Genomic DNA, 57,671 nt, shown 5'->3' on the forward strand with positions numbered 1-57,671 from the left:
GGCGTAGATGTCGGCCTTGTCGCCGACCTCGACCACCTTGCCGAGGTACATGACCGCGACCCGGTCGGAGATGTGGCGCACCACCGACAGGTCGTGGGCGATGAACAGGTAGGCCAGCCCCAGCTCGTCCTGGAGGTCCTCGAGCAGGTTGACCACGCCGGCTTGGACCGAGACGTCCAGCGCGGACACGGGCTCGTCGAGCACCAGCAGCTTGGGCTCCAGCGCCAGTGCCCTGGCGATGCCGACCCGCTGCCGCTGCCCGCCGGAGAACTCGTGCGGGTACCGGTTGCCGTGCTCGGGGTTGAGGCCGACGAGCTCCAGCAGCTCCGCGACCCGCTTCGGCCCGCCGCCGTTCCATTTCCGGTGCACCTTCAGCGGTTCGGCGATGATGTCGTTGACCGGCATCTTCGGGTTGAGCGAGGCGAACGGGTCCTGGAAGACGATCTGCATCTCGCGGCGCAACTCGCGCAGCTGTTTCATCGTCAGCGAGGTCAGCTCGCGGCCCTCGAACCTGACCGACCCGCTGGTGGGCCGGTGCAGCTGCAGGATCGCCCGGCCGGTGGTGGACTTGCCGCAGCCGGACTCGCCGACCACGCCGAGGGTCTCGCCGGCGTCGAGGTGCAGCGAGACGCCGCTCACCGCGTGCACCTGCCCAACGACGCGGCGCAGCAAGCCTTCGCTGCGGACCGGGAACTCCATGACGAGGTCGTCGACCTCGAGCAGGTGGCCGCCGGAGCCGCTGCTCGGTGCGGCACCCTGGCGCTCGTCGGTGACCGTCATCGCGAAGCCTCACTCTCGGAGCGGAAGAACGCCGTCGGGTCGTCCACGCCGGCCAGCTCGTCCCAGTGGTGGCAGGCGGCGACATGGCCCATGGAGTCCGTCGGCAGCAGTGCCGGCTCCTGCTCGCGGCAGATGTCCGTCGCCAGTGGGCAGCGCGGCGAGAACGGGCACCCCGTCGGAAGGTTGATCAGCGACGGCGGCGCACCCTTGATCGGCCGCAGCCGGCTGGCGTCCTGGGCCTCCAGCGACGGGATGGACCCGAGCAGGCCGGCGGTGTAGGGCATCCGCGCGTTGTAGAACACCTCGTCGGTCTCGCCGATCTCGACCGCCCGGCCGGCGTACATGACCAGCACCCGGTGCGCCATCCCGGCGACAACGCCGAGGTCGTGGGTGATGAGGACGATGGCTGCGCCGACCGCGTCCTTGACTTCGATCAGCTTCTCCAGGATCTGCGCCTGGACGGTGACGTCCAGCGCCGTCGTCGGCTCGTCGGCGATGATGACGTCCGGGCTGTTGATGATGGCCATCGCGATCATCGCGCGCTGACGCATGCCGCCGGAGAACTCGTGCGGGTAGCTGCGCAGCCGCGTCTTCGGCTGCGGGATGCCCACCAGCGCCAGCGCCTCCTCGGCGCGGGCCATGGCCTTCCTGCGCGGCATCAGCTCGTGCGACAGCACCGCCTCGGCAAGCTGGTCGCCGATCGTGTGCACCGGGTTCATTGCCGTCATCGGGTCCTGGAAGATCATCGCGATGCGGCGGCCGCGCAGGCTCCGCTGCGCCGGCTGCGACATGCCGAGCACGTCGTCGCCGCGGAACCGGATGGAGCCGCGGATGCGTGCGGACTTCGGCAGCAGCCCGAGGACTGCCATGGACGACACCGACTTGCCGGAGCCGGACTCCCCCACGATGCCCAGCACCTCGCCGGCGTTCAGGCTGTAGGAGACCCCGCGGACCGCGCGCACGACGCCGTCGTCGGTGGGGAAGTCGACATGCAGGTCCTCGACCCGCAGCAGTTCCTCGGCGCCGACCCGGGACAGGCCGAGGTGGCCCAGGTGGGCGCGCTCGTCCGGGCCGATCTCCTCGGTGGGCGCGGCCGCCGGGACATCGAGCGGGTCGGAGCCCGCGGCGCCCATCGAGCGTGGGTCGCGGAACGGGTCGTCAGGTGTAGGCGTCGTCATGTCAGCTCCGCACCTTGTTCTGTCGAGGATCGAACGCGTCGCGCAGGCCGTCACCGATGAAGTTCACGGTGAGCGCGATGAGCACGATGAACAGGCCCGGCCAGAAGAACAGCCACGGCCGGCTGGCGAACGCCGACTGGTAGTCGCTGATGAGGCGGCCGAGCGAGGTGTCCGGCGGCTTGACGCCGAAGCCGAGGAACGACAGCGCGGTCTCCAGCAGCACCGCACCGGCGATGCTGAGCGTCGCGCTGACGACGATGACGCCGATCGTGTTGGGCAGGATGTGCTTGCGGATGATGCGCCAGGCGGGGGTGCCCACGGCGCGGGCGGCTTCGATGAACTCCTTCTCCCGCAGTGACAGAAACTCACCGCGGACGATGCGCGCCAGCCCGGTCCAGGTGAACAGCGCGATGACGACGGCCAGCCAGAACGGTCCGGCGTTGCCGACCCGGTTCGCCAGCACGGACACGATGGCCAGCAGCGGCATCACGATGATGATGTCGGTGAAGCGCATCAGGATGGTCTCGGTCCAGCCGCGGAAGAAGCCCGCCGCCGCACCGATCAGCACGCCGAGCAGGGTCCCGAGCGCGCCGACGATGAACGCGATCATGATCGAGACCTGGGTGCCGCGCATGGTCAGCGCGAAGTAGTCGATGCCCTTGTTGTCCTGGCCGAACGGGTGGTCGCCGAGGTGCATGCCGTCGCCGCCGAGGAACGTCGGCACCACCGAGAGCGTCGGGCTGCCGCCTTCGACGACGGAACCCACGGTCGTGTAGTCGTGCTTCCACCAGCCGGGGATCGGGCCGATACCGGTGGCGCTGAACGACAGGATCAGCAACAGCGCGAACACCACCAGCGAGATCATCGCGGCACGGTGCCGGAAGAACCGCCGCCGCACCAGCTGTGCCTGGGTGCGCGCGACGACCGTCATGCCCTGCGCGTCAGCGGCCGGGGCCGCCGGGTCGCCCGGTGTGATCACGGGACCTCCTCCTCCGATCGCGCTCACGACAGCCGGATCCTCGGGTCGAGGTAGGCGTAGGCGATGTCGGCCAGCATGTTGAACACGACCGCCGCCAAGCCGGTGACCAAGAAGAACGCCATGGCCGGGTTCGGATCGACGTCGCGGAGTGCGGTCACGAACATGAAGCCCATGCCTTGCCAGGCGAACACCGTCTCTGTGATCACCGCGCCGCCCATCAGCCCGGCGACGTCGAAGGCCATCAGCGTAGTGATCGGGATGAGGCCGTTGCGGAACGCGTGCCGGACGATGACCGTCCGCTCGGTCAGGCCCTTCGAGCGGGCCGTGCGGACGTAGTCCTGGTTCATCACCTCGAGCATGCTCGCCCGCGTGTAGCGGCTGTAGGTGGCAACGGAGACGAGGATCAGCGCGATGGTCGGCAGCAGCAGGTGAGTGGCGGTGTCGAGCAGGTTGCCCCAGGTGCCGCCGTCGTAGTTGGGCGTGCGCGAGCCGAACGTGGCCACCACCCGGCCGTCGACCGCGTCGAAGTAGTTGCCCCACGCGCTGAGCATGCGGTCGATGAAGATGGTGACCGACATGATGACGGCGACGCCGATGGACGTCTGGATCGCCTGCTTGCGCTGCAGCCCGCCCAGCGCGTACCCGACGCCGCCGGCGATCGCGACGGCCAGCAGCAGCAGCCCGATCAGAGTGAGGTAGCTCGGGTCGCTCAGGACCTGGTCGAGCGCGAGGTTGAGGATGGCGCCGACGGCGGCCGTGGCGAGCGCCGCGTAGAGCACGTGGCGGTAGCGGAAGCCGGCCAGCAACGCCGTCAGGCCGAGGGCCGCGGCACCACCGACGACGGTGACCACGACCGGGCCGAGGCCGGGGCTGGCAAACCACCCGCTGGCCGAGAGGATCAACAGTGCGCCGGCGGTGGCCGCGAACGCGATGCCGAAGGAGATCCAGACCCGCCGCCGATCACCCCCTATGGCCGACGCCCAGATGAGTCCGCTGATCACGCCGACGATGGCCGCGGCCGGCAGGGACACCGTCGGGTCGGCCAGCCAGTCGTTGAGGTCGATGGCGACGTACTGCTTCAGCAGCACGGCGAACCAGAACAGCGGGAGGGAGACGAAGAAGAAGGACGCCAGTGTGGTGGCGTAGTCGAGGCGGGAGTACTGGCGCAGCGCGGTGACGATGCCGACGATGACACCGACGATCATGGCCGTGAAGGTGGCGACCGTGATGAGCTGCAGCGTCGACGACACCGCGTTGCCGAGCAGGAAGGTGACGTCCTGCCCGCGCACCGACTGGCCGAGGTCGCACTCGGCCGCGAACGGCACCAGGCACTTGGACGCCGACCCGAGCCACTGCAGGTACCGCAGCGGCACCGGGGTGTCGAGGTTGAGCCGATCGGTCATCTCGGCGATGCGGTCCTCGACGCCGGGGGTGTTGTCCTGGCGCAGCCGGGCCAGCGGGTCGCCGGACAACGCGACGAGGCAGTAGGCCAGGAAGGTGCCGGCCAGGAGCACTCCCGCGGAGACGACCAACCTGCGCACGATGAAGGCGAGCACGTCGTACCTGCTCCTTTGCAAAAGCTCGCTGCACACCGTACCCGACGCCGGCCGATCGGGCCGTCGAGCGGGTACTGGGCAGCGGACGAGGGGCCGGCCGGGCTACTCCTGCCGACCCCTCGTCCCCCTGGGTCATGGATTCCGGACGATCAGGACGATGCCGGGATCCACTCGTCCATGTTGAACGTCACACCGGTCTGGGCGGCGTTCACCTCGACGCCTTCGATGCCCTGAGCGACAGCGACAACGTTGGCGTTCGTGTACAGCGGGATGTTGAACACGTCGTTCCAGAGCTCGGCCTCGGCCTCGACCAGGAGCTCGCGCGCGGCCTCCCGGTCGGCGCTGGTGACCACCTGGTCCCAGATCTCGTCGACCGTCGTGTTGGAGTAGCCGTACGGGTTCTGGTCGCCGCCGGTGACATAGAGCGACTGGCCGGAGGCGATGTTGCCCGAGCCCGCCCAGCCGAACATGGCGGCGTCGTACGACCCGGGGTCGGCGGTGAGGCGCTCGCCCCAGTCCGGCGGGGTGAAGTCGACGACGTTGAAGCCGACCTGGTCGCACGCGTCCTTGATCAGAGCGGCGAGGTCGTTGCGGACCGGGTCGTCGGCGTGCATGAACACGATCTCGACCGGCTGCGTCACACCGGCCTGGTCCATCAGCTCCTGAGCGCCCTGGAGGTCCTGCTCGCCGTACATGTCGGCCGGGAAGGCCGTCTCACGGGCGGCGTCGTAGTCCTCGTCGACCGGGAAGAACTCGCGCAGGTCCTGGGTCACCGCGTCCGGGTTGGCCGGGCGGACCAGGTTCTCGACGATCAGCTCCCGCGGCACGCACTTGGCGAACGCCTGCCGGACCTCGAGCGGCTCGAACGCCCGGCCCGGGCCCATCTGGAAGTCGATGTGGCTCCAGGTCAGGTTGCCGCCGGTCATGGTCTCGACCTGGTCGCCGAGCCCCTCGAGCTGCGAGATCGTGTCGACCGTCGGGTTGCTCGGGTTGATGATGTCGACCTCGCCGTTCTGCAGCGCGGCGACCTGCTGGTCACCGTCGAGGACGCGCAGGACGATGGTCTCGGTGGGCGGCGGGGTGCCGTAGAAGTCCGGGTTCGCGGTCAGGGTGATGGACTGACCGGCCTGCCAGTCGGTGAGCAGGTAGGGGCCGGACGACGGGATCATCTCGGCCGGCGGGAGCTCACCGGGGTTGAACTGCCAGCCGGTGTTCCAGAACTCCGCCACCGGCGTCAGCGCGGCGATGTCGTCGTTCTGGATCGCGGTGACCAGCTCCTCAGGCGTCAGACCGCCCTGTTGAGCCGCGATGTGGGCCGGGACGTCGCCGCCCTCGACGATCAGCTCCCAGTCGATGTACGGCTGGCTGTAGACGACGGTGAACTGCTTGTCGCCGGGCTGGCAGTCGGGCTTCTCGATCAGCTCGAAGCCGTTGGTGGACGAGGCGTCGAAGATGTTCTCGCCGTCAGGACCGACCATGGTGCCGGACAGCGCGGCCCACTCCAGCAGGAGGTCGTCACAGTCGATCGGCGTGCCGTCGGACCAGGAGGTCTCGTCGTTCACCGTGTACTCGACGGTCAGCGGGTCGTCGCTGACCTTCTCGTAGGTGCCGAACTCCTCCTCGCGCACCGGGTTGCCATCGGCACCGTACGACCAGAAGGTCAGCTTGGTGCCGTTGTGGATGTAGCTGTTCCACGTGCCGTTGCCGATCGCGGTGGTGTCGTTGTAGGCCGTGTAGTCCTCGTTGACCGCGACGGTGATGGTGCTGCCGGGAATGGTGCCTTCGGATTGCGTCGGCTCCTCGGTCCCGGAACGGTTGGCCCCGGGCTCCTCGCCGTCGTCGTCACTGCCACAGGCGGTCAGCGCCAGTGCGCCTGCCGCGAGGACAGCGAAGAACGCCGTACCCCTGCGCTTGGTGGTCAAGGTCTGACTCCTTGTGTGTCGGATCGCAAGGATCGCAGAATGAGAGTGTGGACAAGACCACCATCGCTACTTACGAACACACAAGGTTGCCAGGCGCGCTGTTACTGACCTGAAACCCAACTCCGGTCTCAGGCTACGAAATCACAACGGAACGGGCACGAGGGTCTCGGGAAATCCTCCGGTTCAATCGCTTCTCGGCAGGACGAGTAAGGAACGGCGGAAGACCACTCCCGCGAGCGCGATTCCGATTGCTCCGACAATCATCGGCAACCGCAGATCGATCCGCCCGAGCAGGCCGCCGGCCAGCGTTCCCAGCGGCATGAGACCCCACCCGAGCGACCTCCAGGCACCGTGCACCCGGCCGAGCAGGTGTCCTGGCACCAGCTCCTGCCGCAATGTGACCGCCACGACGTTCCACGCCGCCACGCCGAGGCCCACCAGCAGGAACCCGACGCCGGCGACGACGACGTGCGGCGCCAGGCCGCAGATCGCGAAGCCGGCCGAGGTGACGCCGACCGAGCCGATCAGCATCCAGCCCCGGCCGAGATGCCCGACAAGCCGCGGCGCGGCGAGCGCGCCGGCGACCGCTCCGACCGCGGCGGTCATCACGAACACGCCGTAGAGCGCCTCCGGCAGGTCCAGCACGTCCAGGACGAACAGCACCAGAACCGCCTGCGCCACCATGACGAACACGCCCAGGACGATGTTGACGATCCACAGGTCGCGCAGCAGCCGGTGCGCGACCAGGAACCGGACGCCCTCGGCGAGACCCGCAAGCCGCCGGGCGGACCCCGGCTCCACCTCGCCACCAGCGGCGTCACCGCCCTCGGCGTAGCGATCGGCGGCACGGGCAGCCGACAGAGGCAGGGTGATGACCAGGACGGCGGCCAGCGCGAAGCTCGCGGAATGGATCAGGAACGGCAGCGCCGCCGCGACCGCGAACAGCACACCGGCCAGCGGCGCGGCGACGAAGGTCTGTGCCACCACCTCGGTGCTCTGGATGCGGCTGTTCGCCCGGACCAGCCTCGACCGCTCGACCACCGACGGCACCATCGCCTGAACCGACCCGTCGGCCACGGTCTCCAGGACACCGAACACGAACATCATCGCGATGAGCATCGCGATGATCATGTGGTCGGTGGCCACCAGCAGGCACACGGCGCCGGCGACCACGGCGCGCACGCCGCACGCGACGGCGGCAACCCTGCGGCGGTCGAACCCGTCGACGACGGAGCCGGACAGCACCCCGAACAGCAGCCACGGGAGGTACTGGGCGACGCCGAGCAGCGACACCAGCAGCGGATCGCGGGTCAGCGTGGCGGCCAGCAGCGGCGCGGCAGTGGCGCCGAACCCGTCGGCGAGGTTGCTGCCCAGGCTCACGCCCCAGAGCCGGCCGAACGCGGGACCCAGCCGCCGCCCGGGCGGTGCCCCGACCGTCACGGCGTGCCCAGCGCCGGCACGGGGAACGTCCTGACCTGCACTTCGATGATCTCAGTGTTGGGTGTCTGCTCGCCCATGCGGTGGTCGACCTGGTCCTTCCAGGCCTCGACGACGGCGGTCAGCTGCTCACTCAGCTCGGCCAACTCGTCCGGCCGCAGCCGCAGGTGGGCGGTGGAGTTGACGGTGGCCGCACCCCATTCGCGCGGCACTTCGCGATGCCCGACGGTGAGCCAGTGGTCGAGGCGGCTGGCCTGGGCGCGCTGAAACTCGCCGACCACCAACCGGGCCGCCTCGTCGGACGTGGTGCCGGACATCTCCGCGCTGTCGAGCTGTGCGCCGCCCGGGTAGGCCCGCCAGTAGCGCTCCCGCCCGACGCCGCGGTCCAGGTCTTCCTCGATGAAGCCGTGCCGGGCCAGCTGCCGCAGGTGGTAGCTGGTGGACGCGGTGCTCTCACCGAACCGCGCGGCCAGCATCGTCGCCGTCGCCGGACCGTAGGTGACGAGCGCGTCCATCAGCCGCACCCGCAGCGGGTGGGCCAGGCCGCGCAGCGTGGTCGCGTCGATCTGCCGCCGCGGCGGCCGGCGGGACTGTAGACCAGGCTCATCCGGCGGCGAACCGGACCCGTCCCCAGGCGTCATGACCAGCACGGTAACTCTTCCCAAGGTTTCTTTGCAACCGTTCCTTTGCACGCACGTTCGTGATCGTCGACGATTCCCCGCGCGGCAGGCCCCGGGATCGCCGATGATCAAGGGCGGCCAGGGGCAGCCGAATTACGGAACATGATCGTTCGAAAAATCAAGTTCTGCACCGTGTGATGTACATCCCATCGCCCACAACCTCTGGATTCGGCGGGCGAGGCGTGCCAGGCTGCGGCCTATCGCGACCGCCGATGCTCGCGGGAGGCAGCAGATGGGAGTGCCCGAGAGCCGGGCAGCAGTGGCCGACGCCGTGTCCGCACTGGAGACAGCGGTGGCAGCCCTGCGCCGGCACTACGGTGACACCCTCGGCGTTCGGCGGCTGCTCAGTGACGTGGCCAGGCTCGGCGACGATCTCGCGGAGCTCGGCGACCCGCTGCCCGGGCATCGGCCAGAACCGGTCCGGCAGCTCGAGGTCGTTCCCGACGAGCCGTACGACCGGAGCATGTGGGCCGGCGCCGACGACGAAGGGCTCGGCGCCCCGGACCGGCGGGCACCATGATCGCCGTCCGCACCGCCCGAGCCACGCTCCCCGCTCGCGCACGTTCAGCGCCCACCTGAGCGCCCCGCACGACGCCCGGCCGCGGGTCCGCCCGCACGAGCCCACCGCACGCCCTCCCCGTCCACCGTCCTTCTGAAAGAGCGCACAAGATGGCCGCCCCCACCGGAACGCAATCTCCGACCCGGGCCCGCATCACCGCACGCAGCCTGCGCACCGACCGCTGGTGGGTCTACCCCAGCTTCACCGCGCTGGTGCTGCTCGCCTTCGTCGTCTATGCGACGTACCGGGCCTTCGTCGGCGAGCACTACTTCATCGAGCCGTACCTGACGCCGCTCTACTCGCCGTGCGTCACCACCGAATGCGTCGAGGGCTCGGCCCACCTGGGCACCTGGGTGGGTGACTGGTGGCCGCTGTCGCCGGCCGTGCTCATCCTGATCATCCCGCTGAGCCTGAGGCTGACCTGCTACTACTACCGCAAGGCCTACTACCGCTCGTTCTGGATGTCGCCGCCGGCATGCGCCGTCGCCGAGCCACACCGCCGCTACACCGGCGAGACGCGGTTCCCGTTGATCCTGCAGAACATCCACCGGTACGCGCTGTACCTCGCGCTCGCCTACAACGTGCTGCTGACGTACGACGCGGTGATGAGCTTCAAGTCACCAGAGGGCGAGTGGGGCCACATGGGCCTGGGCTCGCTGATCCTGGTGGTCAACGCGGTGCTGCTGGGTCTGTACAGCCTGTCGTGCCACTCGTGCCGGCACATCATCGGCGGCCGGCTGCGCAGCTTCTCCAAGCACCCGGTGCGCTATCGCGCCTGGGGCATGGTGTCCGTGCTCAACGGCAGACACGCCCAGCTCGCCTGGGCATCCCTGGTGTGGGTCGCGTTCACCGACTTCTACATCTGGATGGTTGCTTCCGGCACCTGGTCCGACCCGCGGTTCTTCTGAGGAGCACGAGCAACACCATGACTGAGATCGAACGGCACAGCTTCGACGTCCTCGTCGTCGGTGCGGGCGGGGCCGGGCTGCGCGCGGCCATCGCCGCTCACGACGCCGGCGCGCGGGTCGGCATCGTCTGCAAGTCCCTGCTGGGCAAAGCGCACACCGTCATGGCCGAGGGCGGCATCGCCGCGGCCATGGGCAACGTCTGGCAGGAGGACAACTGGAAGGTGCACTTCCGCGACACCATGCGTGGCGGGAAGATGCTCAACCACTGGCGGATGGCGCAGTTGCACGCGCAGGAGGCGCCGGACCGCGTCCGCGAGCTCGAGGAGTGGGGGGCGCTGTTCGACCGCACCCCCGACGGGCTCATCTCGCAGCGCGACTTCGGCGGCCACCGCTACGCGCGCCTCGCGCACGTGGGCGACCGCACCGGCCTGGAGCTCATCCGCACCCTGCAGCAGCGCGCCGTCGCCCTCGGCATCGACGTGTTCATGGAGTGCACGGTCACCGAGCTGGTCAAGGACGGCGACACTGCGACCTCGACCGACAAGCGTGTCTCGGCCGGTGGCCGCATCGCCGGCGCGTTCGGGTACTGGCGCGAGTCCGGCCGGTTCGTGCTGTTCGAGGCCCCGTCGGTCGTGCTGGCAACCGGCGGCATCGGCAAGTCGTACAAGGTGACGTCGAACTCGTGGGAGTACACCGGCGACGGTCACGCTCTGGCCCTGCAGTCAGGCGCCAGCCTGGTGAACATGGAGTTCGTGCAGTTTCACCCGACCGGCATGGTCTGGCCGCCGTCGGTGAAGGGCATCCTGGTCACCGAGTCGGTCCGCGGCGACGGCGGCGTGCTGCGCAACAGCGAGGGCCGCCGGTTCATGTTCGACTACATCCCCGAGTTCTTCAAGGCCGAGACGGCGGACTCCGAGGACGAGGCCGACCGCTGGTACGAGGACAAGACGAACAACCGCCGCCCGCCGGAGCTGCTGCCCCGCGACGAGGTCGCCCGGGCCATCAACGCCGAGGTCAAAGCAGGCCGCGGGTCACCGCACGGCGGGGTCTTCCTCGACATCGCCTCCCGACGCACACCGGAGTACATCCGGCGCCGGCTGCCGTCCATGTACCACCAGTTCAAGGAGCTGGCCGACGTCGACATCACGGCCGAGCCGATGGAGGTGGGCCCGACCTGCCACTACGTCATGGGTGGTGTCGCGGTCGACCCCGACACCGGCGAGTCGGCCGTCCCCGGCCTCTACGCCGCGGGCGAGGTGGCCGGCGGCATGCACGGCGCGAACCGGCTCGGCGGCAACTCGCTGTCCGACCTGCTGGTGTTCGGCCGGCGCACCGGCCTCAACGCGGCCTACGCCGCGGCCCGGCTGGCAACCCGTCCGTCAATCGACGACGACGTGGTGCGCGCGGCGTCGGAGCGGGCGCTGGCGCCGTTCGGCATCGAGGGCGGCGAGAACCCGTACGGCGTCCAGCAGGATCTGCAGGAGGTCATGCACAACCTCGTCGGCATCATCCGGCGCGAGGACGAGATGCGGCAGGCGCTGGACGACCTGACGAAGTTCAAGGAACGCATCGGCCGGCTCAGCGTGGAGGGCCACCGGCAGTACAACCCGGGCTGGCACCTGGCCATCGACCTGCACAACATGCTGCTGGTCAGCGAATGCATCGCGCGTGCGGCGCTGGAGCGGACCGAGAGCCGCGGCGGTCACACCCGCGACGACTTCCCGGCCACCGACGACGCCTGGGGCAGGCTCAACCTGCACTGCCGGCTCGACGGCGACGATGTCGCCGTCACCCGGGAACCGCTGCCGGAGATGCCCGACGAGCTGCGCGAGCTGTTCGGCTGACCCGCGCCGGACGACACGACAGATCACCGCCGAGGAGGCGTTAATGGGATACGACCTTGACATGAAGGTCTGGCGCGGCGACGCCAGCGGCGGTGAGCTGGTGGACTTCACCGTCGAGGTGGAGGAAGGCGAGGTGGTCCTCGACGCCCTCCACCGCATCCAGGCCACCCAGGCCGGCGACCTCGCCGTCCGCTGGAACTGCAAGGCCGGCAAGTGTGGCTCGTGCAGCACCGAGATCAACGGCAAGCCGCGGCTGGCCTGCATGACCAGGCTGTCCACGTTCGAGGAGGGCGAGACGGTGACGGTGACGCCGCTGCGCGCCTTCCCCGTCGTCCGCGACCTCGTCACCGACGTGTCGTACAACTACAAGGTCGCCGAGAAGGTGCCGCCGTTCGCGCCGGAGCCGCGGCCGGCCGACGGCGCCTACCGGATGCAACAGGTCGACGTGGAGCGGGGCCAGGAGTTCCGCAAGTGCATCGAATGCTTCCTGTGCCAGACGGTGTGCCACGTCATCCGCGACCACGAGGAGAACAAGCCGTCCTTCGCCGGCCCGCGGTTCTTCCTGCGCTACGCCGAGCTCGAGATGCACCCGCTGGACACCAACGACCGTCGTGAGCTGGCTCGCGAACAGGCCGGAATCGGCCTGTGCAACATCACCAAGTGCTGCACGGAGGTCTGCCCTGAGGGCATCAAGATCACCGACAACGCGATCATCCCGATGAAGGAGCGCGTCGCCGACCGCTCCTACGACCCGGTGACCTGGCTCGGCCGCAAGATCTTCCGCCGCGACCAGCTCCCGGACGCTCAAGTCCCTCGGACCCCCGGGGATTGATCACGTTCAGCACGAAATCTCGTGTCTCACCAGGCTTGCGATCCTGGTGAGACACGCAGAATCCTGGTGATGGAATGGAGGCGCAGGCACACATGGCACTGCTCGACGACGACGGCGTCCGGGTCGCGCTCGCTGGCCTGCCGCATTGGTCCGGTGACACGTCGGCCATCACGCGCACCGTCAAGGCGCCGGACTTCATGACCGGAATCCGCATCGTAGACGACGTGGCGGCGGCGGCCGAGGCGGCCGATCATCACCCGGACATCGACATCCGGTGGCGCAACCTCAGGTTCACGCTGGCCACCCACTCCGAGGGCGGCGTGACCCAGCGGGACGTGGACCTGGCCGGCACCATCGACGAGATCGTCACCCGCCATCACGCCGCATGATCACGGGGTGGCGTGGCGCAGGACGGTGACCGCGAAGTCGGCGTCGTCGTGCCAGGCCCGCAGATCCCAGGTGGCGAACCGGTGCTCGATCCGCAGGCCTGCGTCGGTGGCGTAGCGGTCGAACTCAGCCAACGCGAGGTGCCGATTGACGTGGAACCCGACGACGACGAACCCGTCGGGCCGCACGTGGCCGGCCACCTGCCGTAGCGCCTCGGTCTCGGTGCCCTGCGCCAGAAACACCATGACGTTGCCGGCCAGCACGGCTGCGTCGAAGGTCTCGCCGAGGTCCAGCTCGGCCAGGTCGGCGACGACGAACCGCGGGCCGTCGTGGTCGTGCCTGGCCGCGGCTATCAGCTCCGCGTCCGCATCGACGCCGACGACTTCGTGCCCGCGCTCGTGCAGGACCGCCGACACCCGGCCGGTGCCGCAGCCGGCGTCGAGGACGCGCGACCGCGGCGCGACCATCGCGTCGACGAGCCTCGCCTCGCCGCCGAGGTCGGCGCCCTCGGCGGCCATGGTGCGGAAGCGGTCGATGTACCACTGCGAGTGGCCCGGCTTCGTCTCGGTCACCCAGCGGGTCGGTTTCGCCACGCGACCCACTCTACGGACACGCCGGCGGTCACCGTCCACCACCAGGATTGTCCGCGCAGCACCAGGCTCACAAGCATGGTGCGACACGGGATTTCGTGCTGAACGTGATCATTCCGGGGTGGTGGCGAGAGAGATGAGGTCGGGGCTGAAGCGGACACCGGCGGAGTCGACGTGCTTGTCCACGACGGTGAACCGGACGGTGTGCAGGCCGCGGCCGAGGCGACACCGGCCCAGCAGCTCGGTCTTGAACGACCGCACCGACACCGTCGACGTGTCCACCGGGCCGCCCAGCCGCGCCCCGTCTACGTCGACGGTGACGACGCCGGCGTTGGGCAGGTGCCGGAACCGCGCGTACACGTCGTAGGTGGCGGCGCGGGTGACCTCGATGGTCGCCTCCAGGTACTGGCCGTAGTCGGTGGCCGCGACCTCGACCCGACGGCCGCCGCTGGCCGCGGGGTCGGCCACCGTGGAGACACCGACGCCGGAGGTGGCGGTCGCCGGCAGCTCCTCCACCTCGTAGCCGAACCGGGTCTGCGGGCCACGCCGTCCGGTGTCCACGCCGGAGGTCAGCCACGCCAGGTCGAACGCGGCGAAGACCACGTCACGCGAGAAGCTCCTGGTCACGCCCGGCGCGTGCTCGCGCCCGTACAGGACGCCGATGCGCCCGTCCGGCAGCGCGACCGCGTCGGAGTACGACGCCGGCCCTTCGGTCAGCACTCGGCTGTACGGCCAGGTCATGCCCTCGTCGTAGGAGATCGAGACGGTCATGTTGCGCCGCGTCGGCGAGTCGACCCGGGAGAACACGATCCGGCTGGTGTCATCCGAGCCCTGGGGCGGCACCCGGACCACCCCGGTGTCGATCGCGTTCACCGGCCGGGCCGAGGCGTCCAGCACCGGCGGCGACCACGTCTGCCCGCGGTCGGCGCTCACCGACACGATGCGCGGATGGGTGCCGCCGGAGGCGTACCGGCCGAGCACCGCCAGCGACCCGTCCGGCCGCTCGATCAGCCGGGCCTCGTTCAGCGGGTAGGCACCGTCCAAGGGCACGCCGCCGCCGGCCTGCCAGGTCGCGCCGCCGTCGTCGCTGACGATCACCGTCACGCCGTAGCGCCGCTCCGCCACCGGGAAGGCGATGGCCCGCCGGTGCCACACCTGCAGCATCAGCCGCCCGTCGGCCAGCTGGATGCCGTGGCCCGGGCCCGGCATGTGCAGGGTCTGCTCGTTCGGGTCGCCGTCGAACAGGTGCGTCAGCTCGGTCGGGTCCGACCACGTCTCGCCGTCGTCGTCACTGGTCACGACGGAGAGGCGGGAGCTGTCCGGCGAGCCGCCGGTGTTGCCGGGGTCGCGGAAGCACTCCGCGTGGAACAGGAAGATGCGCCCGGACTCGCGGTCGACGACCGGCGTGGGGTTGATGAACGACTGGACGCCGTCGGAGCGGCGCACGTACCGCAGAGGCTCCCACGTCCGACCGCCGTCGCGGCTGCGGCGGATCGCGAGGTGGTGCGGGTCGGCGTCGTGCTGGGTGATCCTGGCCTCGGCGAACGCCAGCACCGAGCCGGCCACCGTCGTCGTCAGGCCGAAGACGTGGAACACCTCCAAGTCGTCGTCGCCGGCCTGGAAGACCAGCGACTCGTGGCACTCGCCGGCCGTCGTGGCGGCGGAGCGCGTCGAGCCTTCGGCGGACGGCGCCGACGCGAGGGCACCGACGGCGGCTGCGCTCGCGGCGGTTCCAAGGACCAGGGTGCGGCGACTGATCTGGGTGCGTTCCATGGCTCTCTCTCCTTCGAGGACGCCCCATGATCATCAACGGTTGGCGACGTCATGGCGTCGCCAACCGTTGATGATCATGGGAGCGGGGCGGTGGGCAGAGCTTGCGTGAGTCCAGGACGGCCTTGACCGCGGGCGCTCCGGGCCGGACGGAGTGCAGCCTCGATCCCGTCCGCGCCGCCCTCCAGGCCGGCTACCAGCTGCGTCTCCGACCCCTGGCTGACGCCGACGCCCGGGCGGCGGCGGGCCGCGGCGACGACGTGCCCGAACAGCGCCAGGTCGCCGGAGCTGTCCTTCACGCCGACCACGTGCGGCATCGCCAGCACCTCGTCGAACAGCTCCGGGGTCAGCGGGTTGCTGTAGCGGGGCATGTTGTAGGCGACCACGGGCGTCGGCTGTTCGGCGAACGCGGCGCTGCCGAACAGCATCAGGCTGCGCACCCCGGCGCGGGCCAGCGCCTCGAGCAGTGCCGAGGCAGCGGCGGCGGACGGCACGCCCGGCCGCTCCATCGGCGTCACCAGCGGCGCCATCACGCCGCTGAGCAGCGCCCGACCATCGACACCGGCCGCCATCAGTACCCCTTGATCTCGGGCCACGCCAGCTCGACGCCGTCGGCGGCCAGCTCGTCCTGGAAGGCCGCCAGCCGCGCGCCGTCCTCGTACACCTGCTGCGGCTCCAGCCCGCCGTCCAGGCAGTGCGCGGCCAGCGCGCCGGCCACCTCCCCCACGTTCCACTCGACCGGGTGCAGGCGGTAGGAGCCGTTGGTGATGTGGGTGGTGCCGATGTTCTTCGCCGCGGGCAGCAGGTTGCGCAGTCGCACCGGCACCAGCGCGCCGAGCGGGATCTGGAACGGGCAGCTGGCCACGTCGATGTAGGTGTCGCCGCCGGTGGACGGGTGCAGGTCGATGCGGTACATGCCGACGCCGACGGAGTCCGGGTACCGCTCGGCGCCCCGGGTGCCGCGCACCGCGAGCGACAGGTCCTGCTCGACGACCTGCCGGCGGGCGACGATGCGCCGCGACTCGCGGATGTACGGCGCCATCGCCAGGCCGTCCGCGGTGCCCATGACGTCGCCGCGCAGGCGCAGCCCGGGCCAGCCGGTGCCGCCGTCGGGGCGCGGAGCCTCGGTCTGCAGCCAGTACAGCATCGACATGCTGAGCTCGCGGGCGCCGGCCAGGTGCTTGTCGCGCTCCTCGTCGCTGACGCCGATGAGCGGCCCCGGCAGGTAGTCGATCATCGGCCAGTTGACGACGGTGACGTCGCTTCGCGCGAACCCGCGGCGGAACACCGACCGGGCGACGATGCGACGGAACGCCCACAGCTCACGGTCGCCGGGATCCTTGCTCTGGTCGGCCACGACGGGGCCGGAGTCGCCGTTGGGGATGAACGCTCGCTCGAACGGCTCCAGCGTGCGCGGATCCGGCGCGCGGAGGCTGATCAGCGGGTTCGGCCACTTCGGCGGCTGGTAGGAACGCCACGCGGCGTAGCCGGCCGGCCGGTCGATGGTGTGGTCCTCACCCGCGCGGTGGTCGACGGCGAACACCCACGAGAACGCCTGCATGTTGTCCGGCTGGGCTTCGTCCGGGGCGCTGGGCTCGCCGGTGTCGTGCCGCGACTCGAAGCCGGTGACGTGCTCAGCGCCGGTCAGCGGGAGCAGGTCGCCCAGCTCGGTCGCGTCCAGGACGTACCGGGCGCCGACGCCGGTGCGGACGCCGTCGGGGCCTTCGACGACGACGGAGCGCACGCGCTCGCCGTCGACGGAGGCGGCCACTGGGCGGTGCCGGTAGAGGATGCGAAGCCGCCCGGCCGCGACCCATGGCGCGACCATCGCGTCGAGCACCGCGGCGCCGATCCGGGGCTCGTGGCACAGCCGGCTGACCCGGCCCTGGCCCGGGTTGAGGTCGCGGGCGGCGCGGGCCTCGTCGGTGAGCGGGTACCACGTGCGGTAGTAGGCGCGGATGTTCTCGCGCAGCTCCCGGTAGGTGCGGGTGCAGCCGAACCGTTCGATCCAGGCGTGCTCGTCCGGGGGGACGCCCTGGCTGGTCAGCTGGCCGCCGATCCAGTCGGACTCCTCGGTGAGCAGGACGGACCTGCCTCTCCGCAGTGCGGCGAGGGCCGCGGCGACACCGCCGAGCCCACCGCCCACCACGAGGATGTCGGTCGAAGTTGCCGTCTCACTGCTCACGCGATGGTTCCCTCTCTGTCGATCCGCACGCGCCGGGTCCCGCCGTCGACGGTGACGGCGATCAGTTCGCCCCCGGGCGCTCCGACCGAGACGTCTCCGCTGCCGCTGAGGCTCACCCGGACGGCGTCGCCAGTGCGCTCGTAGCCGCTGACGACGACGCCGGGCGCGGCGTCGAGGAGGACCGCGTCGTCGAGCGTCACGACGAGCCGGTCGCTCGCCCGGACGCCCAGCCGGCCCTCGCCCAGCGGGAGGTTCGCCAGCTGCGCCGCCCGGCCCGGGTGCGCGAAGCGCCAGCCGTCGGCTCGGGCCTCGGCAAGCTCGCCGAAGGCCAGGTGGGCCAGCAGCCCACCCCAGGCCATCAGCCCGTCGGAACGCTGCCGGAACCCGGTCAGGTCCTCGCCGGAGTGCGCCGGGTAGTTCTCGCGGACGTGGCTGTGCGTCTCCCACTCGGCGAGGAACAGCTCGAGCAGGGCGGCGCTCACCGCACGGCTGTGCTCCGTGAGGCCGTAGCGGCGCAGCCCTTGGACCGCGAGGTAGGCCATCGGCGCCCAGATCCGGCCGCGCCAGTAGGTGGCGGCGAACCCGGGATCGTCGCGGGACACGCTGGGCAGCGGCCGGTCGCCGCCGAGCACCTCGGGGTGCAGCATGGCCTCGGCGACGGCCCGCGCCGTCGCGGCGTCGGGGAACCCGGCCAGCAGCGGGTAGAGCAGCGTCGGCGAGACGTGCGGGTCGTGGCTGCCGTCGGCGCGCAGGTTGCGGTAGCCGCCGTGCTCGGCCGACCAGAACTGCTTCGCGGCGCTCTCCCGAGCGGCGGCGGTCTCGGCCCGCAGCCTGGCCGCCGTCTGGTCCGCACCCAGCCGGGACGCGATGGCCGCCAGGGCCTCACCGTCGGCGACGTGCAGGGCGTTCAAGCCGGCGTCGGCGAGGTCCATGGTGTGCGTCGCCGCGTCGTAGGTGGCCTCGTCGTACATCGGGGAGTCGTCCAGCCCGGACTCGCGCTTGGTGCGGTCGAGGGTGGCCGACTCCGGGTCGCCGTCGACCGGGTCGGAGCCCCATGCGAGCAGGCCGTGCGGACCGGTGCGGTGCGCCGGCCACCAGTCGTGCCACGCCAGCAGCGCCGGGAAGGTCTCCTCCAGGAGCCGCCGGTCGCGGGTGGCGTCGGTCAGCCCGCCTGCCAGGTAGACGTTGAGTACCGTCAGGGCCCCGACCGGTGGCTGCGACCGGTCGTCGGTCCGCCCGCGCTCGTCGCTGACCCGGTTCGGGACCATGCCGGCGGCGTCGGCGAACGGCAGGATCTGGCCGAGGATTCCCCGCGCGTAGTCGCGGTCGACCACGCCGGCGACCAGCCCGGTGAAGAACGTGTCCCAGGCGTGCAGCGCCCAGCTGCGGTAAAACCCCTGCCGTTCGACGCAGACGAAGTCGCGCGAGGTCGGCGTGAGCACCGGGCCCAGGTCGGGCGCGTGGATCGTGTTCCACGTGACGGCGCGGGTCAGCGCGTCGGCGGCGTCGCGGAACCAGCCGCCGGAACGTGGCCGTGTCGCCTCGGCCGCGGCCCGCCGGGTCTCCACGACGACGGCGGCGTCGGCCGCCGTGGCGCTCGACCCGGCCGGGGCGACCAGGAAGTCGTCGCCGGAACGGTCCAGCCGCCACTCCCACGGTGTCGCGTCCGGCCACGGCTGCGGGTCGGCGTCCCACCCAGCGGCGACGTCGGCGACGACCGTCCCCGCGGACTGCGCGCGCACGTACAGCTCGTCGCCCGGCCCGCCGGCCAGGACCAGCCGCAGCTCCACCCCGTCGACCTCGACCGTCACCTCCGCGAAGGAGCCGTCGACGGTGTGATGCCCGAGCCGCACCAGCCCGTGCCGCCAGGTGAAGCCGTCGATCACGGGGTTCGCGGCCGCATCGAGCAGCCCGAACCGCACCCGCAGCCCGGACGGCAGGTGCGCCATGCCGGTGTGGGTGCGCACGTCCCAGGTGTTCCAGCCCGTGGGCGCCGGCACGCTCATGCGCACTGTGACATCGGTCGGTCGGCCCATGCGGCGGTGCCTCCTTCACACCACTCGGCGCACGGTCTGGAACCACGACTCGACGGGACCTGCGGCCCTGCGTCGCCGTCGATGCCGCATCGGCCTCCCTGGGTGGGCCGGCGTCGTCGAGGGCGGCGTCGAGCAGCGCCCTGCTCCGGGTCGGCGTCGGGGCCCAGCAGGACGGTGGCCGGGTCGCCGGGTGCCACCCGGACGATGCCGAAGATCCGCGACGCGGCTCCCCAGCTGACGAAGAGTCCGATGAGCAGCCGGCGCGGGATGACGCGGATCACGGTGCCTCCTCCCGGCCGGTAGCCGATGCCGGTGCCGGTCCGACGGAGTCACCCGGCACGGACGTGCACGGGATGGTGAGCTGCCGCGATGCGTGCTGCGCCTGGCCCAGCAGGTCGACCAGCATGCGCACCGCCTCGCGCGCCATCTCCGCGCGCGGTAGGGAGAACCGCGTCCAGTCGCGCTGCTCGGGCGTCCACGACGGCGGGTCACCGAGCAGCGCGATCGAGCAGTCCTCGGGGAAGCGCACCCGGGTGGCCGACCCGCCGTCGGTCATCGCCGTCAGGGCGTCGACCAGCCGGTTGTCCTCAGTGGGCTCGACGAGCACCGCGGTGACGCCGTAGGCGGCGATCCAGTGCTGGACGTGCTCGACGGACAGGTCGGCCGGGTCGGCGAGACCGTGGATCAGCGCCTCGTCGACCTCGATGCCGGCCGCCGCGAGACCGTCGCGGTAGCCCCGCTCGCGGTCGCGGGTCGGCTCGGTGTCCTCGATGGCGCGCAGGTAGAGGATGCGGCGGTGGCCGAGGCGGGCCAGCTCGGCGACCATCGCGCTGGTGGCGGTCACGTAGTCGGCGCCGACGTAGGACAGCTCACCCTCGTCGACCTCGCGGCGACCGATGAACACGAACGGGAAGTCCTCCTGCACCAGCGCGGCCAGCTCGTCGCGGCAGACGTTGCGACCGAGCAGGACGCAGCCGTCGGCGATCTTGAGCCGGTTGCCGCCGCCGGCGTAGATGGACCGGTCGGCCGACGACGTCACCGAGCTGAACAGCAGCAGGTCGTAGCCCTGCGCCGCGGCCTCCTCCTCGACGCCGAGCAGGAAGGGGTAGTAGAAGTCGCGCTGGTCGGTCGGGAAGACCGGCTCGAACGTATACAGGCCGAGCAGGTGGTTGCGGCCGCCTTTGAGGCTGCGCGCGGCCACGTTCGCGGCATACCCGAGCTCGGCCGCCGCGGCCAGCACCGCCTGGTGGGTGGGCTCGTCGATCTGGTCCGCGGCCGCGCCGCCGCTGATGACCAACGAGACCGTGGCCTGGGAGACGCCGGCGCGCCGCGCGATGTCGACCTGCGTGGGCCGGCGGCGTCGTCCGGTACTGCTCACGGGCGCTCTCCTGCGACGTCTAATACGTATAAATTCCTGGCGAAGCTCGACTGTAACGGCGACGTTTCCGGGACGTCAAGGGGGCCCGCCCGCGCCGCGACCCGGTCCGCCCGCCCCGTTGATCTTGGATCAACCGAAGGTTATGGGCGGTCTTCAGCGTGGGGTGACGGACCAGCCGATCACGGTGGTGACGTCGTCCTGCGTCGTGTCGCTGCCCAGCACCACGACCTGGTCGCCCAGCGCGGCGGCGGCGTCGGCGCTCTGGTCGCCGTCGGCGATCAGGGCGGCGTCCGCGGCCACCAGCTCGCCCTCGCGTTCCACCGCGATCAGCGCGTCGGTGCCTGCGGAGAGCCGGTACCACTGACCGGCGAGGACGGTCCCGGCCGGCGACTCGGCCGCCGCAAGGATCCGCGGCTGATGCCGGAAGCGCTGGTCGGAGACGTCCCACCCGTCATCGGTCTGGCGGGCGACTCCGGACGGCAGCATCGGAGCGTCGAGGTTCGGCAGGTCCATCGACTCGCTGGCGGCGCCGAGCGCGAGGAGCCCGTCGGCCGCGGGCGTCACGACATAGAGATCGCCGAACTCCATGCCCTCGAACGGCGCGGGCAGGACCGACCATGCCTGCCCGTCGGCGGACTCGATGACGTACGGGACCGGAGGGTACTGAAAGCCGCCGTTCTCGGTGTCCTCCGGCACTCCGGTGTGCCCGACGGCGACCAGGGTGTCGTCCTCGCGCACGGCGATGTCGGCCAGCACCTCGACGTCATGCTCCCGGAACGGCGCTTCGGCCGTAGGCACGACCTCCCAGCTCGCGCCGGCGTCCGCGGAGCGCCAGATGCCGACGTCGCGGTAGTCACGCCCTTCCGGCTCACTCACGCCGACGGCGATCACGGTGTCGCCGGCCAGGGTGATTCCGTACCCGATGGCGCCGGTGTACGCCGCGTCGGTGAGGTCGACACGCTCCCAGGCGGCACCGTCCGGTGACCTCCACACGCCGAGCCGGTCGTCGTCGTCGGACTCCTGATCCTCACCCCTGAGCTCGCCGACGGCGACGACGCCACCGTCGGCGGTGGCGGTCGCCGCGTGGATCTCGCCGGGGGCCTCCGCGAGGGCGGGCGCCTCGACCGGCGTCCACGTCGCACCGTCCGGCGACGCCCAGGCTGCGGGCACCTTTTCCGCGTCGGAACCGGCCGACCCCACGGCCAGCAGGCCGTCGGCAACCGGCACCAGCGCGCTGACCGACGACTCGCCGGTGAAGCCGGACACCTCGAGCGGGGTGACCTCGACCGGCGGCTCGGTGACGTCGGAGGCCTCGACCGAGACGATCCAACTGGCGCCGTGTGTGGCCAGCGACGCGCCCGCCTCCTCGGCCTCATCCTCTGTGGGCGAGCGCTGGTCGGTGCCGATGACGACCGCCTGCTCGCCCAGCCCCACCAGGCCGACCGGCCGCTGGTAGCCCACGCCGGTCAACGCGGGGTCGGCGAGGTCGCGCTGCCACGTCTCCAGGTCCGACGTCAGCCACAGCTCCAGCTGGCCGGGACGCCGCCCGTTGCGCACCTCACCTTCGGTGACGCCGGCGACCATGAGAGCACCCGACTCCAGCGTCACGGCGGTGTCCACGGACTGACGCCCGCCGCCGCCGAACGTCCACGGCTCGGTCTCGACCCGGCTGAACGTCGCGCCGCCGTCGTCGCTGCGCCATGCCGCCGCGTCCGTGCCGGCACGGGTGAAGGCCAGCAGGGTGTCGTCATGGCTGTGCAGCAGGTCCAGCGACTGGTCCTCGAACAGTTCCGCCGCCGTGCCCAGAACGGTCCATTCCGCGCCGGACTCGTCCGCGGTCCACAGCGTGGTGGTGACGCCGTCGGTGCCGGGCACACCCACCGAGACCACCGGGACCCCGGCGTGCGTGATCAGATCGATCTGGCCAGGCGTCCCCTGCTCGATCACCGCCGGCCCGCTGTCCACGACGCGCAACTCGTCCGGGAGCTCCAGCGGCGTCCACGAGGCGCCGTCGTCGTCGGAGACCAGGACGGTGAGCGCGGCGACGGCATCTTGCGGGTTCTCGACACCCTCGATGCTGACGCCTGCGACGTAGACCCGGCCGTCCGCCGCTGCGACGGCTCGGACCCAGGCCGGCTGCCCGGCCGCACCGGGGTCGGGGAACGGCAGCTCGACCGCTTCGGCCGTGCCGCCCTGGTACCGGACGGCTGCCGGCTGGCCGCTCTCGGCGTTGCCGACCGCGAGGACGGCGTCGCCGACCGCGGCCGCGGCGGTCAGCGTGCCGGCGCCGATCTCGGCCGGCAGCTCGACGTCGGCCCACTCACGCCCGTCGGTGGAGCGCACCAGCGCCGACCCGTCCCGGGAGCCGTCGGCACCGCGGCGCGTACCCACGGCGACGATGTCGCCGTCCGCGGCCGCCGCCGAGACCAGCTCCAGCCGCTCGTCGCCGGTGCCGGGGATCAGCGGGCTGCCCTCGGCCGGAATCACGCGCTCGACCGTGGCGGTGAGCGCGGCCGGAACCGGCGACTCGGTGGACTCCCCGGAGTCCTCCTCGTCGGCGCTGCCGCCTCCGGAACAGGCGGCGAGGGTGATGACAAGACCGACGACCAAGGGTCGCGCGAGGGGACGCATGGCTCCGAATCCTCTCAGGACCGTCAGCCCCCGGAGTGGCGTCCTCCGCCACATGACATGATTCGCCAAGGACGTGCACGGTGGAGCCATGGTGGCGACGACTGCCGCGGACGCACCATCGTCGGGGAGACCACATCCCGCGCCGCACCGCACGAGAGGGGCCGACCGTGACCCTGGGAACCGCTGAGCCGCACCTGACCGCGTCGTCGCACCCAACCCTCGCCGACCGCTACGACCAGGACGGATACGTCATCCTTGAGGGCGTCTTCGACCGCAACGCACTGACCGCGCTGCTCGCCGAGACCGTCCGCATCTGCCGCGGTGAGTTGGGCGAGATCGACGGCGCCATCGCTTCGTCGCCGGACGAGAGCGACAACGAGGTGATCCGCCGGTTCCTGTGCATCCACTACCCGCACAAGCTGTCGAGCCTGATGCTCGATACGATGCGCCATCCCGTCATCGTCGACGCACTCACCCAGGTGATCGGGCCGAACGTCAAGGCCATGCAGTCCATGCTCTTCGTGAAGGCCGAGGGCAAGCCCGGCCAGGCCTGGCACCAGGACGAGATGTTCATCCCGACCCGCGACCGGTCGCTGACCGCCACCTGGATCGCGCTGGACGACGCCACGGTCGAGAACGGCTGCCTGTGGGTGCTGCCCGGCTCGCACCGCCCCGGCATCATCTACCCCAACCGCGAGCACGACGACCCCCGCTACGACTGCACCGTGGAGTCCTTCGACTTCCCGTACGCCGACGCCGACGCGGTGCCGGTGGAGCTCAGCGCCGGGTCCGTGCTGCTGTTCAACGGCTACCTGCTGCACAAGTCGCTGCCCAACACCGGGCGCCACGGCTACCGGCGGGCGCTGGCCAACCACTACATGAGCGCGGAGTCGCTGCTGCCGTGGACACTGCCCGAGGACGGCACGACCATGGCGCAGGCCGACTTCCGCGACGTCGTCCTCGTGGCCGGCCGCGACCCGTACGCCTACAAGGGCATCGAGGACCACCGCCGGCCGCGCATCCGGCCCGACCGCGAAGGCGGCTGCGACCGATGACGGAGGCGCGGTGACGGGTGGTCCGGCACTCGACGGCGATGAGCCGGCGGACGGGCTGCGGGTGCGGCTCGTCCCCCGGCTCGGCCCGACGGTCGCTGACTACCCGCCCGGCTCCACGTTCGGCCCGCGGCTCGCGCGGACCTACGAGTTCGTCTGGATCCTCAGCGGCAGCGCGACCTGGCTCTGGGACGGCATGACCGTGCCGCTGGCGCCCGGCACGCTGCTGCTGGTCCGCCCGGGCATGCGCGACACCTTCCGCTGGGACCGGCGCCGCCCGACCCGCCACGCCTACGTTCACTTCCGGCTGTCCGGCCCGGCCGCCAGTGCCGTCGAGTGGCCGATCGTACGCGACCTCACCGCCAGGCCGGACCCCATGGGCGCACTGTGCCAGTACCTGCTCTGGCTGGGCTCGGCGTGCCCGCCGGCGTGGCGCGAGCACGTGCGCGAGACCCTCCGCCTGCTGGTGCTGACGTTCGCCGCCGCGCCGCCGCGGTCGGAACGCCGCGACGGGCCCGCCATGCTGCCGGAGCCGATCGTCGCCGCGATCAGCAGTGTGCGTCTGGCCTGGGCCGACGGCGTAGCACGTCCGGTCACGCTGGCCGACCTCGCCGACGCCGCCGGCGTCTCCATCAGCACGCTGTGCCGGGTGTTCCGCCGCCAGTTCGGCATCGGGCCGGTGGCCGCCCTTGAACGGCTGCGACTGGCCCGAGCCGAGCCGCTGCTGTGGATGAGCAACCTGTCGCTGAACGCGGTCGCGCTGCAGTGCGGCTTCGCCGACGCCTACCACTTCTCGCGCCGCTTCCGGGCCATCTACGGCGTCGCACCGAGCGCGTTCCGGTCCGCCGCGCCCGAGACGGCACCGCCGTCGCCCCTGGACGCCAGCGGCCTCGCTGCCCTGGAACCCCTCCTCTGACGCTGTCCTCCCCCGCTCCGGGCGGTCGGAGGTTGCAGGGGGGTCGCGCCCGATGATCATCAACGATCGCTGACATCACGAGGATCGTGTGTGCTTCACCATGGTTGTAACCCTGTTGAGGCGCAGGAACGCCTGGTGACGTCGCGGATCGTTGATCGCAGCCGACAACCCTCAGCGCCGCCGACGAAAGCGCGGCGGGGCTAAGGGGTCGACGTGGACGTAGTCGTAGTTGGGCTTGATCTCCTCGTTGAGGTAAGCGCCCATGCTGTCGGCGGCCAGCAGCGCATCGACGTCCAGCGGCTCGACGTCGAAGTAGCGGTAGACCTCGCCGGAGACGAACTCGACCTCGAGCGTCCACGACCGGAGGTCGTACCCCACCGACCGTAGTGCCGACGACGAGACCGGCCAACGCCTGATGTCGTCCATCATTCTGATCGTCCTGGGGCCTTCGCGGACCGTCAAGACCAGGCCGTAAACCAGTTGTCACGCGACGACGCCAAAGCTAGGCTGCTCGGTTTTGTGCGGCCCTTTCCCGATCCGGATCCCGGCCGGCCCGATCGTCTCACCCCCGGCCGCTACCTGTTCTGGCTGACCCGCCTGGAGATCGGCGTCGTCCTGCTCGGCGCGTTCTATGGGTGCCTGTGGCCGGTCGCGCAGGCGCTGGTGCCGTACGCCGTCGGGCGGGCCATCGACGACGGGCTGGCCGCCCGGGACCGCTCCGACCTGCTGCTGTGGGGCGGGATTGTCCTGGCACTCGGCCTGGTCCAGGCCGCGTCGGGCATTCTGCAGGACCGCTGCGCGCTGGCCAACGCCCTCGGTGCGAGGTACCGGACGCTGCAGCTGGTGACCCGGCAGGCGGCGCGCCTCGGGGCGACGCTGCCACGGCGGGTGTCCGCCGGCGAGGTCATGAGCGTGGGAGTGTCCGACGTGACGCAGATCGGCCGGGCGCTGGAGATCAGCTCGCGCGGCATCGGGTCGGCCGTCACGATCGTGGTCATCGCCACCATCATGCTCGAGGCGTCCTGGCAGCTCGGGCTCGTCGTGCTGGCTGGTGTCCCGGTCATGGTGTGGGCGCTGTCGCTCCTGCTCCGCCCACTGATCGACCGCCAGTCCCGGCTGCGCGACCAGCAGTCGGAGCTGACCTCGCGCGCCGTCGACATCGTCGGAGGGCTGCGGGTGCTGCGCGGCATCGGCGGTGAGGAGATGTTCGCCGGCCGCTACCGCGAGGAGTCCCAGCGGGTCCGCCACGCGGGCGTCCAGGTCGCCCGGGTCGAGTCGTTGCTGGAGAGCACGCGGATGCTGCTGCCGGGCCTGCTGGTGGCGCTCGTCGTGTTCCTGGGCGCGCGGTACGTGCTCGACGGCGACCTCACCGGCGGGCAGCTCGTCGCGTTCTACGGCTACGCGGTGTTCCTCGCCGTCCCGGTGCGGCGCATCTCCATCGCCGCCGGGGTGGTCATGAAAGCGCACGTCGCCGCGCGACGGGTCGTCGACCTGCTGGCGCTGGAACCGGAGCTGGCCTCAGGGCCGAAACGGCTCGAGGCGGCGGCATCGGACCTGCACGACCCCGCGTCCGGACTCGTCGTCGACGGCGGCAGGTTCACCGCCGTGGCTTGTTCGCGGCCGGCCGATGCCGACGCCGTCGCCGACCGGCTCGGCCGCTACACCGACTCCGACGTCACCTACGGCGAGCAGCCAATTCGCGACCTGGACCTCGACGACGTGCGCAGACACGTTCTCGTGGTGAGCAACGACGCGCGGCTGTTCGCCGGCGCCCTGCGCGACGAGCTCGACCCGGCCGGGCGCGCCGACGACCACCGGCTGGACCGCACCGTCGACGTCGCCTCCGGCGCCGACATCCTCGAGGCGCTGCCCGACGGCCTCGACACCGAGATCGCGCCGGACGGGCGGGAGTTCTCCGGCGGCCAGCGGCAGCGGCTACGGCTGGCCCGGGCCCTCACGGTCGATCCCGAGGTGCTCGTGCTGGTGGAGCCCACCAGTGCCGTCGACGCCCATACCGAAGCGCGGATCGCCGAGCGGCTGGCCGCAGAGCGCACCGGACGCACGACCGTCGTCTTCAGCACCAGCCCGATCCTGCTCGACCACGCCGACCGGGTCGTCCTCGTCGACGCGGGGAAGGCCGTGGCCACGGGCACCCACGCGGAGCTGATGGGCGACGAGCGCTACCGGGCGCTGGTCGCCCGCGAGGAGGGTGAGGCATGAGCGAGCTGCCGGTCGCCTCGATGCGGACGGTGCGTGCCCGCGCCCGACGCCTCGCCCTGGCCCATCCGCGTGAGCTGGCGGTCGTCGTCGCGTTGTACGCGCTGGGCGCCGCCTCCGGCCTGGCCGGCCCGTGGTTGATCGGCCGGCTGGTCGAGGACGTCACGCGCGGCGTGGACGACGTCAGTCTGGTCACCGCGCTGATCTGCGGGTTCATCGTGGCGCAGGCGCTGCTGACCGGCCTTGGGATGTACGCGGCGGCGCGGCTGGGCGAGAAGGTGCTGGCGCGGCTGCGCGAGGAGTTCGTGACCGACGTGCTCGCGCTGCCGCTGGGCACGGTGGAGCGGGCCGGCACCGGCGACCTGATCACCCGCACCACCCGCGACGTCGACCTGCTGGCCCGCGCCGTCCGGTACGCGATCCCGGAGACGCTGATCAGCACGCTGACGATCGCCCTCACGCTGGGCGGCCTCGTGATCATCGGCCCACTGCTGGCGCTGCCGTGCCTGGTGGCGGTGCCGACCCTGTGGGCGGCCACGCGGTGGTACCTGGCCCGGGCCCACGCCGGCTACCTGCGCGAGAACGCCTCGTACTCGCAGATCGCCGAGGGCCTGTCCGAGACCGTCGACGGCGCCCGGACGGTGGAAGCGCTGCGGCTGGGCGATCGGCGGTTCGAGCGGGTCAACCGCGACATCGCCGCCTCCTACGCTGCCGAGCGCTACACGTTGCGGCTGCGGACGGTGTACCTGCCGACCATCGACACCTCGTTCGTCCTCCCAGTGGTGGCCACACTGGTCATCGGCGGCCTGTTCTACCTGGAGGGCATGGTCTCGCTGGCCGCGGTCACCACGGCCACGCTGTACACCCAGCAGCTGCTCGTGCCGATCGACATGCTGCTGTTCTGGATGAACGAGCTGCAGATCGGTGGCGCGGCGCTGGCCCGGCTGCTCGGCGTCCGGCGGGACGGTGGCGGTGCGGGTGATGACGGGAGTGACCGGCCGCGACCGCGAGCCGACGCCGTCGTCGGCGCCGATCCGGGACGCGGCGTCCAGGTCCACGGCGTGAGCTACGCCTACCGCGACGGGCGCGACGTGCTGCGCGGCGTGGACCTCGCGATCGCACCGGGCGAGCGGCTGGCGATCGTCGGCCCGTCCGGCGCCGGGAAGTCGACGCTCGGCAAGCTGCTGGCGGGCGTGCACCCGCCGCGGGCCGGCACCGTCACCGTCGACGGCGTCGCGGTCGGCGATCTGCCGCTCGATCGGCTGCGCTCGTCGGTCGCGCTGGTCACCCAGGAGCACCACGTGTTCCGCGGCACGGTGCGCGACAACGTGGTGCTCGGCCGGCCCGCCGCCGACGACGACGCCGTCGAGCAGGCGCTGCGTGCGGTGGACGCTTGGGGGTGGGCGTCGGCGCTCGGCCTGGGAACGGCGGTCGGCTCCGGCGGGGTGGAGCTGTCGCCGGCGCAGGCGCAGCAGCTCGCGCTGGCCCGGCTGGTCCTCGTCGACCCGCACACGCTGGTGCTGGACGAGGCGACGTCGCTGCTGGACCCCAGGGCGGCTCGGCACCTGGAGCGTTCCTTGGCCGCGGTCCTGGCCGGGCGTACCGTCATCGCGATCGCGCACCGGCTGCACACCGCGCACGACGCGGACCGGGTCGCGGTCATGGACGACGGCCGGATCGTGGAGCTCGGCTCACACGACGAGCTGGTCGCGGCCGGCGGCGCCTACGCCGCGCTGTGGCGGTCGTGGCACGGCGACCACTCCGGGTGATCCGACGCCCGTGCCGCCGTCGACCGCCGCAGGCAGGAACGCCAGGGACTTCGCGAGGACCGGCATCGACGTCGTCGATCCATGGGGAACTTCGGCGACCTGACCCGCGCGGCCAGGGCCGTCAGCTGCCGGCTGCCTCGGCGGTGCGCTTGAGCTTCTCGATGTAGTCGGCCCACCAGCGGGCGTCGTGGTCAGGCAGGTTGGTGTTGCCGTTGCGCATGCCGATGCGTCCGTCGATCGTCTCGCGGACGATGTCGGCGTGCCCGGCGTGCCGGGACGTCTCGACGATCATGTGGACCATGACGGTGTGCAGCGTGACCTGCCGGCGCTCCGGCGCCCACCAGGGCACCGTGCCCGGCGCGTCCAGCTCGAGCTCGTCGATCGTGGCGTCGGCATGTGCGCAGGCCCGCCGGTAGAAGTCGACGACCCATTCGCGTGACTGCTCGGCAGTCGCCCACATGTCGGCGTTGTCCTCGGCGTCGTCGTCCAGCCATGGCATCGGCTCCGGCTTTGGCCGGCCGAACACGAGGCCGAAGTAGTCGTACTCCATGCTGCCGACGTGCTTGACCAGGCCGAGCAGGTTGGTACCCGTCGGCGTCATGGGCCAGCGCGCGTCGCGCTCCCCCAAGCCGTCCAGCTTCCACAGCAGCGCGTCACGGCCGGCCTGCAGGTATCTCTTCAGCACATCCTTCTCGTCCGACATGGGACCAGGCTAGACGTGGTGCGGGTCGCCGGATCGGGCGGCTGGTTCAGCGTCAGGCTGCCGGGACCGCCGCGACTGCCTCGATCTCGACCAGCGCGCCCGGCACGGCGAGACCGGACACGAAGGCGGCGGTGATGGCCGGTGGGTTCGGCCGCTGCCCCCAGGTCTCGACGAACGCTGCGAAACCCTCCTCCAGCGACTCGCCCTCACGGATCAGGATGGTCCACTTCACGACATGCTCGGGACCGGCGCCGGCCGCGGTCAGGCAGGTGCGCAGGTTCTTCATGGCCTGCCGCGTCTGGCTCGCGAGGTCCGGCCCGACGACCGTGCCGGTCGCGTCGACGCCGTTCTGGCCGCCGACGTAGACGAGGTCGGCCGCCGAGGCCACCCGGACCACCTGGGTGAACGCGGGGTTCACGTGCATCGTCTCTGGGTTGATGTGCGTGGTGACTGTCATAGGAGCTATGTAACCAGTTAAACTAGTTTCATGCAACGACGTACGGACCTCCCTCTCGACCTGCGGCGCCGATTCCTCACCGGCCGGGTGTCGCTGGACTTCACCCACACCGGCGGCGAGGGCGAGCATGCGGTGTGGGAGATCCTCCACACCCAGGCCGATCTCGAACGGTGGCTCGACGTGATCCTCGAGGCCGAGGGCATAGTGGTCGGCTCGGCGGCGGACCTGGACGCGGCGCGCACCCTGCGGGCAGCGATCACCCGTGCCGCGCGCGGGCTGGCGGCCGGAAGCTCGCTGGACCCGGCCGACGTTGCCGTCATCAACACCGCGGCGGCGGCACCACCCCTGGTGCCGGAGCTGCGAGCGGACGGCGCCCGAGGTTACGCGGCGCCGAGCGCCGTCGGCGCCCTGTCCACCCTTGCCCGCGACGCGATCGACCTCTTCGCCGGCCACCTGGCCACGCGCATCCGGGTCTGCGCGGCGCCGGACTGCGGCCTGCTGCTCGTCGACACCTCGCGGCCGGGCAAGCGACGCTGGTGCTCGATGCAGCGGTGCGGCAACCTCGCCAAGGTCCGCGGCCACCGCCAGCGGTCCACATCACCCGCGCCAATCCATTGATCATGTTCTCTCGCGGTCGCCCAGGAAGCCGTCGGATGAGTCGGGGACCCGACCTGTCGGCGCTTCGCCGTGCTGCGCCTCGGCACGGTGACAGCTCATCGATCGTCCGCGACACCGCATCGCTGACCAGGGGCGGCCTCGAAGTCGCGCTCGCTGGCGTCGAAGTGCGTGCACGTGAGCAGTTGGGCAGGTGCTGCCCGCGACCACCACGGTGCCGCACTCCCGCGCACGGAGCCAGCCCTCCAGGCCGGTGCGGTGGAATCAGACCCACCGGGCTCGTTCAGGCCGACGACGTGCGCCACCGGCCGCACGGAGACGGCAGCCGGCGCGGAGTCGCGACTCTCAGACGTTGAAGCGGAACTCGACGACGTCGCCGTCGGCCATGACGTAGTCCTTGCCCTCCATGCGGACCAGGCCCTTGGACCGGGCGTCGGCCATGGAGCCGCAGGCCACGAGGTCGTCGAACGACACGACCTCGGCCTTGATGAACCCCTTCTGGAAGTCGGTGTGGATGACGCCGGCCGCCTCGGGCGCGGTGGCGCCCTTGGCGATGGTCCACGCCCGGGCCTCCTTCGGCCCGGCCGTCAGGTAGGTCTGCAGGCCGAGGGTGTCGAAGCCGACCCGGGCCAGCATGTCCAGGCCGGACTCCTCCTGCCCCATGGACCGCAGCAACTCCAGCGCCTCCGCGTCGTCCAGCTCGGCCAGCTCGGTCTCGATCTGGGCGTCCAGGAAGATCGCCTCGGCCGGCGCCACCAGCCCACGCAGCTCGGCCTTGAGACCGTCGTCGGACAGCTCCTCGTCGTCCATGTTGAACACGTAGAGGAACGGCTTGGCGGTGAGCAGGTGCAGCTCGCGAAGCGGCTCGGGGTCGAGGCCCGCCGCGAACACCGTCTGCCCGCCATCGAGGACCTCCTTGGCCCGCTCGACGGCGACGACGGTCTCCTGCTTGTCCTTGGCCATCCGCGCCTCCTTGACCATGCGCGGCAGGGCGTTCTCGATGGTCTGCAGGTCCGCGAGGATCAGCTCGGTGTTGATGGTCTCGATGTCGGACTTGGGCTCGATGCGACCGTCGACGTGGACGACGTCAGGGTCGTTGAAGACCCGGATGACCTGGCAGATGGCGTCGGCCTCGCGGATGTTGGCGAGGAACTTGTTGCCCAGACCCTGCCCCTCGGACGCGCCCTTCACGATGCCGGCGATGTCGACGAAGCTCACGGTGGCCGGGACCTGCCGGGCTGAGTCGAAGATCTCGGCGAGCCGGCCGAGCCGGGAGTCGGGGACGCCGACGACGCCGACGTTGGGCTCGATGGTGGCGAACGGGTAGTTCGCGGCGAGGACGTCGTTCTTCGTCAGCGCGTTGAAGAGCGTGGACTTGCCGACGTTGGGCAAGCCGACGATCCCGATGGTGAGGGACAAAGCCGATGATCCTTCGTTGTCAGAGCCGACTGCGCGGGCACCGTCCGGAGTCGAACGGTGAGCCAACCGAGTGTATGCCGCGCGGCGCGGTGGACGACAATCACGGCGACGGGTGCGGCCCGGGGGCCATCCGGTGATCTCGAAACGGGACGAATCGGCCGATCCGGCCCGGCGGCCGCCGCGCCTTCCCGACTTTGTCGGACCCACCCGGCAAGCTGATCCTCATGAACGGCACCAGCATCCTCGTGGCCCTCCTCGCCCTGCTGCTCGGGGCGGTGGTGGGCGGGTTGCTCGTCCGCGTCCGTTCCGCCGTCCAGGTGGCGACGGTGGTGGCCGAGCGCGACGCGGCCCGGGCCGAGCGCGACGCCGTCCGGCACGAGCGGCAGCAGCTGGTCGCCGAGCGCGAGGGCGACCGCGAGCGCCTGCTCGACGCGCAGGCCGACCAGACCCGGCTCGAGACCGAGCTGGCGCACGCGCGGGCGAGCGGTGAGGAGAAGCTGGAGCTGTTGCGGGCGGAGCAAGAGCGGCTGACGCAAGAGTTCCAGCGGCTGTCCAACGACGCGCTCAAGCAGAACCGCGCCGAGTTCCTCGAGCTGGCCGCCGAGCGGTTCAAGGGCTCCGAGGACCGCGTCAAGACCGAGCTGGAGCACCGCAGGCAGGCGGTGGAGGCACTGGTCAAGCCGCTGAACGACCAACTCGCCAAGGTCACCGACCACGCCAACCACCTCGAGAAGGCGCGTGCCGCCGCCTACGGCGAGCTGCGCGCCCAGCTCGAGACCATGGGCAAGAGCTCGGACCTGCTGCGGCAGGAGACCCAGCAGCTGGTTACGGCGCTGCGCGCGCCCCAGGTCCGCGGCCGCTGGGGTGAGTTGCAGCTTCGCCGGGTCGTCGAGGCCGCCGGCATGCTGGAGCACGTCGACTTCGTCGAGCAGGCATCCGTCGACACCCCGGACGGCAAGCTCCGTCCCGACCTGCTGGTCCACCTCGCCGGCGACAAGAAGGTCGTCGTCGACGCGAAGGTCGCCTTCAACGGCTACCTCGAGGCGCAGGAGGCCCGCGACGAGGCCACCCGCGACACCCGGCTGGCCGCCCACGCCCGCCACCTCAAGACGCACATCGATTCCCTGGCCGCCAAACAGTACTGGGAGCAGTTCACGCCCACGCCGGAGTTCGTGGTCATGTTCGTGCCCTCCGACGTGTTCCTCAACGCGGCGCTGGAGCAGGACCCGACGCTCTTCGAGCACGCCTTCGAGCGCAACGTCGTCCTGGCCACCCCGGCCACCCTGGTCGCGCTGCTGCGCACGGTCGGCTACACCTGGCGTCAGGAGGCGCTGGCCGAGAACGCCCAGCAGGTGCTGTCGCTCGGCCGCGAGTTGCACTCCCGGTTGGCCACCATGGGCACCCACATCAGCAAGCTCGGCCGCCAGCTCGACGGCGCCGTCCGCGCCTACAACGACAGCGTCAGTTCGTTGGAGAGCCGGGTCCTCGTGAGCGCCCGCAAGCTGTCCGACCTCAAGGTGGTCGACACCGACCTTGAGGCGCCGCCGCAGATCGAGCGGGCTGCACGCCAAGTCCAGGCGCCCGAGTTGGTCGACCACGCGCTCATCGCCCTCGACGAGATCCAGATCGACCCGCGCTTCGGGCTCGCGGCGGCACCCGAGCCGAAGCCCGCCAAGCCCCGCCGCCGCCGCAACGGCACCGACGGCTGACGTCGGCACGAGGGACCGAACGATCGGTGGCCCGGGCGTTGTCGGCGCGACCGACGCTGCCCGCCCGACCGCATCGACCGCCGCACCGGCGGAAGGGCACCGTGAGCTCGGTGCCGGGTGCCGACGGCGTGAGCCGCCGGCACCCGGCCACCTCATCCCCGCCGGTTCGGTTCAGCCAGTGCCCAGGTAGGCACCCAGGGTGTTGGCGAACTGGTATCCGTTCGTGGCGTCCCAGTTGACCGACCACGTCATGGCCCCGCCGATCGGCCCCCACGGCTGCGCCGGTACGAAGCTGCCGCAGTCGTTCGCCGTCGCCAGACAGTCCAGCGCGGCCGTGACGTTGGACGGCGGCTGATATCCGCCTCCGGCCGCCGAGGTGGTCGCCGGCAGCCCCAGTCCGACCTGATCCGGGTCCAGGCCGGCCATGAGCTGGATGCACGCCTGCGCGGTGAGGAAGTCGACCGTCCCCTGGGCGTAGACCTGCTGGTCGCAGCCGAGCATGGTGCCGGAGTTGTAGTACTGCATGTTGACGATCGTCAGGATGTCCTGAATCGCCAGCGCCAGCTGATAGTACGCGTAGGTCGGCGCCTGGAAGTCGATGGTCTGTGGCGCCATCGTGATGATCAGGCTCGGCCCGGCGAGGTCACGCAGCTGCCGCAGCGCCTGCTCCATGTAGGCGGCGTTGATCCCGTGCTCGAGATCGATGTCGACGCCGTCGAAGCCGTACTCCCGCATCAGAGCGTGGGTGCTCTGTGCGAAGTTCGCGGCCTCGGTGGCGTTGGTGACGTTGACGTGCCCGTTCTGGCCGCCGACGGAGATGACGACGGTGCCGCCCGCGGCCCGGCGAGCGGCCACATCGGCCTTGAACTCGGCCACGGTGTACCCGCCGAGCCCGGCGCTGTCCAGGTTGAACGTGATGCCGCCGGGGCTGCCGGACAGGTTGTCGGCGAAGGCGATCGCCAGCAGGTTGTAGGCCGTCGGGACCTCCGAGACCCGCAGCACCGTCGAGCCGTTGTCGAAGTTGTGCCAATAGCCGGTCAGCCAGCGGTCGCCGTCCGATCCGCCGCCGGGGTCACCGTCACCGTCCTCGTCGCCGCTCTCCGATCCCGACTCCGATCCGGCATCGGTGCCGCCGTCCGCCCCGGTGTCGGAGCACGGCCCGTCGTCGCGCCACGGCCCCCACTCGCTCGGTGCGGGCACGTCGCCTTGGGTCCAGTGCCGCGCCGTCCAGGTGTGGCCCGCATAGGAGACCTGGTCCCCGCCGACGTAGACGGCGGACGGGTCCCAGGCCGGCGCCGTGCACGTCGCCGGCCCACCGTCGTCGCCGCCGGACTCGTCACCACCGGACACGTCACCACCCGACACGTCACCACCGGACTCGTCGCCGCCACCCGGGCCGCCGGTGGCCAGCCGTTCGCCCATGAGACCGACGAGCTCGTTCGAATGGTCGCCGGCCAGGTCCCACCACATGGCGCCGCCGAACCCGCCGGCGGTGATGTAGTCGGCCTTCTTGTCGACCAGCCAGGGGTCGTCGAAGGACCAGAACTCCGTGCCGTCGTACGACCACGAGGCCAGGACCTCCTCGTCGTGGAAGATCGGCTTGTCGCGCAGGTTCCGGTACCTGTCGGTGCCGGGTTCCTCTGGGAACTCCCCCGGCGCGGCCCCGCCGGCGGATTGCCAGGCGCCGTGGGTTCCGCCGTCGGCAACGCCGGTCCAGCCGCGGCCGTACAGCGGGATGCCGGCGGTGAGCTGAGACGGCGCGACCCCGCGGTCGACGTAGTAGCTCATCGCCGCGTCGAGGCTGAACCGCTGGGACTCCTCGAGCGGGTTGGCTGGGTCGTCGTAGGTGTTGGACTGATGCCCGGCGACGTCCGGCCGCCACGTGCCGTGCAGGTCGTAGCCCTGGACGTTGCCGAAGTCGAGATGGTCGAAGATCCGGGTGACGTCCCAGCCGGCGTCGATCAGGACCGGATTCGCCGGCAGGAACGCGCTGAGCTCGTAGGTCTCGCCGGTCTGCCCGGCCAGCTCGTCGAGCTGGCGGCGGAACTCGGCCAGCAGTGCGACGAGGTTCTCCTTGTCGTCCGGGGACCAGTGGTTGCCGGGGTGTTGGAACTCCTCGGGCACACCGGGCCATTCCCAGTCGATGTCGAAGCCGTCGAAGACACCGGCGGCCGAGCCAGGGCCACCGCGACCGTCGATGATGGGGAGATCGCCCTTGATGTACAGGTCGATGCACGACGAGACGAACCGCTCGCGCGACTCCGGGGTGGCGGCCGCTCGCGAGAAGTGCCGTGACCAGGTCCAGCCGCCGATCGAGACCATCGCCTTCAGGTGTGGATGCTTGGCCTTCAGCTCTCTGAGCTGGTTGAAGTTCCCCGCCAGCGGCTGGTCCCAGGTGTCGGCAACGCCGTCGACAGAGTTGCCGGCGGCGAAGCCGCGCCCATAGTCCGCCCACGCGTCGCCGGCATAGTCACCCTCGGTCGGCGAGTCCTTCGCGCCATTGGGCCGGTTCGCTTCGAAGCACGTGAGCGTGTCGGGGTGGATGTTGGCGAAGGCGTAGTTGACGTGCGTGAGGTCGGCCGCGGCACCGGACGTGTCAAGGTCCTGGACCAGGAAATCGCGGGCGTAGATGCCCCACTGGGTGAAGTAGCCGACGTTGCGATATCCGTTCTCGGCCACGGCGGTGGCCGGCGCCTGCGGCGCCGACGTCGCCGGCAGGTCTTGGTCCGGACCTGACGTCCCGGCGAAGGTCGCCGCGGCGCTCGTGACCAGCAGGCCGGCAGCGACGCCATAGGCCGCTGTCGTGCGCCATCGAGTCCTCATAGGGTCGCTCCTTGCGATGAAAGCGGTGCTGACAGGCCCGAACCCGGGTTCGCCGGTGCGCATCACCTCCGCGGAACGGTCGTAGAGCAGGCTGACGCCATGACTAAGCACATGACTCGTCGATGTGCGCGGACGATCGGCACATTGCGTGACAATCGGCCATAGCGGCCGAATGTCCTGAATCCGAATTGGAAAGAAAGTTAGCAGAGGCCGTCGTATCTGCCAAGGGGCTCGTGACTATCCGTCAGCGAACCGCTCACGACGGCGCCGGAACCGGCGGCCGATCTGCCGGTCCGCGCTCACCGGCTGCCAGCGACGACGCGGTCGTATCCTTGCTCGAAGCGACGCCGCCCGCTTGCTCGCCAGTCAGGGCTGTGAGCGCCGAAGCAGCACGGTGCGGATGGCCTGGCCGCCGAGACCCGGCTCCGACGTGGGGCGGTGCGGATGGTTCCACAACGGCTCGAACCAGCGAGGAGGGCGGATGACCGACCGGCCCGCGCGCCGCGACGACCAACGCGCCAGCGATGCCGACCGCGACCTTGTCGCCGGTGACCTGCGCGACGCGTTCGGGGAAGGTCGCCTCGACGCCGACGAGTACGAGCGCCGCCTCGACGCCGTCTGGGAGTCACGCACCTACCGCGAGCTGGACCGGCTGACCGCCGACCTGCCTCAGCCGTTGCACCGCGAGCGCGCCCGCGCGGAGGAGGAGCGACAGAAGGCGATCGCCGATCGCAAGAAGGCCGAGATGCGCGAGTACCTCGGCGAATGGCGGGCCTGGCTGGGTGGCGCCGTCATCATGATCGGCATCTGGCTCGTGACCGGCCTGGCCGACGGTGACTTCTCCAACTTCTGGCCGGCCATCCCGCTGGGCATCTGGGCGGTCATCCTGCTCGCCAACGCTATCGGCGGCGGGGACGGCAAGCACAAGTAGACCGGCGCGAGGGCCGAGCCCTCACTCCGACGCGGCGGTCTTGAGGTCGCGGCGCAGCTCACGCGGCAGGGAGAAGATCAGCGACTCCTCGGTGGTGCGGTGCTCCTCGACGGTCGGGAAGCCGCGCTCCCCCAGCCACGACACCACGCCGGCCACGAGGTCCTCCGGCACCGACGCGCCGCTGGTGACACCGACCGTCGTGACGCCCTCGAGCCACGCCTCGTCGATCTCGGAGGCGTTGTCGATGCGATACGAGGCGTCGGCGCCGGCGTCGAGCGCGACCTCGACCAGGCGCACCGAGTTGGACGAGTTGGCCGAGCCGACCACCAGCACCAGCTCCGACTCCGCCGCGATCTCTTTCACCGCGACCTGGCGGTTCTGCGTCGCATAGCAGATGTCGTCGCTGGGCGGGCTGATCAGGGCCGGGAACCGCTCGCGCAGCCGCGTCACCGTCTCGTAGGTCTCGTCGACCGACAGCGTGGTCTGCGACAACCACACCACCCGAGACGGGTCGCGGACATCGACCTTGTCGACGTCGGACGGGTTCTCGACCAGCTGGATGTGCTCTGGCGCCTCACCCGAGGTGCCTTCGACCTCCTCGTGCCCGGCGTGGCCGATCAGCACGATGTCGAGGTCGTCCTTGGCGAACCGGCGTGCCTCGTTGTGAACCTTGGTGACCAGCGGGCAGGTGGCATCGATGGTCCGCAGGCCGCGGTCCTCCGCCTCGCTGTGCACCGCCGGCGACACGCCGTGTGCGGAGAAGACCACCAGTGCACCCTCGGGGACCTCGGACAGCTCCTCGACGAAGATGGCCCCGCGCTGCTCCAGCGTCTCCACCACGTGCTTGTTGTGGACGATCTGCTTGCGGACGTACACCGGCGGGCCGTAGTGGTCCAGCGCCTTCTCGACGGTGACGACGGCACGGTCGACCCCAGCGCAGTAGCCCCGCGGCGCGGCCAGCAGTACCCGTCCCTCAGCAGTCATGCCCCCATGGTAGGTGCCGTCGCCGTCGGCCCCAGCAGGTACGGTGCCCATCGTGGCCTTGGACACATCCCCGGAGCAGCCGGCACCCGTGCGGGTCGTCACGCAGCTGATCGGCCAGTGGATCGGACGGCTCGGCCCGGTCTGGGTGGAGGGCCAGGTCGCGCAGTACTCCCGCCGTCCGGGCACCCAGACGGCGTTCCTCACGCTGCGCGACCCGCACGCCGAGGTGTCGCTGACCGTCACCTGCCCGGTCGGGCTGCTCGACGCGCTCGAGGCACCGCTGACCGACGGCGCCCGCATCGTCGTGCACGCCAAGCCGTCCTGGTACTTCACCCGCGGCACGCTCTCGCTGGCCGCCGACGACCTGCGACCCGTCGGCCTGGGTGATCTGCTGGCCCGCATCGAGCGGCTACGCAAGATCCTGGCCGCCGAGGGCGTGTTCGCCGCCGAGCGGAAGCGCCCGCTGCCGTTCCTCCCGCACGTCGTCGGGCTGATCTGCGGGCGCGACTCCAAGGCCGAGCACGATGTGCTGGAGAACGCACGACGGCGCTGGCCCGGCGTCCGCTTCCGGATCGAGCCGGTGGCGGTGCAGGGCTCCAACGCCGTCGGCCAGATCATGGACGCGCTGCGGGTGCTCGACCGCGACCCCGAGGTCGACGTCGTCGTCATCGCCCGCGGCGGCGGGTCGGTCGAGGACCTCCTGCCGTTCTCCGACGAGGCGCTCATCCGGGCCGTCGCGGCCGCCACCACCCCCGTCGTGAGCGCGATCGGGCACGAGGCGGACACCCCGCTGCTCGACCTGGTGGCCGACGTCCGCGCGTCCACCCCGACCGACGCCGCCAAACGGGTGGTGCCCGACGTCGCCGAGGAGGTCGAGCGGGTGGCCCGGGCCCGCGAGCGCATCCGCTCCGCCGTCCGGCACCGGCTCGAGCGGGAGCGGCACGGCCTGACGTCGCTGCGGTCCAGGCCGGTCCTCGCCGATCCGCATCACGGCCTGCGGCTGCGCGCCCACGACGTCGAGGCGCTGGTCCACCGTGCCCGGCGCAGCGTCCGGCACCTGCTCGACCGGGCCGCCGTCGACGTCGACCACACCCGGGCCCGCATCCGGGCGCTGTCGCCGGCCGCCACGCTGGAGCGTGGGTACGCCGTCGTTCAGAAGGACGACTCCACCGTCGTGCGCGGCCCGGACGACGTCAGCCCTGGCGAGCACGTGCGCCTCCTGGTGGCCGGCGGACAGATCGACGCCACCATCGCACCGGCACCGGACGAGGCGAAGCCCGACCGCTGAGCGCAGTGCGTCGCCCCAGGGCCGCGGTTCGGGCTGGTAGGTTGGCTGCTCATGCAGGCCGCCGAACCCACCTACGAAGAGGCCCGCGACGAGCTGGTGCAGATCGTCGCGAAGCTCGAGGCCGGCGGCACCACGCTGGAAGAGTCGCTGGCGCTGTGGCAGCGCGGCGAGGAGCTGGCGAAGCTCTGCGAGGCGTACCTGGACGGTGCCCGCAAGCGCCTCGACGCCGCCGAGAATCCCGACGACGCCAAGTGATCGACAGGGGGTTGCTACCCGCCCGGGGGTGGTTGGGCACTGTCGATCACGACGGTTCGGACCACCGCTCGGACGGGACGGCCTGGCGCGCGCCCTCTCGGGTGAGCCGTTCGAGCCGCTCCTGGTAGTCCTCGGGTTGTGGGCGCGTCGACGCGCCGGGCCGGAGGTCGCCGTGGGTCAGACCGCGCGCGGCGAGCCATGCCCGCTCCGGTTCGGTGCCGTCCTCGGCGCGGTCGCTGACGCCGTACTCCATGTACGGGGTATAGCGACGACGGCCCCAATCGTCCGGCGGGACGGGGTACGGGTCGCCCGGCGCGGGCTCCGGCCCGAACAGGTCGTACCAGAGATTGCGCAGCCACTCGTCGTTACGCCACTGCGACTCACGCCGGCCAAGCGGCCGGTCCGACGAGTCGCGTATGTGGGCGGCCAGCTCGTCCCGGAACGCTGCGAAACGGTCCTTCGACTCCGAGTCGTTCTCCCACCGCTCAACCGACTCGCATCCCTCGACGTAGAAGTCAGGCTCCGCGTCCGTGGTGCTGAAGGAGCTCATGACGCGGTCATAGTCGCGCGTCGCTTCCATCACGAATCCGTTCCTCCCATCTGGATGAACTCGGCCGTGGTTCGGCTTCCGGATAGCACGTAATCATGACCCATGTGCGATCGATTTTCCGGAAGATCATCGTCACTCCTGGGTCCATCCCGCGGGCGATTGGGTCGGTTCGAACGATGGGAACCGGCTCGCCGCCAAGCTCCATCGCGTCGCGCCTTTGCATTCTCCACTGCTCCGCCGTTTCCTCCGCCTGCGTTCCCTCGCCGCGGTACGCCGTGGTGTCGCCGGGTACCAAGTTGGCGTCCTCGGCGGGAACGAAGATCATTGCATCACGGAGGCCGCGGTTCCGCTCCAGATAGTCGTGCAGGTCGGCGATCGTGCCGCCGCAGTGGTCCAGTAGCGTCCTGAGCGGCTTGGCCAGCGCCTCCAGCGACGTGAACTTCCCCGCGACATGGCCCACACCATGTTTGGAGTGCACGGAGCCGTCCGGGTCGCGGCGCCAGTCGTTCTTCGGGTCGGTCCGGCCCATGGGGTCCTTCTTCCAGCTCACCCGGGCCTTCAATGCCTCGTCCGACACGTCTGGACCGTGCAGCTGGATCGCATGCCCGGCATCGTTGGTCACGACCATCGCCATGATGTCGTCCCGGATCGCGGCATCGAACAGCGCTCCGTACGCCTCGCGCACATGGTCCGGCACGGTGCTGCTGGTCGGAGCGCGCTCGGCGTCGGCCGAGGACTGGCGCTCGAGGAGCTCCTCGTCAGCCAGCGCGTCGTCGACCGCCTCGTCCTCGGCCTGACCGGCGTCCTCGCCCGAAGTCGTGGCTTGGGCCGGAACGGGCCCGGGCGAAGCGCCACTTGCCGGCGGTTCGGCCAGGAGGTCGCTCAATGCACCGGTCTCGCTGGCGAACGCCTCGGTTGCCACGGCGAGCTCTTCTCCCGCCGCCGCCACACCGGCCGCGACCAACTCCATGACCTGGTCGGCGAGCGCGGCACCGTCTGGCCCGGCAGCACTGAGGGCCTTGGCGACCCGCTCCGCGTCGCGGCGGGTCGTGGCCAGCACGTCCGCGCTCGCCCGGTCGTAGGCCAGCAGCGCGTCCAGCAGCCCGTCCAGCGACCTGCGGATGGGCCCGCCGGTCTCGTCCGTCGCCATGCCCACGAAGGTGGGCCGCGACCACCGGCTGTGACATCGCGCCGTCAGCGCAGCAGCGTGACGAAGTCCTCGAGCTCCTCGTACGGGACGGTGCCCCGCACGATGGTGATGGCGCCACCGTCCACCCGCACCAGCGCCCGGTCCGGTGCGTCGTCGCGCTCGACCAGCCGCTCCCAGGTGACGCCGTCGATGGAGCTCTCGCCATCGGGGTCGAAGTCGGCGAGACGCTCGTCGCGGTAGCTCTCGATCTCGCCGTCGGTCTGCTCGATGCCGATGAACGTGTCGCCGTCGATCAGGAACCCCAGCTGCCAGCGGTCGCCGCCGTCGTCCTGCGAGAAGTCCATGCTGGTGGCCCGCCAGCCCGCGGGCACCGGCTCCGGCGCCAGCACGTCGTAGGCGTACTCGGCCCGGGCGACCTCCAGTGCGCCCTGGTAGTCGACGGGGTCGGGCAGCCGCGGCTCCTGGTCGTTGAGGGCGTTGAACAGCACCGCCACCAGCGCCAGCACGCCGGCCAGCACGACGACGCTGCGCACGATGTCGCCCAGCGACGGGTTACCGCGAGTCGAGGTTGCCACGACAACATCGTCGCACTCTCCCCATGATCATCAACGGTTGGCTACGCCATAGCGTCGCCAACCGTTGATGATCATGGGGAGGTCAGGCTGGGTAGACGTTGATCTCGGTCGCCTTCACCGACGCCCACACCGTGCTGCCCGGCTCCAACCGCAGGTCGGCGACGGCGAGCGGCGTCACGTCCGCGAGCACCGACACCGGGCCGTCGGTAGTGACACGGACGAGGTCGCCGTGCGCTTCGAGGTCAGTGATCACCAGCTCCCACGCGTTGCGCGCCGACCCTTCCGGCCGGCGCGGGCTCAGCGTCACCGCGACGGGCGCGAACGCCACGTGCACCGGGCCGAACGCGTCGTGCGCCAGCGCCACCGTGGCGCCGGTCGGCAGTTCCGCGACCCGTCCGTCCGCCACGCCGCGGAGCAGGTTCAGCCCGACCAGACGCGCGACGTAGTCAGTCCGGGGGCGACGGGCCACCTCCGCCGGCTGGCCCTCCTGCACGACGGTGCCGCGTTCCAGCACGACGACTCGGTCGCCCAGCACCATGGCCTCCAGCGGATCGTGCGTGACGACGACCGTGCAGCCGCCGTACCCCGCGAGGTGCCGGCGAAGCTCAGCCCGGACCGCCGGACGGGTACCGGCGTCGAGGGCGGCCAGCGGTTCGTCCAGCAGCAGCAGCCGCGGCTCGACGATGAGCGCCCGGGCCAGCGCGACCCGCTGGGCCTGACCACCGGAGAGCTCACCGGGACGCCGTCGTTCGTAGCCGCCGAGCCCCACCCGGTCCAGCCACTCGCGGGCGCGCCGGCGGGCGGGCTCGCGCGCAACCCCGCGGGAACGCAGCCCGAACGCGACGTTCTCCAGCACGCTCATCCTCGGGAACAGCAGGTAGTCCTGGACCACCATGCCGACGCGGCGCTCGCGCGGCCGGACGTGGGAGCCGGCGGCCACGTCGTCAAGCGTCGTGCCGTTCAGCTCGACCCGGCCGTCGTCGGGCCGCAGCGTCCCGGCCAGCAGTTGCAGCAGCGTCGACTTGCCCGCTCCGTTGGGCCCGAGCAGTGCCACCACCTCGCCGGCTCCGACGGTGAGCGCGGCGTCGAGCCTCAGGTCGCCCCGGTTCAGGGTCAACCGTGCGAACAGGCTCATGCGCTGCTGCCGATCCAACGGTCACGCAGGCCGACCAGGATGGCCACCGAGACCACGATCATGAGCAGGCTCAACACGATGGCCACCTCGCTGTCGCCGGCGCCGATGGCCACGTAGGCCTCGATCGGCAGCGTGCGGGTGGTGCCAGGGAGGCTGCCGGCGAAGGTCACCGTCGCGCCGAACTCGCCGAGTGCCCGCGCCCAGCACAGCACCGCGCCGGCCAGCACGCCCGGCGCGACGGCCGGCAGCGTCACCCGCCGGAACGTCGTCCACGACGTGGCGCCCAGCGTGGCTGCGACGTCCTCGTACCGGCGGTCGGTGGTGCGCAGTGCGCCTTCGACCGCCACGATGAGGAACGGCATCGCGACGAACACCTGCGCCAGGACGACCGCGGTGGTCGTGAACGGCAGGCTCACCCCGAAGGTCTCGTCCATCCAGCCGCCGATCACGCCACGCCGACCGAAGACCATGAGCAGCGCCACCCCGCCGATGACCGGCGGCAGTACCAGCGGCACCGTCACCACGCCACGCAGCAGCGACCGGCCCGGGAGCGCCGTGCGGGCGAGCAGCCAGGCGACCGGGACGCCGCAGACCAGGGCAACCAGCGTCGCCGCCGTCGCCGTCGTCAGCGACAGCCGCAGCGCCGTCAGCACCGCCTCCGAGGTCAGGATGGACGGCAGGTCGCTCCACGGCGCCCGCAGCACCAGGCCCAGCATCGGCAGCACCAGGATCGCGACGCCGACCAGCGCCGGGATCAGCAGGCCGGCCGGGACCCGCAGATCGTCGGTGCGACGAGGGCGGCTCACGGCTCCAGGAAACCAGCCTCGGCGAGGACCGAGCGGCCGAGCTCGCCGGTGATCGCCCCGGCGATCGCGCGGGCACCGTCGGGGTTCGCAGCGTCGGCGAGGAGCGCCACCGGGTAGTCGTTGACGATCTCGTCGGCTTCCGGGACGTCGAGGGTCTCGATGTCGTCACCTTCGGCGGCCGCGTCGGTGCGGTAGATCAGCGCCGCGTCCGCCTCTCCGAGCGCGACCAGCGACGCCGCCTCTTTGACGTCCGTCGTCAACGTGTCCGGCGCCGCCGTCACCCCGGCCGCGTCGAGCAGTCGCTCGGCCGCCGCGCCGCACGGGACCTGCGGCTCGCAGACGGCGACGCGCAGGTCGTCGTCGGCGAGGTCGGCCAGGCCGGTGACACCGGCGGGGTTGCCGGCGGGGACCGCCAGCGTGAGCGCGTTGCGGGCGAAGACCACCGGCTCGCCGTCGACCACGTCCGCGGCGACCGCTTCGTCCATGGTCGTGGGGTCGGCGGTGGCCAGCACGTCGGCCGGCGCGCCGGAGATGACCTGCTCGACCAGGCCGGAGCTGGGGCCGAAGGAGAAGACGACCTCGAGGTCCGGGTACTCGCGGGCGAGCTGCCCGGCCAGTTCCTCGAACGACTCCGTCAACGACGCCGCGGCCAGGACGGTGACCGTGCCGCTCGGCGTGTCACCCTGGCCGCTCGCCGTGTCGCTACCGGCGCCCACCTGGGGGTCCTCGTCGTCGTCGCAGCCGACCGTGGGCAGCACGATCGCCACCGCCACAGCGAGGACGGTGTAGCGCGCGCCGCGGCTCATGCCCGGCCCGACGGGAGGTCGACGACGACGTTCGTGGCCTTGATCGACGCGATGGCCGCGACGCCGACTTCGAGCCCGAGCTCGTCGGCTGCCTCCCGGCTCATCAAGGACACCACCCGATGCGGACCGGCCTGGATCTCCACCTGAGCCATCAGGCCGTCCTTCCGCACGCCGATGACGATGCCGGGAAAGTGGTTGCGCGCGGACTCGCGCGGGGTAGGCAGGGCGGTCTCGCCGGGGACGATCTCGCGGGCGACCCGGGCCAGCTCGACCCCGTCGACGACCATGCGCCCGGCGTCGTCGCGGTCGATCCGCAGCCGGCCGGTCTCGGCCCACCGGCGCAGGGAGTCGTCGCTCATCCCGAGGAGGCGAGCGGCGTCTGCGACCCGAAATTGCGGCACGAAACACAGCATAGACCCGCATCTGAGGAATCGGAGTCGCGGCGTCGCCGTGATCGCAGAAGGCCAGCGCGCATTGCAGGTAGTCGCACTGATCGTCACCGTGCCGCCATCGGCGGCGCGACGACTCGTGGGCCGCCAAGAGTCAGCGACGGCGTGACGCCAGCCGCCGCAGCAGGATCGCGGCGACCACGACCAGCCCCAACCATCCGAGGGCACCCCAGATGATCCGCGACGGGCCCCATCCCCATCCGCGGTCGCCGTTCTCACCGTCGTCGGCGACCTGCACGGCCCGGGCGGGCGTGGCCCGTTCCGGCGCGGCCAGCTTGGGCGCGGCCTGCGACCGGCCGGCATGGAGGTCGGCGGCAGCAACCGCGGCGCCACGATCGGCGGAGATCGCGGCCGGCAGGACGATCGTCGAGCCGCCTGGTTCGGCAGCGGCTGTCGCATCGGCAGAGCCCGCCGAGGCGATCACGACGCCAACGAGCACCGCGCTCGCCGAGCGAGCCAGTCCCCCTAACGCCCCCATCACGGCAGTATCGCTCACCGCGGTGAATCCGCGGTGACCTCCATCCGCACGTTCGGCCTACGCATGGAGTCGTGGCTCTCCCCGGCCGCTGGCAACGAGCCGCCGGGGGTGACGCTCACGCCAACACTCGGCGCCAGCGTCACCCTCGTCGATGCCATGACCATGCTCGCGCCGTCCCGGCGGTCAGTGGCCGAGCAGGGAGCGCCGCTCGCGCGGCGGGCGGACGGTGAGCTCGCCGAGGAACACGAAGCCGCGCACGTGGTAGATCGGGCTGCCGGGGGTGACCTCGGACTTCAGCTTCATCCTCCGCTCGCCCAGGATGTTCGCGCCCTCCTCGAGCCGGACGTCGATGCCCTCGGGGACGATGAGGGTGATGCTGCCGAGGACCACGCCGACCTGGATCTCGATCTCACGCGACCGCACGATGGCCTCGGTGAAGTCGAGCACGACCTCGCCCAGCACGGACGTGACGTCCATGCGCGCCGGGACCTCCCAGCGGCCCTTGCGCTTCTCGGTGCTGAGCACCGTGGTGATGCGTTCGGAGGGACGGAGCGGGCCGCCGGCCGCCGGAAGCGGGGTGGCACCCGCCGCCGCGCCGGCGACCGGGGCATTTGGGACTCGCGGTCCCGCGACTGGAGCGTTCGGTGGAGGCACCCGCCCCTGCTGCCAATGGGTCACCGAGGTGCCGCCGGGCAGCGGGTACGGGCCCTGCGGCAGGTCGCGGGTGATGGGCTGGAGATCGCCATAGGTGCGAGCGCTGAACGTCGCCTCGAGCCGCTCCTCCAACTCCGAGAGGGTCAACCGGCCGTCACCGGCGGCCTGGCGCAGCGCCTCGGCGACCCGTTCACGGTCGACGTCTGAGCAGCGCAGATCAGCGGCGCTGCGAACGTCGGGAACCTCGCTCATGCCTCACCCACGGACTTGCGCTGGACGTTGACGCCGCCGAACACGGCCTTGCCGGTGATCCGGACGAGCGGTGCGGCGGGGCCGGGCTGGCGCCGGTGGCTGGCGTCGTCGTTGAAGGCACCGAAGACGCCGTTGCCGTCGACCTGGACCCGGACGTCGTCCGGGACCACGATGTTCACGCCGCCGAAGACCGCCTTGATGTCGATCTGGACCTCGGCGGTCTCAAGCGTGGCCTCGCGCAGGTCGAGGTCGGCTCCGCCGAAGACGGCCTTGATGTAGTAGTAACTGGGGACGACCCAGTCGCCGCGCCGTTGGATGCCGCTGAACACGACCTTCGCTGACCGCGACCCGGGCTGGCCGCCCACCCGGCCGGCCACCACCGGCGCCGGGTTCGCGCGGACCGCGGGCGGGCGCACGACTGGCGGCAGCGGGATGTCGCCGGGCAGGTCGCGCACGACGGGTTCGAAGTCGGCGTACGTCTTGGCGGCGTAGAGGGCATCGATGCGCTCCTCCAGCTCGGTCAGGCTCAACCGGCCGTCGGAGGCGGCCTGCCGCAAGACGTCGGCGACGCGCTCCCGATCGGCGTCGGATGCCCGCAGCGAACGCTGGTCGCGAGTCTCGTCCACAACCCATGACCTTAGCAATCACCAGGCCATCCAGAAGGAGGAGAACGCCCTGCTCTCTGCCCCCGCAGGATGAGCCGGACGCATCAGGGACGACCGATCACCCGATCGTCGAGTAGATGTCGACCGATCGCCGCCGCTCGGCCTGCGAGGACGGTCCGCTCCGTTCGGCGCGGCTCAGTCCTCGCCCGACGTCGGCGCCGCGGGCAGGCCGTCGTCACCGGATGCCGAGGACCGTGGCGTCTGGGGAGCGGCCGGTGCACCGTCGCCGTCGGACCCGGCCCCACCGTCGTACCCGGCACCGTCGGTCGCGGCACCGCGGACGGCCTTGACCGTCAGGTTCTCCCCCGAGGCGGGGTCGAAGACGTGCACCTTGCGCAGGTCGAGCCAGAGGCTCGCCGTGGTGCCCTCGGGGATGCGGCTGGTGGCGTCGAGGGACACGACCAGCTGCGTGCGCATCGCCTCGCTGTCCAGCTCTCGCTCCAGCTCGGCCAGCTGGGCGCGGATGTCCTCGGGTGCTTCGTACGGGACGTAGGCGTACTGCTCGTTGCCCAGCCACTCGATGACGTCGATGTTCGCGTCGAAGACGACGCCGTGCTCGCGGATGGTGTCCGAGACCACCGACGCGTCCTCGAACGCCTCCGGCCGGGCACCGATCAGCACGACCTCGCGCCCCGGGAGGCCGGTCGCCCGCGACTCCGGCAGCGTCCACTCGCCGAACGGGGTGTGCAGCCGGCCGTCGACCACCGTCGCGGAGATGAAGTTCATGGGCGGCGACCCGATGAAGCCGGCGACGAACAGGTTGACGGGGTTCTCGTAGAGCTCGCGGGGCGTAGCGACCTGCTGGACGACGCCGCGGCGCAGCACGACCACGCGGTCGCCGAGGGTCATCGCCTCGACCTGGTCGTGTGTGACGTACACCGTGGTGATGCCCAGCCGCTTCTGCAGCCGGGAGATCTCGGTGCGCATCTGGCCGCGCAGCTTCGCGTCGAGGTTGGACAGCGGCTCGTCGAACAGGAACGCCTGTGCCTCGCGGACGATCGCACGGCCCATCGCGACCCGCTGGCGCTGGCCGCCGGAGAGGTTGGCCGGCTTGCGGTCGAGGTGCTCGGTGAGCTCCAGCAGCTCGGCGGCGTGCCGGACGCGCTCGTCGACCTCCTTGGCCGAGGTCTTGGACAGCCGGAGCGGGAAGGCGATGTTCTCGAAGACGGTCAGGTGCGGGTACAGAGCGTAGTTCTGGAAGACCATCGAGAGGTTGCGGTCGCGGGGCGCCTTCTCGTTGACCCGCTGCCCGCCGATCAGCATCTCTCCGCTGGTGATGTCCTCGAGCCCGACGATCATGCGCAGCAGCGTGGACTTGCCGCACCCGGACGGGCCGACGAGGATGACGAACTCGCCGTCGGCGATGTCGAGGCTGACGTCCTTGACCGCGTGGAAGCCGTCGCCGTACTGCTTGTTGATGTCCTTCAGCGTGATGGCAGCCATGGGTTTCTCCTCCAGTTGCTACGGGGTCAGCCCTTGACGGCGCCCTGGGTCAGGCCGGACACGATCCGGCGTTGGAACAGCAGGACGAGGACGACGACGGGGATGGTGACGACGACGGCGGCGGCGGCTATCGGGCCGGTGGGCTCCTCGAACTGGGAGGCGCCGGTGAAGAACGCCAGCGCCGCAGGCACCGGCCGGGCCGCGTCCGTCGACGTCAGCGAGATTCCGTAGACGAAGTCGTTCCACGCGATGAAGAACGAGATGATGGCCGTGGTGAACACGCCCGGTGTCGCGAGCGGCACGATGACCTTGCGGAACGCCTGCCAGGTGGTGGCACCGTCGACCTGCGCGGCCTGCTCCAGCTCCCAAGGGATCTGCCGGAAGAACGCCGACAGCGTCCAGATCGAGATCGGCAGCGTCAGCGACAGGTAGGGGATGATCAGGCCGGGCCAGGTGTCGTACAGGCCGATGTTGCGCCACAGGTTGAACAGCGGCGTCACGATCGAGATGACCGGGAAGATGGCCACCGCGAGCGCCGTCGTCAGGATCAGCCGCTTGCCCGGGAAGTCAAGCCGGGCGATCGCGTAGGCGGCGAACGTGGCCAGCACCACGGAGATGAACGTCGCGATGAGCGAGATGCCGATGGAGTTGCGCAGCGAGGACAGGAAGAGGTCCTGTGCGTCGCCGCGGAGGATGTTGTCGTAGTTGTCCCATACCCAGGTGGTCGGGAGGAACTGGCCCGTCCCGAGGTCACTGGCCGTCTTGAACGACAGCGAGACGATCCAGGCCACCGGGAACAGCGCGTAGACGATCACGACGACGCCGGCGACCCACCACCACGCCTTGGTGCCGCGCGAGAGCTGACCCTCGTCCATCACCGCTCACCCCTCGCGCTGGCCAGGTCGACCTTGAACAGTTTGATGAACAGGAAGCTGATGAGCACGACGCACAGGAACAACAGCACCGACACCGCCGATCCGAGGCCGATCTCGAGCCGGCTGATCGTCTGTCTGTACGCCAGGAACGACACGACCTCGGTGTCGTTCGCGCCCTGGGTCATGATGAACACGTTGTCGAAGATGCGGAACGCGTCGAGGGTCCGGAACAACAAGGCGACCATGATGGCCGCCTTCATGTTCGGGATGGTCACCTTGTACATGCGCTGCCACCAGGTGGCGCCGTCGACCTTGGCCGCCTCCTGCAGCTCCTCCGGCACCTGTGCCAGGCCGGCCAGCAGGAGAAGCGAGATGAACGGCGTCGTCTTCCAGATCTCCGAGGCGATGATGACGGTGACCGACGTGCCGAACTCGCCGAACCAGTTGGTGTTCTCGCTGATGCCGGGGAGCCAGCCGAACCACGAGTTGACGAACCCGGAGTTGATGTCGAACGCGTAGAACCACGCGAACGCCGACACCACGGTGATGATGGCGTACGGGACGAGAATGGCCGTGCGCAGGATCGGCCGCAGGGTGGTGAGGGCCCGGTGCATCACCAGCGCCAGCGCGAACCCCAGGATCGCCTCGATTGCGACCGTGATGACGGTGATCAGCACGGTGACGCCGACGGCCTGCCACCACACGCCGTCGCTCAGCACGACCAGGTAGTTGTTGAGCCAGTTGAACTCGCGGGCGTCGGGGTCGGTCAGCCGGAACTTGAACAGCGACTCGTAGAATGCTTGAGCGATCGGGTACGCCGTGACCAGCAGCATCACGACGAATGCTGGACCAGCCAGGTACCAGCCGAGGCGACGTTCCGCCCGGGCGCGGTCGGTGGCGGGCGCGGGCTGCGCCGCCGCCGAACCGACGCTGTCCGGGGCCTCTGTGACGCTCATAGCAACCGCTCCCCCTTCAGAACCTCAGTTATCAGGGTGGTGGCCTCCTCAGGCGAGGAGCCCGGCGACACCGAGCTCGGCGGATGCCAGGTGGACTGGAGTCCGGACGAGACCTCGTTGTAGTACGGCGTCTGCGGCCGTGGTGCCGCGACCTCGAGCGACTCGCGGATCAGGTCGGCCATCGGGAAGGTCTCCCGCACCTCCGGGTCGTCGTACGCCTCGGTGTTGGAGGCCGGGTTGCCGTTGGTGACCATGTAGTACGCCTGGTTCTCGGGCGTGACGATGCATTCCGCGGCCTCGAGCGCGAAGTCGGGATGCTCGCTGAAGGCGCCGATGCCGAGGTTGATGCCACCGTAGGGCGGACGCGTCTCCTCACCCTCGGCGACCGCCGGGTACAGCGCCCAGCCGATGTCGTCGACCAGGGACTGGTCGAGGTTGCCGCCCTCGACGCCGGCGAGCGTCGCGGCCCAGACGAACGGCCAGTTGACCATGAACGAGCCCTGGTCGCCCTGGAACTGCAGCATGGCGCCGTTCTCGTCCTGGTTGGCCAGCCCGGGACCGCCCAGGCCGTTGCGGGCGATGTCTTCGATGACCTGGGCCGCGGCTTGGCCGGCCTCGGACTCCAGGCCGAGCTGCACCTGGTCGGCCGGCGCCTCGGGGTTCTCCAAAATCTCGCCGCCGGCCGACGTGACCAGTGCGTTGATCCACACCGTCAGCGCCTCGGCCCGGATGCCCTGCACGCCAAGGAACTTGTCCTGCGACTGCGCGGCGTCGATGACCTGCTGCCAGGTGACCGGCTCGTTCTCCGGGTCCAGGCCGGCGGCCTCGGCGACCGACCGGCGGTACCAGAGCAGCTGGGTGTTGGCCCAGAACGGGACGGCGACGAGCTCGTCGCGCCAGGTGGCACCGTCGATGGCACCCTGCACGACGTTCTCGGTGACCGTGTCGGCGACGTCGTCGGGGATCTCGGCGAGGAAGCCCGCCTCCGCGAACTCCGGGATGAACGGCGGGTCGAGGCTGATGATGTCGATGGACGAGTCGTTGGCGGCCAGGCGCCGCGCCAGCTGCTCGCGTTGCGCGGACGCCTCACGGGGCAGCAGGGACGTCTGGATGCGGTACTCGCCGTCAGCGGCCTCGGTGCATCTTTGCGCCAGCTCGACCTGTCCGCCGTTGTCGGGGTTGATGTACCACGTGAGGGTCGGTGTTCCGTCATCGCTTCCGCACGCGGCGGCGAGCCCGGCCACCATGACGACGGCGGCTGCAGCGCTGGTGCTTCTCCTGCCCACGTGCCCTCCCTGGAGCAGTCGCAGCACGCTCCAGTGACCGCTTCGTCATCGGAGCGTCGAGGTGTGAGTCGACGTTACGACATCGAGTGACACTCGCCAAGGACATACGGTGATCCTGTGGACGACCTTCCGCGCACCCTCGTCCGGCACGACGGCGTCGGGGGTGAGGTGGTGGTTCGCAGCCGGTCCGGCGACTCCGGAACGATCTACGAGCTGATCGTCAACGGCACGTTCCTCATGGACACCGCTGAGACCTCGACCGAGCGGCTCCTGGCCGGCATCCTGCTCGAGCGGCACCCGGTGCCGGAGCGGGTCCTGGTAGCCGGTCTCGGCTTCGGCTTCACCGTCGCCGAGCTACTGCGGGACGCCCGGGTCCAGGCCGTCGACGTCGTCGAGCTGGAGCCGACGCTGGTCGACGTGCTTCGTCGCGGCATCGTGCCGGGCGCGGAGGCCGTCGTCGCCGATCCCCGGGTGCGGATCGTGGTGGACGACGTCCGCGCGCTGCTACCCGCCGTGGCGCCGGCGACGTACGACGGCATCCTGCTCGACGTCGACAACGGCCCGCACATGCTGGTGCACGAGGCGAACGCAGAGGTCTACGAGCGGCCGTTGCTGGCGCAGGCGGCGCGGGCGCTGCGGCCGGACGGCCTGCTGGTGGTGTGGTCCGCGGCGCCGTCGACGGCATTGGGCGCGGCGCTCGCGGACGCCGTCGGCGAGGTCGACGAGGTGGTCCGCACCGTGGCGCGGGAAGGCCGCGACGTCGACTACCACCTCTACGCGGCGGCGCGGTTCGAGTCGAGCTGACGGCTGGTGCTGCCCGCCCGCCCGTCGGCCGCGGGACGACCGAGCCACCACCAGGATTGTCCGTGCTCCACCAGGCCTACAGGCATGGCGCGACACGAGATTTCGTGCTGAACGTGATCATTCGGAGGCGATCAGGCCGGGACGCCGCGCAGGTCGAGCGCGTTCTCGACGATGCGCAGCCCGGCCAGCCCAGGCATCTTGCTGATGTGGTCGTCGATGCTGCGGGCAGCCTGACGCCCGTCCGGGCCGCTCATGAGGTGGTGCAGCACGTGCCTGACCTCGGACTCGGCCATGACCCCGGTGCCGACCGGTCCCCAGAACTTGCGCAGCGCGAACCGGGCGATCTTCTGCGCCTTCTTGCTGCGCGCCAGCCGGTCCCGCGCCTGCGTGGCGTAGAACGCGACGTGCCGCGCCTCCTGCTTGGCTATCCGCTGCAGCAGCTCGGCAAGCACCGGGTGCTTCTCCAGCGCGGCCAGCCGGTTGTACGCGGTGATGGCCGACCACTCGTTGGCCGCGCCCCAGATCATGTGCACGGCGACGAAGTCCTGGCCGACGATGTTGGCCAGCATCGACTGCTTGATGGGGTCGAACTTGTCGCGCCAGCCCATCTTGAGCCGGACCGCCTTGAGGTGGTCGTAGTCGACGCTGAGGCCATGAATGCCGAGGACCTCGGCCAGCGCCTCGCCGTGCCAGAACTCTTCCATGTTCCACATGGTCATGAACGCGGTGACCTGCGGATCCTTGTGCGACGGCGTGACCAGCATGTCACGCAGGTAGCAGACGGTGTGGTACTCGACGTCGCACATGTAGCGGAGGCTGCGCAACGTGTCGGGCGGCAGAGGGTTCGTGCGGAACTCGTCCAATGGCAGGTCCTGCCACTTCACTGCCGCTGAGGTCCGGGTGTATTCGCGGATGTCAAATGCCATAGCGTTTCGAGGCGGCGCCATTTTCAGGCCCTATCGCCCCGTACCCTCCCATGCGACGCCACCAAAACGAAGGCTCATTCTTTATGGAACGAGTATGCCGTTACCTGACCACCCAGGGCAATATGCCGTGGATCACGCTTGTCGGCCGGCAGGCAGATTTCGCTACCGGAACGGGCCGGAAACCGATCCGACCGCCGTCCACCTGCGGGATCGCCGCCCTCGCCGGCCCTCGGTCACGGCGGTACGACCCCAACGGCGGGCCGTGACCCGAGCACGCCATGATGGTCACCATGAGCGACGAGGAGTACCGGATCGAACACGACACCATGGGCGAGGTACGGGTCCCCGCGGCGGCGAAGTACCGCGCTCAGACCCAGCGGGCGGTGGAGAACTTCCCGGTCTCCGGCACGCGCATCGAGCGCTCGCTCATCCACGCGCTGGCCACCATCAAGGGCGCGGCCGCGCGGGTCAACGCCGACCTCGGAGTGCTCGACGCCGACCTGGCGAAGGCCATTCACGAGGCCGCCGCCGAGGTCGCCCGGGGCGACTTCGACGAGGACTTCCCGATCGACGTGTTCCAGACCGGCTCGGGCACGTCGAGCAACATGAACACCAACGAGGTCATCGCGACCCTGGCCACCACCCGGCTCGGGCAGCCGGTGCACCCCAACGACCACGTCAACGCCTCACAGTCGAGCAACGACGTGTTCCCCACGGCCATCCACGTCGCCGCCACGGGCGCCGTCGTCACCGACCTCGTCCCGGCGCTGCAGCACCTCGAGCGCGGCCTGGCGCGCAAGTCCGCCGAGTTCGCCGGCATCGTCAAGAGCGGCCGCACGCACCTCATGGACGCCACCCCGGTCACCCTCGGCCAGGAGTTCGGTGGCTACGCCGCGCAGGTCGCCTACGGCGTCGAGCGCCTGCAGGCGACGCTGCCGCGAGTGGCCGAGGTCCCGCTGGGCGGCACCGCGGTCGGCACCGGCATCAACACCCCGCCCGGGTTCGCCGCCGCCGTCATCGAACGCATCGCCGCCGAGACCGGGCTGCCCATCACCGAGGCTCGCAACCACTTCGAGGCGCAGGGCGCCCGCGACGGGCTGGTCGAGCTCTCCGGCCAGCTGCGCACCATCGCCGTCTCGCTGTACAAGGTCTCCAACGACGTGCGCTGGATGGGCTCCGGCCCGCGCGCCGGCCTGGCCGAGATCGCTCTGCCCGACCTGCAGCCCGGGTCGTCGATCATGCCCGGCAAGGTCAACCCGGTCATCCCGGAGGCGCTGTGCATGGTGTGCGCCCAGGTGGTCGGTAACGACGCCGCGGTGGCGTTCGCCGGCGCGGCCGGCAACTTCGAGCTGAACGTGATGCTGCCGGTCATCGCCCGCAATGTGCTGGAGTCGGTCCGGCTGCTGTCGAACATCGCTCGACTGTTCGCCGACCGGTGCGTCGCGGGCATCGAGGCCAACGAGGACCGCGCCCGCGAGTACGCCGAGTCGTCGCCGTCCATCGTCACGCCGCTCAACCGCTACATCGGCTACGAGGAGGCGGCCAAGGTCGCCAAGCAGGCGCTGGCGGAGCGGAAGACCATCCGGCAGGTGGTCATCGAGCGCGGCTACGTCGACAAGGGCCAACTCACCGAGGAGCAACTCGACGACGCCCTCGACGTGCTGAGCATGACCCGCCCGCCCGCCTCTCCGAGTTGATCATGGAGTAGGTCGCCTTCCCGGTCGCCGGGAGCATGATCTACGCCATGATCAACCCGGGGGCGCCAGGGAGGCAGCGAGGCCCCGGGCCATCAGTACCAGCCCGTGGCCTCGGAGTGTGCCCAGGCCTCGCACGGGGTGCCGTAGCGGTCCTCGATGTACCAGAGTCCCCACTCGATCTGGGTGACCGGGTTGGATCGGTAGTCGTCACCGAACCGGGACATCTTGCTGGCCGGCAGCGACTGCGGGATGCCGTAGGCGCCCGACGACGGGTTCTCCGCGGTGTGCCGCCAGTTGGACTCGCGGATCCAGAGGCTGTCTAGGCACGAGAACTGGTCGTCACCCCAGCCGTAGTCGGCCATGAGGGTACGGGCCGCGGACTTCGGATCATCGATGGCCCGTTCCAACGACCGGGCCGCTTCCTCGGCGGCCGCCTGCCGCTCGGCCTCCGCACGAGCGGCCGCCTCGGCCTCGGCGCGAGCCCGCGCCTCGGCTTCCGCCTTGGCCTTGGCTTCGGCCTCCGCCTTGGCCCGGGCCGCTTCCTCCGCCGCCACCTGGGCCTCGGCGGCGTCGGCGAGCTGCTGCTCGATGGAGGGCTGCTCGGTGGCCTGGGCCTTGGGCCCCACCTGTGGGAGTGCCGCCCCGGCTTCGACGCTCGCGACCGTGCCGCGAGGTCCTGCCGAGTCGACGAGCCACCCTGTGACGAGGGTGGCGAGAACGATGATCGATGCGATGAATCCGAGCCCTAGACCGAGCCGGCGCAGGTGGCTGCGTCTTCGATGCACGAGGTGAGAACCTTTCCTGTTGGGCCCCACCACACTGCAATGAAATCGTGACCTATGCCAACCCGACGGCGTGTGACGTCGCCCACCGCGAAAGCCGCGAACCACCGTCAACCGGACGGCGACAGCGAGCCTGACGCCAACCTCAACCGGCTCGGAAACCGCCTCGCACCAGGGAACTCCCGCTTCTCCAGTTGCCTCGATCGTCGGGCCCGGTGAAGCGGGAGCACCCATCCTTCACGTGTCATTCAGTGAGAGGTCAGCCGGGCATCCGCTCCAGCATCTCGGTGACGAGCGCGGCGATCGGCGACCGCTCGGACCGAGTGAGGGTCACGTGGGCGAACAGCGGGTGGCCCTTGAGCTTCTCCGCGACCGCGACGACACCGTCGTGCCGGCCGACGCGGAGGTTGTCGCGCTGGCCGACGTCGTGGGTCAGCACCACCCGCGAGTTGCTGCCCACCCGCGACAGCACCGTGAGCAGGACGTTGCGCTCCAGCGACTGCGCCTCGTCGACGACGACGAAGGAGTCGTGCAGCGACCGGCCACGGATGTGGGTCAGCGGCAGCACCTCGAGCATGCCGCGGGCGACCAC

The 57,671-nt window shown here is 70.8% G+C and carries 54 protein-coding genes (1 of these 54 running past the window's edge); 16 read left to right on the plus strand and 38 right to left on the minus strand.

The features are described from left to right. The 7 genes from E1269_RS15115 to E1269_RS15145 all read right to left on the minus strand — a co-directional run. On the minus strand, positions 1-780 hold a 780-nt coding region (locus E1269_RS15115), incomplete at its 3' end, for an ABC transporter ATP-binding protein (RefSeq protein ID WP_131895899.1). Beyond that, complete coding sequence (locus tag E1269_RS15120) at positions 777-1,958, minus strand: ABC transporter ATP-binding protein (protein WP_239000904.1); 1,182 nt, start codon at positions 1,956-1,958, stop codon at positions 777-779. The genes E1269_RS15115 and E1269_RS15120, both read right to left, overlap by 4 nt. Before the next feature lies 1 nt (position 1,959). Beyond that, positions 1,960-2,889 carry an ABC transporter permease gene (locus E1269_RS15125; RefSeq protein WP_131896095.1) on the minus strand — a complete coding sequence of 310 codons (930 nt, stop codon included), beginning with the start codon at positions 2,887-2,889 and terminating at the stop codon, positions 1,960-1,962. Positions 2,890-2,960: 71 nt separating this feature from the next. Then, the gene (locus E1269_RS15130) at positions 2,961-4,493 is read right to left on the minus strand and encodes an ABC transporter permease (protein ID WP_131895901.1); all 1,533 of its coding nucleotides are present in this window, start codon (positions 4,491-4,493) and stop codon (positions 2,961-2,963) included. Between the two features lie 149 nt (positions 4,494-4,642). Next, positions 4,643-6,415 carry an ABC transporter family substrate-binding protein gene (locus tag E1269_RS15135; protein ID WP_162606432.1) on the minus strand — a complete coding sequence of 591 codons (1,773 nt, stop codon included), beginning with the start codon at positions 6,413-6,415 and terminating at the stop codon, positions 4,643-4,645. 183 nt (positions 6,416-6,598) lie between these two features. Beyond that, the gene (locus tag E1269_RS15140) at positions 6,599-7,855 is read right to left on the minus strand and encodes an MFS transporter (protein ID WP_131895905.1); all 1,257 of its coding nucleotides are present in this window, start codon (positions 7,853-7,855) and stop codon (positions 6,599-6,601) included. Then, entirely contained in the window at positions 7,852-8,493 is a 642-nt protein-coding gene (locus tag E1269_RS15145) for a helix-turn-helix domain-containing protein (RefSeq protein WP_131895907.1), read from the minus strand. The genes E1269_RS15140 and E1269_RS15145 overlap by 4 nt, the downstream gene beginning before the upstream one ends. Before the next feature lie 271 nt (positions 8,494-8,764). Here E1269_RS15145 and E1269_RS15150 point away from each other — a divergent pair, with 271 nt between their 5' ends. The 5 genes from E1269_RS15150 (at position 8,765) to E1269_RS15170 (ending at position 13,064) form a co-directional block, all read left to right on the plus strand. Further along, positions 8,765-9,052, plus strand: a complete 288-nt coding sequence (locus E1269_RS15150) for a hypothetical protein (RefSeq protein ID WP_131895909.1) — start codon at positions 8,765-8,767, stop codon at positions 9,050-9,052. Between the two features lie 149 nt (positions 9,053-9,201). After that, complete coding sequence (locus E1269_RS15155) at positions 9,202-9,999, plus strand: hypothetical protein (RefSeq protein ID WP_131895911.1); 798 nt, start codon at positions 9,202-9,204, stop codon at positions 9,997-9,999. A gap of 17 nt (positions 10,000-10,016) precedes the next feature. Continuing rightward, positions 10,017-11,843, plus strand: coding sequence for a fumarate reductase/succinate dehydrogenase flavoprotein subunit (locus tag E1269_RS15160; protein WP_131895913.1), 1,827 nt, complete (start codon positions 10,017-10,019; stop codon positions 11,841-11,843). 43 nt (positions 11,844-11,886) lie between these two features. Further along, positions 11,887-12,675, plus strand: coding sequence for a succinate dehydrogenase/fumarate reductase iron-sulfur subunit (locus E1269_RS15165; RefSeq protein WP_131895915.1), 789 nt, complete (start codon positions 11,887-11,889; stop codon positions 12,673-12,675). Between the two features lie 92 nt (positions 12,676-12,767). Continuing rightward, the gene (locus tag E1269_RS15170) at positions 12,768-13,064 is read left to right on the plus strand and encodes a 4a-hydroxytetrahydrobiopterin dehydratase (RefSeq protein WP_131895917.1); all 297 of its coding nucleotides are present in this window, start codon (positions 12,768-12,770) and stop codon (positions 13,062-13,064) included. On the opposite strand, the gene E1269_RS15175 is transcribed toward E1269_RS15170, so the two are convergent. From E1269_RS15175 to E1269_RS32285, 8 genes are all read right to left on the minus strand, one after another. Continuing rightward, the gene (locus E1269_RS15175) at positions 13,065-13,655 is read right to left on the minus strand and encodes a class I SAM-dependent methyltransferase (RefSeq protein ID WP_131895919.1); all 591 of its coding nucleotides are present in this window, start codon (positions 13,653-13,655) and stop codon (positions 13,065-13,067) included. 108 nt (positions 13,656-13,763) lie between these two features. After that, positions 13,764-15,425, minus strand: a complete 1,662-nt coding sequence (locus tag E1269_RS15180) for an exo-alpha-sialidase (RefSeq protein ID WP_131895921.1) — start codon at positions 15,423-15,425, stop codon at positions 13,764-13,766. Between the two features lie 74 nt (positions 15,426-15,499). Continuing rightward, positions 15,500-15,994, minus strand: coding sequence for a dihydrodipicolinate synthase family protein (locus E1269_RS15185; protein WP_131895923.1), 495 nt, complete (start codon positions 15,992-15,994; stop codon positions 15,500-15,502). After that, the gene (locus E1269_RS15190; RefSeq protein WP_131895925.1) at positions 15,994-17,607 is read right to left on the minus strand and encodes an FAD-dependent oxidoreductase; all 1,614 of its coding nucleotides are present in this window, start codon (positions 17,605-17,607) and stop codon (positions 15,994-15,996) included. The genes E1269_RS15185 and E1269_RS15190 overlap by 1 nt, the downstream gene beginning before the upstream one ends. Continuing rightward, positions 17,604-19,643, minus strand: a complete 2,040-nt coding sequence (locus E1269_RS15195) for an MGH1-like glycoside hydrolase domain-containing protein (protein ID WP_131895927.1) — start codon at positions 19,641-19,643, stop codon at positions 17,604-17,606. Before E1269_RS15195 ends, E1269_RS15190 begins: the two co-directional genes overlap by 4 nt. Then, the gene (locus E1269_RS15200) at positions 19,610-19,924 is read right to left on the minus strand and encodes a hypothetical protein (RefSeq protein WP_131895929.1); all 315 of its coding nucleotides are present in this window, start codon (positions 19,922-19,924) and stop codon (positions 19,610-19,612) included. The genes E1269_RS15195 and E1269_RS15200 overlap by 34 nt, the downstream gene beginning before the upstream one ends. Further along, positions 19,921-21,021: a LacI family DNA-binding transcriptional regulator gene (locus tag E1269_RS15205; protein ID WP_131895931.1), complete on the minus strand. Its 1,101-nt coding sequence runs from the start codon at positions 21,019-21,021 to the stop codon at positions 19,921-19,923. Before E1269_RS15205 ends, E1269_RS15200 begins: the two co-directional genes overlap by 4 nt. A 153-nt stretch (positions 21,022-21,174) precedes the next feature. Continuing rightward, a complete protein-coding gene (locus tag E1269_RS32285) occupies positions 21,175-23,652 on the minus strand; it encodes a sialidase family protein (protein ID WP_162606433.1) in 2,478 nt (825 codons plus the stop codon). A 167-nt stretch (positions 23,653-23,819) separates the two neighbouring features. Here E1269_RS32285 and E1269_RS15215 point away from each other — a divergent pair, with 167 nt between their 5' ends. Continuing rightward, complete coding sequence (locus tag E1269_RS15215; protein ID WP_203433623.1) at positions 23,820-24,707, plus strand: phytanoyl-CoA dioxygenase family protein; 888 nt, start codon at positions 23,820-23,822, stop codon at positions 24,705-24,707. Between the two features lie 10 nt (positions 24,708-24,717). Next, entirely contained in the window at positions 24,718-25,620 is a 903-nt protein-coding gene (locus tag E1269_RS15220) for a helix-turn-helix transcriptional regulator (protein ID WP_131895935.1), read from the plus strand. Between the two features lie 171 nt (positions 25,621-25,791). On the opposite strand, the gene E1269_RS15225 is transcribed toward E1269_RS15220, so the two are convergent. Continuing rightward, positions 25,792-26,046 carry a KTSC domain-containing protein gene (locus E1269_RS15225; RefSeq protein WP_203433625.1) on the minus strand — a complete coding sequence of 85 codons (255 nt, stop codon included), beginning with the start codon at positions 26,044-26,046 and terminating at the stop codon, positions 25,792-25,794. Between the two features lie 93 nt (positions 26,047-26,139). Here E1269_RS15225 and E1269_RS15230 point away from each other — a divergent pair, with 93 nt between their 5' ends. Together E1269_RS15230 and E1269_RS15235 are read left to right on the plus strand one after the other, a co-directional pair. Next, positions 26,140-27,840, plus strand: coding sequence for an ABC transporter ATP-binding protein (locus E1269_RS15230; RefSeq protein ID WP_131895937.1), 1,701 nt, complete (start codon positions 26,140-26,142; stop codon positions 27,838-27,840). Further along, positions 27,837-29,606: an ABC transporter ATP-binding protein gene (locus E1269_RS15235; protein WP_131895939.1), complete on the plus strand. Its 1,770-nt coding sequence runs from the start codon at positions 27,837-27,839 to the stop codon at positions 29,604-29,606. Before E1269_RS15230 ends, E1269_RS15235 begins: the two co-directional genes overlap by 4 nt. Positions 29,607-29,727: 121 nt before the next feature. Here the strand turns inward: E1269_RS15235 and E1269_RS15240 are convergent, their stop codons facing one another. Together E1269_RS15240 and E1269_RS15245 are read right to left on the minus strand one after the other, a co-directional pair. Continuing rightward, complete coding sequence (locus tag E1269_RS15240; RefSeq protein WP_131895941.1) at positions 29,728-30,309, minus strand: DinB family protein; 582 nt, start codon at positions 30,307-30,309, stop codon at positions 29,728-29,730. Positions 30,310-30,361: 52 nt separating this feature from the next. Beyond that, positions 30,362-30,766, minus strand: a complete 405-nt coding sequence (locus tag E1269_RS15245; RefSeq protein ID WP_131895943.1) for a RidA family protein — start codon at positions 30,764-30,766, stop codon at positions 30,362-30,364. Positions 30,767-30,796: 30 nt separating this feature from the next. Here E1269_RS15245 and E1269_RS15250 point away from each other — a divergent pair, with 30 nt between their 5' ends. Next, positions 30,797-31,384 carry a CGNR zinc finger domain-containing protein gene (locus tag E1269_RS15250; protein WP_239000905.1) on the plus strand — a complete coding sequence of 196 codons (588 nt, stop codon included), beginning with the start codon at positions 30,797-30,799 and terminating at the stop codon, positions 31,382-31,384. 342 nt (positions 31,385-31,726) lie between these two features. On the opposite strand, the gene ychF is transcribed toward E1269_RS15250, so the two are convergent. Continuing rightward, the gene (gene ychF, locus E1269_RS15255; RefSeq protein ID WP_131895945.1) at positions 31,727-32,800 is read right to left on the minus strand and encodes a redox-regulated ATPase YchF; all 1,074 of its coding nucleotides are present in this window, start codon (positions 32,798-32,800) and stop codon (positions 31,727-31,729) included. Positions 32,801-33,024: 224 nt separating this feature from the next. Here ychF and E1269_RS15260 point away from each other — a divergent pair, with 224 nt between their 5' ends. Next, positions 33,025-34,509 carry a DNA recombination protein RmuC gene (locus E1269_RS15260; RefSeq protein WP_203433627.1) on the plus strand — a complete coding sequence of 495 codons (1,485 nt, stop codon included), beginning with the start codon at positions 33,025-33,027 and terminating at the stop codon, positions 34,507-34,509. Positions 34,510-34,680: 171 nt separating this feature from the next. On the opposite strand, the gene E1269_RS15265 is transcribed toward E1269_RS15260, so the two are convergent. Continuing rightward, the gene (locus E1269_RS15265; RefSeq protein ID WP_162606434.1) at positions 34,681-37,332 is read right to left on the minus strand and encodes a glycosyl hydrolase family 18 protein; all 2,652 of its coding nucleotides are present in this window, start codon (positions 37,330-37,332) and stop codon (positions 34,681-34,683) included. Between the two features lie 481 nt (positions 37,333-37,813). Between E1269_RS15265 and E1269_RS15270 the strand changes: the two genes are divergently transcribed. Beyond that, a complete protein-coding gene (locus tag E1269_RS15270) occupies positions 37,814-38,263 on the plus strand; it encodes a DUF1707 SHOCT-like domain-containing protein (protein ID WP_131895949.1) in 450 nt (149 codons plus the stop codon). 21 nt (positions 38,264-38,284) lie between these two features. Here the strand turns inward: E1269_RS15270 and E1269_RS15275 are convergent, their stop codons facing one another. Continuing rightward, on the minus strand, positions 38,285-39,247 hold the full coding sequence (locus E1269_RS15275; RefSeq protein ID WP_203433629.1) for a 4-hydroxy-3-methylbut-2-enyl diphosphate reductase: 963 nt from the start codon (positions 39,245-39,247) through the stop codon (positions 38,285-38,287). A 52-nt stretch (positions 39,248-39,299) separates the two neighbouring features. On the opposite strand from E1269_RS15275, the gene xseA reads away from it, so the two are divergent. Continuing rightward, positions 39,300-40,535, plus strand: coding sequence for an exodeoxyribonuclease VII large subunit (gene xseA / locus E1269_RS15280; protein WP_131895953.1), 1,236 nt, complete (start codon positions 39,300-39,302; stop codon positions 40,533-40,535). 51 nt (positions 40,536-40,586) lie between these two features. Further along, entirely contained in the window at positions 40,587-40,790 is a 204-nt protein-coding gene (locus E1269_RS15285; RefSeq protein WP_131895955.1) for an exodeoxyribonuclease VII small subunit, read from the plus strand. A 46-nt stretch (positions 40,791-40,836) separates the two neighbouring features. Here the strand turns inward: E1269_RS15285 and E1269_RS15290 are convergent, their stop codons facing one another. From E1269_RS15290 to E1269_RS15355, 14 genes are all read right to left on the minus strand, one after another. After that, positions 40,837-41,340: a hypothetical protein gene (locus E1269_RS15290; RefSeq protein WP_131895957.1), complete on the minus strand. Its 504-nt coding sequence runs from the start codon at positions 41,338-41,340 to the stop codon at positions 40,837-40,839. A 7-nt stretch (positions 41,341-41,347) separates the two neighbouring features. Further along, positions 41,348-42,490, minus strand: a complete 1,143-nt coding sequence (locus E1269_RS15295) for a hypothetical protein (RefSeq protein WP_131895959.1) — start codon at positions 42,488-42,490, stop codon at positions 41,348-41,350. A 44-nt stretch (positions 42,491-42,534) separates the two neighbouring features. Further along, entirely contained in the window at positions 42,535-43,065 is a 531-nt protein-coding gene (locus E1269_RS15300; protein ID WP_131895961.1) for a DUF4245 domain-containing protein, read from the minus strand. An 82-nt stretch (positions 43,066-43,147) separates the two neighbouring features. Then, on the minus strand, positions 43,148-44,200 hold the full coding sequence (locus tag E1269_RS15305; protein ID WP_131895963.1) for an ABC transporter ATP-binding protein: 1,053 nt from the start codon (positions 44,198-44,200) through the stop codon (positions 43,148-43,150). Then, positions 44,197-45,006: an ABC transporter permease gene (locus E1269_RS15310; RefSeq protein ID WP_203433631.1), complete on the minus strand. Its 810-nt coding sequence runs from the start codon at positions 45,004-45,006 to the stop codon at positions 44,197-44,199. Before E1269_RS15310 ends, E1269_RS15305 begins: the two co-directional genes overlap by 4 nt. Further along, entirely contained in the window at positions 45,003-45,812 is an 810-nt protein-coding gene (gene modA, locus E1269_RS15315) for a molybdate ABC transporter substrate-binding protein (protein WP_131895965.1), read from the minus strand. The genes E1269_RS15310 and modA overlap by 4 nt, the downstream gene beginning before the upstream one ends. Next, entirely contained in the window at positions 45,809-46,213 is a 405-nt protein-coding gene (locus E1269_RS15320; protein WP_131895967.1) for a TOBE domain-containing protein, read from the minus strand. The genes modA and E1269_RS15320 overlap by 4 nt, the downstream gene beginning before the upstream one ends. Positions 46,214-46,355: 142 nt before the next feature. Beyond that, positions 46,356-46,757 carry a hypothetical protein gene (locus E1269_RS15325; protein WP_131895969.1) on the minus strand — a complete coding sequence of 134 codons (402 nt, stop codon included), beginning with the start codon at positions 46,755-46,757 and terminating at the stop codon, positions 46,356-46,358. 165 nt (positions 46,758-46,922) lie between these two features. After that, entirely contained in the window at positions 46,923-47,645 is a 723-nt protein-coding gene (locus tag E1269_RS15330) for a DUF1707 SHOCT-like domain-containing protein (protein WP_131895971.1), read from the minus strand. Further along, complete coding sequence (locus tag E1269_RS15335) at positions 47,642-48,271, minus strand: DUF1707 SHOCT-like domain-containing protein (protein ID WP_162606435.1); 630 nt, start codon at positions 48,269-48,271, stop codon at positions 47,642-47,644. The genes E1269_RS15330 and E1269_RS15335 overlap by 4 nt, the downstream gene beginning before the upstream one ends. A 174-nt stretch (positions 48,272-48,445) precedes the next feature. Then, the gene (locus E1269_RS15340) at positions 48,446-49,753 is read right to left on the minus strand and encodes an ABC transporter ATP-binding protein (RefSeq protein WP_131895975.1); all 1,308 of its coding nucleotides are present in this window, start codon (positions 49,751-49,753) and stop codon (positions 48,446-48,448) included. Positions 49,754-49,779: 26 nt separating this feature from the next. Then, on the minus strand, positions 49,780-50,628 hold the full coding sequence (locus E1269_RS15345) for a carbohydrate ABC transporter permease (RefSeq protein ID WP_131895977.1): 849 nt from the start codon (positions 50,626-50,628) through the stop codon (positions 49,780-49,782). Then, entirely contained in the window at positions 50,628-51,584 is a 957-nt protein-coding gene (locus tag E1269_RS15350; protein WP_131895979.1) for a carbohydrate ABC transporter permease, read from the minus strand. The genes E1269_RS15345 and E1269_RS15350 overlap by 1 nt, the downstream gene beginning before the upstream one ends. Beyond that, positions 51,581-52,831 carry an extracellular solute-binding protein gene (locus tag E1269_RS15355; protein ID WP_131896107.1) on the minus strand — a complete coding sequence of 417 codons (1,251 nt, stop codon included), beginning with the start codon at positions 52,829-52,831 and terminating at the stop codon, positions 51,581-51,583. The genes E1269_RS15350 and E1269_RS15355 overlap by 4 nt, the downstream gene beginning before the upstream one ends. Before the next feature lie 156 nt (positions 52,832-52,987). Here E1269_RS15355 and E1269_RS15360 point away from each other — a divergent pair, with 156 nt between their 5' ends. Beyond that, complete coding sequence (locus tag E1269_RS15360; protein WP_131895981.1) at positions 52,988-53,674, plus strand: spermine/spermidine synthase domain-containing protein; 687 nt, start codon at positions 52,988-52,990, stop codon at positions 53,672-53,674. Positions 53,675-53,805: 131 nt separating this feature from the next. Here E1269_RS15360 and E1269_RS15365 read toward each other — a convergent pair whose 3' ends face one another. Then, on the minus strand, positions 53,806-54,600 hold the full coding sequence (locus E1269_RS15365) for a ferritin family protein (RefSeq protein WP_131895983.1): 795 nt from the start codon (positions 54,598-54,600) through the stop codon (positions 53,806-53,808). 290 nt (positions 54,601-54,890) lie between these two features. Here E1269_RS15365 and E1269_RS15370 point away from each other — a divergent pair, with 290 nt between their 5' ends. Continuing rightward, on the plus strand, positions 54,891-56,297 hold the full coding sequence (locus E1269_RS15370) for a class II fumarate hydratase (protein ID WP_131895985.1): 1,407 nt from the start codon (positions 54,891-54,893) through the stop codon (positions 56,295-56,297). Positions 56,298-56,389: 92 nt separating this feature from the next. On the opposite strand, the gene E1269_RS15375 is transcribed toward E1269_RS15370, so the two are convergent. Next, complete coding sequence (locus E1269_RS15375; protein ID WP_131895987.1) at positions 56,390-57,082, minus strand: aggregation-promoting factor C-terminal-like domain-containing protein; 693 nt, start codon at positions 57,080-57,082, stop codon at positions 56,390-56,392. Between the two features lie 256 nt (positions 57,083-57,338). Next, a protein-coding gene (locus tag E1269_RS15380) for a PhoH family protein (protein ID WP_131895989.1) crosses the window boundary here: on the minus strand, positions 57,339-57,671 show its 3' portion. Its footprint extends 1,005 nt past the window's final position; the window shows 333 of its 1,338 coding nt (coding positions 1,006-1,338); the start codon falls outside the window, past its right edge; its stop codon occupies positions 57,339-57,341.

Origin of the sequence: Jiangella asiatica (assembly GCF_004349065.1) — a bacterium.
GTDB lineage: Bacteria > Actinomycetota > Actinomycetes > Jiangellales > Jiangellaceae > Jiangella > Jiangella asiatica.

Bases quoted from the DNA above. Each gene is read 5' to 3' on its own strand.
- E1269_RS15270 (WP_131895949.1), top strand. From the start codon at position 37,814: ATGACCGACCGGCCCGCGCGCCGCGACGACCAACGCGCCAGCGATGCC.
- E1269_RS15340 (WP_131895975.1), bottom strand. From the start codon at position 49,753: ATGGCTGCCATCACGCTGAAGGACATCAACAAGCAGTACGGCGACGGC.
- E1269_RS15170 (WP_131895917.1), top strand. From the start codon at position 12,768: ATGGCACTGCTCGACGACGACGGCGTCCGGGTCGCGCTCGCTGGCCTG.
- E1269_RS15185 (WP_131895923.1), bottom strand. From the start codon at position 15,994: ATGGCGGCCGGTGTCGATGGTCGGGCGCTGCTCAGCGGCGTGATGGCG.
- E1269_RS15260 (WP_203433627.1), top strand. From the start codon at position 33,025: ATGAACGGCACCAGCATCCTCGTGGCCCTCCTCGCCCTGCTGCTCGGG.
- E1269_RS15155 (WP_131895911.1), top strand. From the start codon at position 9,202: ATGGCCGCCCCCACCGGAACGCAATCTCCGACCCGGGCCCGCATCACC.
- E1269_RS15150 (WP_131895909.1), top strand. From the start codon at position 8,765: ATGGGAGTGCCCGAGAGCCGGGCAGCAGTGGCCGACGCCGTGTCCGCA.
- E1269_RS15160 (WP_131895913.1), top strand. From the start codon at position 10,017: ATGACTGAGATCGAACGGCACAGCTTCGACGTCCTCGTCGTCGGTGCG.
- E1269_RS15295 (WP_131895959.1), bottom strand. From the start codon at position 42,490: ATGGCGACGGACGAGACCGGCGGGCCCATCCGCAGGTCGCTGGACGGG.
- E1269_RS15120 (WP_239000904.1), bottom strand. From the start codon at position 1,958: ATGACGACGCCTACACCTGACGACCCGTTCCGCGACCCACGCTCGATG.
- E1269_RS15145 (WP_131895907.1), bottom strand. From the start codon at position 8,493: ATGACGCCTGGGGACGGGTCCGGTTCGCCGCCGGATGAGCCTGGTCTA.
- E1269_RS15225 (WP_203433625.1), bottom strand. From the start codon at position 26,046: ATGGACGACATCAGGCGTTGGCCGGTCTCGTCGTCGGCACTACGGTCG.
- E1269_RS15165 (WP_131895915.1), top strand. From the start codon at position 11,887: ATGGGATACGACCTTGACATGAAGGTCTGGCGCGGCGACGCCAGCGGC.
- E1269_RS15350 (WP_131895979.1), bottom strand. From the start codon at position 51,584: ATGAGCGTCACAGAGGCCCCGGACAGCGTCGGTTCGGCGGCGGCGCAG.
- E1269_RS15290 (WP_131895957.1), bottom strand. From the start codon at position 41,340: ATGAGCTCCTTCAGCACCACGGACGCGGAGCCTGACTTCTACGTCGAG.
- E1269_RS15305 (WP_131895963.1), bottom strand. From the start codon at position 44,200: ATGAGCCTGTTCGCACGGTTGACCCTGAACCGGGGCGACCTGAGGCTC.
- E1269_RS15265 (WP_162606434.1), bottom strand. From the start codon at position 37,332: ATGAGGACTCGATGGCGCACGACAGCGGCCTATGGCGTCGCTGCCGGC.
- E1269_RS15125 (WP_131896095.1), bottom strand. From the start codon at position 2,889: ATGACGGTCGTCGCGCGCACCCAGGCACAGCTGGTGCGGCGGCGGTTC.
- E1269_RS15250 (WP_239000905.1), top strand. From the start codon at position 30,797: ATGCAACGACGTACGGACCTCCCTCTCGACCTGCGGCGCCGATTCCTC.
- E1269_RS15330 (WP_131895971.1), bottom strand. From the start codon at position 47,645: ATGAGCGAGGTTCCCGACGTTCGCAGCGCCGCTGATCTGCGCTGCTCA.
- E1269_RS15275 (WP_203433629.1), bottom strand. From the start codon at position 39,247: ATGACTGCTGAGGGACGGGTACTGCTGGCCGCGCCGCGGGGCTACTGC.
- E1269_RS15365 (WP_131895983.1), bottom strand. From the start codon at position 54,600: ATGGCATTTGACATCCGCGAATACACCCGGACCTCAGCGGCAGTGAAG.
- modA (WP_131895965.1), bottom strand. From the start codon at position 45,812: ATGAGCCGCGGCGCGCGCTACACCGTCCTCGCTGTGGCGGTGGCGATC.
- E1269_RS15245 (WP_131895943.1), bottom strand. From the start codon at position 30,766: ATGACAGTCACCACGCACATCAACCCAGAGACGATGCACGTGAACCCC.
- E1269_RS15370 (WP_131895985.1), top strand. From the start codon at position 54,891: ATGAGCGACGAGGAGTACCGGATCGAACACGACACCATGGGCGAGGTA.
- E1269_RS15195 (WP_131895927.1), bottom strand. From the start codon at position 19,643: ATGGGCCGACCGACCGATGTCACAGTGCGCATGAGCGTGCCGGCGCCC.
- E1269_RS32285 (WP_162606433.1), bottom strand. From the start codon at position 23,652: ATGCGTCCCCTCGCGCGACCCTTGGTCGTCGGTCTTGTCATCACCCTC.
- E1269_RS15285 (WP_131895955.1), top strand. From the start codon at position 40,587: ATGCAGGCCGCCGAACCCACCTACGAAGAGGCCCGCGACGAGCTGGTG.
- E1269_RS15240 (WP_131895941.1), bottom strand. From the start codon at position 30,309: ATGTCGGACGAGAAGGATGTGCTGAAGAGATACCTGCAGGCCGGCCGT.
- E1269_RS15235 (WP_131895939.1), top strand. From the start codon at position 27,837: ATGAGCGAGCTGCCGGTCGCCTCGATGCGGACGGTGCGTGCCCGCGCC.
- E1269_RS15180 (WP_131895921.1), bottom strand. From the start codon at position 15,425: ATGGAACGCACCCAGATCAGTCGCCGCACCCTGGTCCTTGGAACCGCC.
- E1269_RS15345 (WP_131895977.1), bottom strand. From the start codon at position 50,628: ATGGACGAGGGTCAGCTCTCGCGCGGCACCAAGGCGTGGTGGTGGGTC.
- E1269_RS15355 (WP_131896107.1), bottom strand. From the start codon at position 52,831: ATGGTGGCCGGGCTCGCCGCCGCGTGCGGAAGCGATGACGGAACACCG.